This is a genomic window from Lacihabitans soyangensis (assembly GCF_024343775.1).
Taxonomy (GTDB): Bacteria; Bacteroidota; Bacteroidia; order Cytophagales; family Spirosomataceae; genus Leadbetterella; species Leadbetterella soyangensis.
The window spans coordinates 1-57,671 of sequence record NZ_RJUF01000186.1 but is presented as its reverse complement, the minus strand read 5'-3'; the positions used below and the strand labels follow the sequence as shown (position 1 = coordinate 57,671).

At 34.4% G+C, this 57,671-nt stretch carries 52 protein-coding genes (1 of these 52 running past the window's edge); 21 read left to right on the top strand and 31 right to left on the bottom strand.

Features of this window, described 5'->3' with window-relative positions; all coding sequences use genetic code 11:
• From EGI31_RS22290 to EGI31_RS22255, 8 genes are all read right to left on the bottom strand, one after another.
• Positions 1–895 carry the 5' portion of a PKD domain-containing protein gene (locus EGI31_RS22290; RefSeq protein WP_255039404.1) on the bottom strand. It extends 2,381 nt beyond the left edge of the window, so 895 of the gene's 3,276 nt are visible here — the first part of the coding sequence; the start codon lies at positions 893–895; its stop codon lies off the left edge, out of view.
• A 34-nt stretch (positions 896–929) separates the two neighbouring features.
• Positions 930–2,135: an AGE family epimerase/isomerase gene (locus tag EGI31_RS22285; protein ID WP_255039403.1), complete on the bottom strand. Its 1,206-nt coding sequence runs from the start codon at positions 2,133–2,135 to the stop codon at positions 930–932.
• Positions 2,136–2,304: 169 nt separating this feature from the next.
• Positions 2,305–3,495 carry a glycoside hydrolase family 130 protein gene (locus tag EGI31_RS22280; protein ID WP_255039402.1) on the bottom strand — a complete coding sequence of 397 codons (1,191 nt, stop codon included), beginning with the start codon at positions 3,493–3,495 and terminating at the stop codon, positions 2,305–2,307.
• Between the two features lie 47 nt (positions 3,496–3,542).
• Complete coding sequence (locus EGI31_RS22275; protein WP_255039401.1) at positions 3,543–5,369, bottom strand: sodium:solute symporter family protein; 1,827 nt, start codon at positions 5,367–5,369, stop codon at positions 3,543–3,545.
• 98 nt (positions 5,370–5,467) lie between these two features.
• Positions 5,468–6,583, bottom strand: coding sequence for a glycoside hydrolase family 26 protein (locus EGI31_RS22270; protein ID WP_255039400.1), 1,116 nt, complete (start codon positions 6,581–6,583; stop codon positions 5,468–5,470).
• Positions 6,584–6,699: 116 nt separating this feature from the next.
• A complete protein-coding gene (locus EGI31_RS22265; RefSeq protein WP_255039399.1) occupies positions 6,700–8,415 on the bottom strand; it encodes an IPT/TIG domain-containing protein in 1,716 nt (571 codons plus the stop codon).
• Between the two features lie 59 nt (positions 8,416–8,474).
• On the bottom strand, positions 8,475–10,085 hold the full coding sequence (locus tag EGI31_RS22260) for a RagB/SusD family nutrient uptake outer membrane protein (protein WP_255039398.1): 1,611 nt from the start codon (positions 10,083–10,085) through the stop codon (positions 8,475–8,477).
• Positions 10,086–10,137: 52 nt separating this feature from the next.
• On the bottom strand, positions 10,138–13,200 hold the full coding sequence (locus EGI31_RS22255) for a SusC/RagA family TonB-linked outer membrane protein (protein WP_255039397.1): 3,063 nt from the start codon (positions 13,198–13,200) through the stop codon (positions 10,138–10,140).
• A gap of 382 nt (positions 13,201–13,582) precedes the next feature.
• Here EGI31_RS22255 and EGI31_RS22250 point away from each other — a divergent pair, with 382 nt between their 5' ends.
• Positions 13,583–14,329, top strand: a complete 747-nt coding sequence (locus EGI31_RS22250; protein WP_255039396.1) for a helix-turn-helix domain-containing protein — start codon at positions 13,583–13,585, stop codon at positions 14,327–14,329.
• 567 nt (positions 14,330–14,896) lie between these two features.
• On the opposite strand, the gene EGI31_RS22245 is transcribed toward EGI31_RS22250, so the two are convergent.
• From EGI31_RS22245 to EGI31_RS22225, 5 genes are all read right to left on the bottom strand, one after another.
• Positions 14,897–15,859 (bottom strand): NAD-dependent epimerase/dehydratase family protein, encoded by a 963-nt coding sequence (locus EGI31_RS22245; RefSeq protein WP_255039395.1) that lies wholly within the window; start codon positions 15,857–15,859, stop codon positions 14,897–14,899.
• A gap of 31 nt (positions 15,860–15,890) precedes the next feature.
• Positions 15,891–16,829: an NAD-dependent epimerase/dehydratase family protein gene (locus tag EGI31_RS22240; protein WP_255039394.1), complete on the bottom strand. Its 939-nt coding sequence runs from the start codon at positions 16,827–16,829 to the stop codon at positions 15,891–15,893.
• 285 nt (positions 16,830–17,114) lie between these two features.
• The gene (locus EGI31_RS22235) at positions 17,115–17,540 is read right to left on the bottom strand and encodes a DUF2147 domain-containing protein (protein WP_255039393.1); all 426 of its coding nucleotides are present in this window, start codon (positions 17,538–17,540) and stop codon (positions 17,115–17,117) included.
• A gap of 60 nt (positions 17,541–17,600) precedes the next feature.
• The gene (locus tag EGI31_RS22230) at positions 17,601–18,161 is read right to left on the bottom strand and encodes a Crp/Fnr family transcriptional regulator (protein ID WP_255039392.1); all 561 of its coding nucleotides are present in this window, start codon (positions 18,159–18,161) and stop codon (positions 17,601–17,603) included.
• A 643-nt stretch (positions 18,162–18,804) separates the two neighbouring features.
• Entirely contained in the window at positions 18,805–19,188 is a 384-nt protein-coding gene (locus EGI31_RS22225; RefSeq protein ID WP_255039391.1) for a hypothetical protein, read from the bottom strand.
• Positions 19,189–20,214: 1,026 nt separating this feature from the next.
• Between EGI31_RS22225 and EGI31_RS22220 the strand changes: the two genes are divergently transcribed.
• Positions 20,215–20,850: an IS1 family transposase gene (locus EGI31_RS22220; protein ID WP_255039390.1), complete on the top strand. Its 636-nt coding sequence runs from the start codon at positions 20,215–20,217 to the stop codon at positions 20,848–20,850.
• 168 nt (positions 20,851–21,018) lie between these two features.
• Here the strand turns inward: EGI31_RS22220 and EGI31_RS25580 are convergent, their stop codons facing one another.
• Positions 21,019–21,480 carry a hypothetical protein gene (locus EGI31_RS25580; RefSeq protein ID WP_310586240.1) on the bottom strand — a complete coding sequence of 154 codons (462 nt, stop codon included), beginning with the start codon at positions 21,478–21,480 and terminating at the stop codon, positions 21,019–21,021.
• 83 nt (positions 21,481–21,563) lie between these two features.
• Here EGI31_RS25580 and EGI31_RS22210 point away from each other — a divergent pair, with 83 nt between their 5' ends.
• On the top strand, positions 21,564–22,391 hold the full coding sequence (locus EGI31_RS22210) for a DUF2971 domain-containing protein (RefSeq protein WP_255039389.1): 828 nt from the start codon (positions 21,564–21,566) through the stop codon (positions 22,389–22,391).
• A 107-nt stretch (positions 22,392–22,498) separates the two neighbouring features.
• Here EGI31_RS22210 and EGI31_RS22205 read toward each other — a convergent pair whose 3' ends face one another.
• From EGI31_RS22205 to EGI31_RS22175, 7 genes are all read right to left on the bottom strand, one after another.
• Complete coding sequence (locus EGI31_RS22205) at positions 22,499–23,545, bottom strand: hypothetical protein (protein WP_255039388.1); 1,047 nt, start codon at positions 23,543–23,545, stop codon at positions 22,499–22,501.
• Complete coding sequence (locus tag EGI31_RS22200) at positions 23,542–25,242, bottom strand: restriction system-associated AAA family ATPase (protein ID WP_255039387.1); 1,701 nt, start codon at positions 25,240–25,242, stop codon at positions 23,542–23,544. The genes EGI31_RS22205 and EGI31_RS22200 overlap by 4 nt, the downstream gene beginning before the upstream one ends.
• Positions 25,239–26,615 (bottom strand): restriction endonuclease subunit S, encoded by a 1,377-nt coding sequence (locus EGI31_RS22195; RefSeq protein ID WP_255039386.1) that lies wholly within the window; start codon positions 26,613–26,615, stop codon positions 25,239–25,241. The genes EGI31_RS22200 and EGI31_RS22195 overlap by 4 nt, the downstream gene beginning before the upstream one ends.
• Complete coding sequence (locus EGI31_RS22190; RefSeq protein WP_255039385.1) at positions 26,612–28,234, bottom strand: class I SAM-dependent DNA methyltransferase; 1,623 nt, start codon at positions 28,232–28,234, stop codon at positions 26,612–26,614. The genes EGI31_RS22195 and EGI31_RS22190 overlap by 4 nt, the downstream gene beginning before the upstream one ends.
• Before the next feature lie 7 nt (positions 28,235–28,241).
• Positions 28,242–29,021: a nucleotidyl transferase AbiEii/AbiGii toxin family protein gene (locus EGI31_RS22185; RefSeq protein WP_255039384.1), complete on the bottom strand. Its 780-nt coding sequence runs from the start codon at positions 29,019–29,021 to the stop codon at positions 28,242–28,244.
• A complete protein-coding gene (locus EGI31_RS22180) occupies positions 29,018–29,827 on the bottom strand; it encodes a type IV toxin-antitoxin system AbiEi family antitoxin domain-containing protein (protein ID WP_255039383.1) in 810 nt (269 codons plus the stop codon). The genes EGI31_RS22185 and EGI31_RS22180 overlap by 4 nt, the downstream gene beginning before the upstream one ends.
• 129 nt (positions 29,828–29,956) lie before the next feature.
• Positions 29,957–30,277 carry a hypothetical protein gene (locus EGI31_RS22175; RefSeq protein ID WP_255039382.1) on the bottom strand — a complete coding sequence of 107 codons (321 nt, stop codon included), beginning with the start codon at positions 30,275–30,277 and terminating at the stop codon, positions 29,957–29,959.
• A gap of 319 nt (positions 30,278–30,596) precedes the next feature.
• Here EGI31_RS22175 and EGI31_RS22170 point away from each other — a divergent pair, with 319 nt between their 5' ends.
• Genes EGI31_RS22170 through EGI31_RS22160 form a run of 3 tightly spaced genes read left to right on the top strand, consistent with a single transcriptional unit; the run spans position 30,597 to position 31,940 of the window.
• Positions 30,597–30,839 carry a hypothetical protein gene (locus tag EGI31_RS22170; RefSeq protein ID WP_255039381.1) on the top strand — a complete coding sequence of 81 codons (243 nt, stop codon included), beginning with the start codon at positions 30,597–30,599 and terminating at the stop codon, positions 30,837–30,839.
• Positions 30,840–30,873: 34 nt separating this feature from the next.
• Positions 30,874–31,743: a hypothetical protein gene (locus tag EGI31_RS22165; protein ID WP_255039380.1), complete on the top strand. Its 870-nt coding sequence runs from the start codon at positions 30,874–30,876 to the stop codon at positions 31,741–31,743.
• A gap of 11 nt (positions 31,744–31,754) precedes the next feature.
• Entirely contained in the window at positions 31,755–31,940 is a 186-nt protein-coding gene (locus EGI31_RS22160; RefSeq protein WP_255039379.1) for a hypothetical protein, read from the top strand.
• A 4-nt stretch (positions 31,941–31,944) separates the two neighbouring features.
• On the opposite strand, the gene EGI31_RS22155 is transcribed toward EGI31_RS22160, so the two are convergent.
• The 5 genes from EGI31_RS22155 to EGI31_RS22135 form a co-directional block, all read right to left on the bottom strand.
• Positions 31,945–33,453 (bottom strand): tyrosine-type recombinase/integrase, encoded by a 1,509-nt coding sequence (locus EGI31_RS22155; RefSeq protein WP_255039378.1) that lies wholly within the window; start codon positions 33,451–33,453, stop codon positions 31,945–31,947.
• 294 nt (positions 33,454–33,747) lie between these two features.
• Positions 33,748–34,218, bottom strand: a complete 471-nt coding sequence (locus tag EGI31_RS22150) for a thermonuclease family protein (RefSeq protein ID WP_255039377.1) — start codon at positions 34,216–34,218, stop codon at positions 33,748–33,750.
• A gap of 68 nt (positions 34,219–34,286) precedes the next feature.
• Entirely contained in the window at positions 34,287–34,682 is a 396-nt protein-coding gene (locus EGI31_RS22145; protein ID WP_255039376.1) for a hypothetical protein, read from the bottom strand.
• A gap of 300 nt (positions 34,683–34,982) precedes the next feature.
• Positions 34,983–36,041, bottom strand: a complete 1,059-nt coding sequence (locus EGI31_RS22140) for a replication initiation protein (RefSeq protein WP_255039375.1) — start codon at positions 36,039–36,041, stop codon at positions 34,983–34,985.
• A 737-nt stretch (positions 36,042–36,778) separates the two neighbouring features.
• Positions 36,779–37,375, bottom strand: a complete 597-nt coding sequence (locus EGI31_RS22135; protein ID WP_255039374.1) for a hypothetical protein — start codon at positions 37,373–37,375, stop codon at positions 36,779–36,781.
• 290 nt (positions 37,376–37,665) lie between these two features.
• Here EGI31_RS22135 and EGI31_RS22130 point away from each other — a divergent pair, with 290 nt between their 5' ends.
• The 4 genes from EGI31_RS22130 to EGI31_RS22115 all read left to right on the top strand — a co-directional run bounded on the left by EGI31_RS22130 (position 37,666) and on the right by EGI31_RS22115 (position 41,930).
• On the top strand, positions 37,666–37,911 hold the full coding sequence (locus EGI31_RS22130) for a hypothetical protein (protein ID WP_255039373.1): 246 nt from the start codon (positions 37,666–37,668) through the stop codon (positions 37,909–37,911).
• A gap of 60 nt (positions 37,912–37,971) precedes the next feature.
• Complete coding sequence (locus tag EGI31_RS22125) at positions 37,972–38,682, top strand: hypothetical protein (protein ID WP_255039372.1); 711 nt, start codon at positions 37,972–37,974, stop codon at positions 38,680–38,682.
• 98 nt (positions 38,683–38,780) lie between these two features.
• Positions 38,781–39,719 carry an endonuclease/exonuclease/phosphatase family protein gene (locus EGI31_RS22120; RefSeq protein ID WP_255039371.1) on the top strand — a complete coding sequence of 313 codons (939 nt, stop codon included), beginning with the start codon at positions 38,781–38,783 and terminating at the stop codon, positions 39,717–39,719.
• A gap of 177 nt (positions 39,720–39,896) precedes the next feature.
• Entirely contained in the window at positions 39,897–41,930 is a 2,034-nt protein-coding gene (locus tag EGI31_RS22115; protein ID WP_255039370.1) for a patatin-like phospholipase family protein, read from the top strand.
• On the opposite strand, the gene EGI31_RS22110 is transcribed toward EGI31_RS22115, so the two are convergent.
• Positions 41,931–43,376 (bottom strand): replication initiation protein, encoded by a 1,446-nt coding sequence (locus EGI31_RS22110; RefSeq protein WP_255039369.1) that lies wholly within the window; start codon positions 43,374–43,376, stop codon positions 41,931–41,933.
• 1,063 nt (positions 43,377–44,439) lie between these two features.
• Here EGI31_RS22110 and EGI31_RS22105 point away from each other — a divergent pair.
• The 10 genes from EGI31_RS22105 to EGI31_RS22060 all read left to right on the top strand — a co-directional run bounded on the left by EGI31_RS22105 (position 44,440) and on the right by EGI31_RS22060 (position 53,740).
• Entirely contained in the window at positions 44,440–44,661 is a 222-nt protein-coding gene (locus EGI31_RS22105; RefSeq protein ID WP_255039368.1) for a hypothetical protein, read from the top strand.
• Positions 44,662–44,682: 21 nt separating this feature from the next.
• Positions 44,683–44,922, top strand: coding sequence for a hypothetical protein (locus EGI31_RS22100; protein ID WP_255039367.1), 240 nt, complete (start codon positions 44,683–44,685; stop codon positions 44,920–44,922).
• A gap of 47 nt (positions 44,923–44,969) precedes the next feature.
• A complete protein-coding gene (locus EGI31_RS22095; RefSeq protein ID WP_255039366.1) occupies positions 44,970–45,104 on the top strand; it encodes a hypothetical protein in 135 nt (44 codons plus the stop codon).
• A gap of 192 nt (positions 45,105–45,296) precedes the next feature.
• A complete protein-coding gene (locus tag EGI31_RS22090; RefSeq protein WP_255039365.1) occupies positions 45,297–46,028 on the top strand; it encodes a DUF6577 family protein in 732 nt (243 codons plus the stop codon).
• A 23-nt stretch (positions 46,029–46,051) separates the two neighbouring features.
• Complete coding sequence (locus EGI31_RS22085; protein ID WP_255039364.1) at positions 46,052–46,552, top strand: nucleotidyl transferase AbiEii/AbiGii toxin family protein; 501 nt, start codon at positions 46,052–46,054, stop codon at positions 46,550–46,552.
• A gap of 216 nt (positions 46,553–46,768) precedes the next feature.
• On the top strand, positions 46,769–47,086 hold the full coding sequence (locus tag EGI31_RS22080) for a hypothetical protein (RefSeq protein ID WP_255039363.1): 318 nt from the start codon (positions 46,769–46,771) through the stop codon (positions 47,084–47,086).
• Between the two features lie 659 nt (positions 47,087–47,745).
• The gene (locus EGI31_RS22075) at positions 47,746–49,182 is read left to right on the top strand and encodes a capsule assembly Wzi family protein (protein ID WP_255039362.1); all 1,437 of its coding nucleotides are present in this window, start codon (positions 47,746–47,748) and stop codon (positions 49,180–49,182) included.
• 474 nt (positions 49,183–49,656) lie between these two features.
• Positions 49,657–49,968 (top strand): hypothetical protein, encoded by a 312-nt coding sequence (locus EGI31_RS22070; RefSeq protein ID WP_255039361.1) that lies wholly within the window; start codon positions 49,657–49,659, stop codon positions 49,966–49,968.
• Positions 49,969–50,641: 673 nt separating this feature from the next.
• Positions 50,642–51,232 (top strand): Crp/Fnr family transcriptional regulator, encoded by a 591-nt coding sequence (locus tag EGI31_RS22065; protein ID WP_255039360.1) that lies wholly within the window; start codon positions 50,642–50,644, stop codon positions 51,230–51,232.
• 144 nt (positions 51,233–51,376) lie between these two features.
• On the top strand, positions 51,377–53,740 hold the full coding sequence (locus tag EGI31_RS22060) for a TonB-dependent receptor (RefSeq protein WP_255039359.1): 2,364 nt from the start codon (positions 51,377–51,379) through the stop codon (positions 53,738–53,740).
• Positions 53,741–53,950: 210 nt separating this feature from the next.
• On the opposite strand, the gene EGI31_RS22055 is transcribed toward EGI31_RS22060, so the two are convergent.
• A complete protein-coding gene (locus EGI31_RS22055) occupies positions 53,951–54,253 on the bottom strand; it encodes a hypothetical protein (RefSeq protein ID WP_255039358.1) in 303 nt (100 codons plus the stop codon).
• A gap of 495 nt (positions 54,254–54,748) precedes the next feature.
• Between EGI31_RS22055 and EGI31_RS22050 the strand changes: the two genes are divergently transcribed.
• Positions 54,749–55,132, top strand: a complete 384-nt coding sequence (locus tag EGI31_RS22050) for a hypothetical protein (protein WP_255039357.1) — start codon at positions 54,749–54,751, stop codon at positions 55,130–55,132.
• A gap of 378 nt (positions 55,133–55,510) precedes the next feature.
• Here the strand turns inward: EGI31_RS22050 and EGI31_RS22045 are convergent, their stop codons facing one another.
• The 3 genes from EGI31_RS22045 to EGI31_RS22035 all read right to left on the bottom strand — a co-directional run bounded on the left by EGI31_RS22045 (position 55,511) and on the right by EGI31_RS22035 (position 56,696).
• Entirely contained in the window at positions 55,511–55,762 is a 252-nt protein-coding gene (locus tag EGI31_RS22045) for a DUF4113 domain-containing protein (RefSeq protein WP_255039356.1), read from the bottom strand.
• 39 nt (positions 55,763–55,801) lie between these two features.
• Positions 55,802–56,278 (bottom strand): hypothetical protein, encoded by a 477-nt coding sequence (locus EGI31_RS22040; RefSeq protein ID WP_255037995.1) that lies wholly within the window; start codon positions 56,276–56,278, stop codon positions 55,802–55,804.
• Positions 56,279–56,390: 112 nt separating this feature from the next.
• Positions 56,391–56,696, bottom strand: coding sequence for a helix-turn-helix domain-containing protein (locus tag EGI31_RS22035; protein ID WP_255037994.1), 306 nt, complete (start codon positions 56,694–56,696; stop codon positions 56,391–56,393).
• Positions 56,697–57,671 lie beyond the last annotated feature (975 nt).

Below are 57,671 nucleotides of genomic sequence, written 5' to 3'. Positions count from 1 at the left end.
CATCGGGGTCGTATGGGTTTTCGTAATCATTGAATAATACAAATTCTCCAACTATTTTTTCATTTGTATTTGCTTTTTTTGCCGACAATAAAAGCTTACTAATCAACTTATTATTAGCAAAAACGTATATTTTAATCCTTTTTTTTATACTTACCCCTTTCTGATTAATTACTGTCAATTCTACATCAAAAATCCCTTCTTCCAAGAAAACGTGACTTGTTTTTACGACATTACTTTTTGAAGTTCCGTCTTGAAAATCCCATATGAAAGTCAAAGCACCGCCATCAATATCGAAAGAGCCACTTGCATCAAAGTCAATAGTTTGATTTACTTGAACCTTTGTAGTTGAAGCAATAAACGAAATTATTGGCTCACCATTGGGAGATGCTGAGTTATATAGCCTTATATCATCTATATAAACATCGGCAGCCAAGGCATCGTTATCAACAGAGGCAGCAATTTCGATTTTATCAAAGTTTACATTAGGTACTTTAGAAATATCAAGTTTACACTCCGTCCAATTGTTCGGTTCCGGCTGAAAATTATATTCGAAAGCCCAGTTTTCGACCACAACCATTGACCCTAACCAAACCTTCGGATACACTCGTCCTTTGGTGCTACTTCTGATTTTAAAAGACAAAACATCATTTTTACCAATAAAATGTTTCGCAGGAAAAGTTAACCCAACGAATTTCCAAGAACCAACTTCCTTTTTGTAGTACAGTACTTTCTTACTTTTATTTCCCATTGTATCAGGATTATCAACCACTTTCGCCTCGGTACCAAAAGCGATAATTGGAGTTTGTGAGGCAGTTTCGAAATCTGCTATTACTTGAGCATTACCTCCAAGGAACGAAAAAAATAATAGTACCGAAAAAAGGTCTTTAATCTTCATTAGTTAATGTTTTTATAAATTACTAAAACACACTTTACGAGATCGCATATTCTAAAATTTCCAACCTCCGAATAATTTCCATACAAGCACGGGCATTGTGATAAGGGCATTTCCAAAAACCTATTTTATCCTCATCCTTCATGGGACTATAATCATCAAAAACTCCCCAAAACCATTCGCCTTGTTTTTGATCAATAAGGTTTACTTTTGTAAAACTCCACAAATCTTGAACAATACTTAAATAGGTTGCTTTAGGTTCAATCTTGTAAGCGTTTAAAAAACCCACCATTGCCTCAGCTGAAACCCACCACTCCCGATGGGTCTCAAAATGGTTGATAGAGCTGTCAAACTCATGTAATAGACTACCGTCTATTTGCAATCCTTCTTTAGTGGCTTCTGCCATTTTGATAGCTATACTCGAAAATTGTTTGAATAATTCATCATCATTTAAGGTCTCCGCTGCTTCCAAGAATAACCAAGTTGCTTCAATATCATGACCAAACGAAATTACAGCAGATTGTGGCTTCCACTTTTCATCAAAAAAGAGTTGAAGATGATTAGTTGATTTATCAATGATTTTCTCTGAAAAAACATTCAATAGTTTACGAATCTGACTTTCTAAGAAATCACTTTTCCAAACCGAATATAGCTTTGAATACGCTTCCAAAATATGCAGATGCGTGTTCATTGTTTTAGGATCATTTCGGTCTTTTTCACTTAATCGTAAGTCTTCTAAAGGTTCCCAATTTTCCGCAAATGCCTCCAAATAACCTCCATTTATTGGGTCAAAGCTATACTTTTCAATAAAGTAAAAAAGTTCTTTTGCAAATTGTAAGGCACTCAAATCTTTAGTAATCTTATAATACTCTGCCAAACCATAAATTGTAAATGCCTGACCATAAATTTGTTTACGAGTATCAAGGGGGTTTCCTTGGAAATCCACCGACCAAAACACACCATTGTATTGGTTGTCCCTAAAACACTTCTGGATATAGTGATAGGCTCGCCTTGCCAACTCCAAATATTCCAAATTATTTGTTTCATTAAAAGCTGCTGAGAAAGTCCATAGTATTCTGGCATTCAAAACAGCTCCTTTAGGAGATTTTTGAAAAATTTTACCTTTACTGTCCATTTTTCCAATAAATCCACCATATTCTTCATCTATCGAATGTAAAACCCAGAATTTTAAAATATTGTCTAATTCGCTTTGAATCTCGACTTTGAAACTTTCTGACAGCATTTTAAAGTTTTTATTTTATTTTTTAGAATATTTTCAACATCGAAAGAACTAGTATACAAAACACTCATTTGGAGCACAGTTAATAAACTAATTATTTGGTATGAAAGGAGTAGTACTAGACCCTTCAAAGTTTGGAATTTAAAAATGCCAAGGTTTAAAGTCGAACATTCTATGCTTCTTCCAAGTGAGCGAGTTCAAGGTTTTTATTGATTATTTCTTGAAGGGTTGCTATTGAAGCCGCAGAACTTAATCCGTCCGGAGCAGTATTAATTACATAATCAAGCAGTTGTTCGATGCTAGAAGTAGCAACGTGCATACGTGTATCTGACGAAGCATAATAAATATAAACTGTTCCATCGTCATCTCGGATCCAACCGTTGGCAAATATTACATTTGAAACATCTCCAATACGTTCTTTGCCTTCAGGAGCAATAAAATAACCGGATGGTTTATATATAACCTTGGTAGTGTCGACCAAATCAGTTAAAAACATATAAAGTACATACCGTAACCCAGCCGCCGTATTTCTGACACCGTGTGCCAAATGTAACCAGCCTTTTGACGTTTTAATCGGTGCTGGACCTTGCCCGTTTTTTACTTCGTATACAGTATGGTAGCGTTTCTCATCTAAAATAAACTCTCGGCTGACAACCGCTTTTTCCATGGAATCAGCAAAACCATAGCCAATCCCACCCCCTGATCCTGCATCAATAAAACCATCTTGTGGGCGAGTATAGAGCAGGTATCTCCCATTTACAAATTCGGGATGCAAAACGACATTCCTCTGTTGGGGAGATGGGGTCACCAAATCAGGTAACCTTTCCCACGTTTTCAAATCTCGAGTGCGAACAATCCCACACTGTGCAATGGCCGAAGATTCATCACCAACAGGAGCTTCTGGATCTTTTCGTTCCGTACAAAAAAAACCATAAATCCAGCCATCTTCATGTTCAACTAGACGCATATCGTATATATTTGCATCGGAAATGGGTGATTCGGAAAACGAAATGGGTGATTCCCAAAACTTAAAATTATCAATTCCATTCGGACTTTCAGCAACCGCAAAAAACGACTTTCTATCCACACCCTCTACTCTCACAACGAGTAAGTATTTCCCCTGAAATTTGATTGCCCCAGAATTAAAAGTAGCATTGATTCCAAAACGCTCCATCAGGAACGGATTTGTCACTGGATTAAGGTCATAACGCCAATGTATTGGTATATGCTCTGCGGTTATAATTGGCCGAAGGTATCGGTCAAAAATTCCATTTCCTATCGTTTCCTTTTCATTTTTTCGAGCGATTAATTCGCTATGATTGTCAGTCAATTTTGAGAGTCTTTCTTGGAACAAACTGTTCATAAATTTTAATTTACTAAATTTAAATGTAAGAGGATAATTTTCTTAGTTTAATCTTCTAATCTATTCCACCAAGTTCGTTTCAAAATTAAAATTAGAACTAACATTATGGCTATATCTATCACCAAAGGGAAATTCATTCCCAGTACCAAATACATTGGAAGCACAGTCAATGTAAGTTGTGCAATTATACCTAAAACAACATTAAACATATCTAGTTTAAACCCTTTATTGGGTTTAAAGGTTGGGTCTTCTTGCAAAACTAAATCATTAATGGGCTGCCAAAAACCCCATGGACGAACGGTCTTATAAAACTGCTTTAACACTGTAATGTCCGTTGGATCTGCAAAGTAGGTTCCAGTTATTGATGCTGATAAGGAAATAATAAATAATATTGGCCACCAATACAATGGTAAACCAGTGGTTATGTACGGCAACAATAAAGCGGCAACAATTCCTGCGGTCATTCCCCAGAAAAAACCTGTTGCATTGAAACGCCACCAGTACCACTTTAAGCAATTTGATGCGGCATAACCACCATATAAACCCCCAACAATCCATTGTAATATATCATTTACACTATCCGCCAAAAGGCCCAATAAAATACCAATAAATACAACAACAATTCCAACAAAGTAATTTGTCCTAATTGTTGTCTTTGTGCTAGCCTTCGGATTAATGTACTTTAGATAAATATCATTTACAATGTAAGCTTGTGCAGCATTTAATGTCCCGCTGAAAGTACCCATGAATGCTCCCATAAGTCCAGTAAGGACGATTCCTAAAATACCCACAGGCATAAAATTATTGATTGCTCCTGGTAACAATAATTCAAAGTCGTACTCCCCACTAGGTGTTTTAATAATTAATTGATTATAGTAAAGTATGGACAAGACAGTCAGTCCAATAATCATCGAGTAACGAATCGGTAATAAGACAATGCTCACGAAGCCTGTCATTTTACTGGCTTCCTTTGGGCTTCGAGTACTCAAAACTTTTTGCATGTCATAGTTAGGTGCTGGACCTGCCAATGAGGCAAAAACTCCTTTTAGAAGCATCATTGCAAAGAACAATCCAAATAAACCATAACCATCGGATTCAATTTTTTTGTTTACCTCGGGTAATATTTTTGACCAATCTAGGCCTAGTTCCCAACCAAAAAATGGGTCATACCAGCCAATTGGTAAATTCATTATCTGACCATCCAAATGACTCATTGCAATTATCGCAATTGAAATACAAGCAACCGACATAATGGCATATTTAATAACATCTCCTAAAACAATACTATGCATTCCACCCAAAACGGAGTAAAAAGTGGCTACCAAAGTAAAAACAACTCCATAAAAATGCGGGATATATTTGGTTGGAATTAAAAAAGGAATGTATGGATCGACAATTTCCCAAGGGATAAAAATCTCAACAAATTTACCGAGACCAACAAAACCGTAAGCCAAAAAGCCAAAACAACTCATTAAAGCAAAAGTAATGACAATTATCTGCGAGGCTTTCACGCCTTTACCCGAGATTCCAAAACGCGTGGTAAGCCACTCCGCTCCTGTATTAGCATCACTTCGTCGAAGCCATTTACTTAGATACATCATCATGAAAACTTGGTTAAATGAAGGCCACAACCAAGGTATCCATATACTTTTCAAACCATAAACAAAGCATAAACTTACCATCCACATTGTGCCACTGATATCAAACATATCTGAGGCATCACTCAAGCCAAGCATATACCAACGTAATGACTTACCCCCCATTAAGTAACTATCTTTATTAGCTTTTGCTTTTTTTCGCATGTAAAGCCCGATAAAAATCATCGAAGCCAAATATGTGACAAGAATTAATATATCAATTAATTGAAGTTTCATTTATATTATCATTATCATAAAATTGGGAAAACCCCAAATGGTTTAGTTTAAATGCCTAAGCAAAACCTTAGGCTGTTTCAATATCTGATTTAGTAATTTTACCTTTTTAACTTTTTTATATCATTCAAAAATAATATCTCGGGTTGCTGATAGAACTTTATAAAATCATGCTCACTTTTATGACCCTTAAATGGTGTGTAATAATGATCTGGACGACCATTACGCCACAATAATATATAACACAATCCTTGGTTTTTAATTAATGGAAAAACTATATTAGTCCACCAGTTTGACTCTGTAATTTTTTCTAAACCCATTTCCGTGATCGCAGACAATTTATTTTTTTCAATGGCCAAACGTTTTACCAAATCAATCATTTGATTCATGTTTTTTACAAAATCTTCATTACTTGCTGGAGCATTTCTTTGGTAATAATCAAAACCTAACAGGTCTACATATTTATCGCCAGGATAACGCTCCAAATAACTTTGTTCGGACTCAAAAACGTCTGTTGAATACGCAAAAATTAGACTGTTTAAGCCCTTATCATTTTTAAGATAATTGACAGTATATTGCCATAAAGCTATGTACTCGCTAGTGGTGCACTGATTTGCACCCCACCAAAACCAAGAACCTGTATGTTCATGAAAAGGTCGAAAAATGATAGGAATTATTTTTCCATTCTTATCTTTTAAAGACTTTAAAAAGCTGGAAAATTTATCAAGCCAAGAATTATACAACTCTACAGCCTCTTTATTTGAAAACAAATTTTTAATAGTCGAATCTTGTTTATCCCATGTTGATTTGGCAGGGTTTAGTGGATTATTTAAATGCCACGAAATTGTGACTATACCACCCCTTTTGTTTGTTTCTATGATTAATTGCTGAATGTCAATGAAAGGAACACCATCCAAGTTTTTGGTACTATCAAGTTCAAGATGACCCAAATCAAAACCTATTACAGCTGGGTAATCACCAGTAACTGATTTTACATCACAGCGATTTTTTTCACCAATCCATCGAGAGCCATCTGCATTTAAACCGTAGGCCAAAGCATCCTGCTGACCAAACATCGTTCCTTTTCGAGATATTTTTTGTAAGTTTTTATAAAATTTCTCTGTTTCTCTTACTTCCTTTCTTTTGGATGAGTCACTTTGACCAACCGACATTAAATATGAAAATATAATGCCGATTAGTAGTATAATTTTAATCATTCATTTTTTAGTTAAAAGTTTAGAACAAGGGAAGAAAAATCTCTGCAATACTCCCCCACTTATTCTAATACTTTTGAAGTATATTTAGACTAACGTAACCGATACATAAATCTTAATTAATACATTGCACCATCCGAGATTACAATATCGTCAATGTTAACCTCATAGTTTACTCCAGAGGCATTTCCTGTCGAGAATCCAATTTTTATATAATCCAGTACCCCCTTCATATCTAAAGCCTTACTTGTGCCACCCCAATTGCCCCAACCCAAAGCTTTTAAACTAAAATTCATTCTTTTCCAACCATTGGTTTTTATCAGATAATTAGCATCATCAATCCCCGCTCCCCATTTTGTTTCGTTTTGGGTTGTCTCGATTTGGAAGAAACCAGACTTTCCATTTGTATTTACCCAGAAACTGATATACGGGTTTTTGAGATTCACCAGATTAATAGGACCACCTGCATAAATATCACCTGTCCAGTTCCAAGATAATGCGTTGTCGACTTTTACAGTAAGGTATCTTTCCCCCGACACTGACGGTATATTGCTCAAATTGATACCGCTTTTGGCCGAACCGCTGTATGGGTTAACATTGTTTTCAAAGTTAAATGCCGTGAAAACAGGCTTTATAGGACCGTCCGTAATCTGCACTTGGTCTATATTTAGTTCAAAAAAACCTTTACCGTTACCTTGTTTATAGCCTAATGCTATTGATTCAATGATACCTTGTGGATTAAATTTTAATTTTCCACTGCCCCAGTTTTCCCAATTAAAATTTTTTAAACTAATACTTCGTAACTCCCATCCGTTTGTTTTTTCAAAATTATAATTATCCGTTTCTGAACTGGAAGACGCTGGTGTAAAATGCCCACCTGATTTAACACCACCCATCTGTAACTCTAATTGAAAATATCCCTGAGAGCCATTTGTATTTATCCAAAATGTTAAGTGTGGGTCATGAAATTTGCTAAGATTGATTGGATTAGTGGAAGTCAAAAAACCAATTGCTTTGTTCCAACCATCTGCTTTATCAGTTTTCACCGTTAAGTAGTTCTGGTCTCTCAATTTTGGTAATTTTGAAACATTTATTCCTGAAATTGGCAATATATCCGCATTTACAAATGGATTTTTACCATCCTCGAAATCCCAAATCACAATTGGCTGCTCAGCCACGTAAACAGCATTTGGATCATAATTCTGAACCGCAATTGCACCCGAAATACCGTTAATTACCTTTCCATAGGCCTTTGAAACTTTGATTACTGTTTGATCCCCACTTAAAATTACTCCCTGAGTGTTCACAATACCTTGTTTTTCAGTTTGACTGGTTGGATCTAATCGAACTTTTGTTTCACCAATCATTACTTCCTGTATCAAATCGACATTAGAGCCACCAATAAGAAATACCTGACCACGATCAATAACCGTTGGATAATTTGTGATTTCAACGTCAGGAAATATTGGGTCAATAGTTACAGACGAAGTGGTGGCTTGCTTGTAAACATTACTGACCGTAAAAGCCCCTTTTGAGAAAATACGCGGCAATTGGAGCTTTAACGAAGTGGATGTTTTTTCGACAATCTTTCCTTCTGCATTTTCAGCACCTACCTTAACACTCGTAACTTTATCTAAATTTGTTCCCGTCAAAATTATAGTAGACCCAATCAATGCACTTTTTGAAGATACAGCTGAAACCGCAGGAACCGGAAAGTCTATATCGTAATTTTCGCCGAAAATATCTTGTTTTTCACATCCAATCAGCATCGAAAATCCTAAAATAGTACAAATCAAAGTGAATAGTTTTGAATTATTAAAATGCATTTTTTTCATATGTTTTTTGTTTTCTTGATTCATTTACAAATCTTGAATGTCTATATAAGCTGTTTAGGTTAATAGCCTGGGTTCTGATCTAAACCCCAACTTTGTACTTCATTTAATGGAATTGGTAAAACAGGAACGGGGTTCACAACATTGGAATTAATAGCATGCCTTGTAGCTGCTGATTTACGAACCGCTGAAATAGAATTCAAATAACGCCCTGTTCTGATTAAATCCCAGAGTCGAAGAGCTTCCATTCCAAATTCTACACGTCTCTCATGCCAAATGGCTTCCATTAATGCTTTACCTGTAACTGAGGTTGTAATGGCTGGTAATGTAGTATTCGGAATATTGGCTGCTTCATAAGATGTTGGTGAACCTTCTTTCGAGCCTTTAGGAGTCGTCGAATTTTTAGCTCGTGCACGAATTTGATTTAATATTTGGCGTGCCTCATCTTCTTTTCCTATATTGGCGGCTGCTTCTGCATTCATTAAAAGCACATCAGCATATCGCATTTTGCGGATATTTTGCCCAGACTCTTTTCCTTCCGAAGGTTTTAAAATCGCAGCTTTTCTGTTCAAATAATTGGTCATATTGCCAGAAGGATATAGAATGTCTTCAACCTTTGTCCCCAACAAAACATTATCTTTTGAGTAAACGGTACAAGCCCTACGTGGGTCTCCAGTCTCAAACTCAGAAACGAGCGAAACGGACGGGTTGTTAAAGCCCCACCCCCAAGTACTACGATTGTTTTGAAAAATATTGCTGGTTGTTCCTGTTTTGATAGCCCCCCAAGAATTCGAAGATTCTACTTCTTGTATCTCAAAAATGGATTCTAGATTATTTTCGCCCTCTGCTTCATGAATCTCAGCATAGTTTGGTGTAAGTGAATACTGCCCTGATGCCATTATGATCCTTGTCAAGTCATAAACCTCCTGCCAGGTATTTTTAGTTACAGAATTGTCTGTGCCAATAGCATACATCGCTACACGAGCAAGGTAAGCATTAGCAGCTCCTTTGGTGGCCCGGCCTAAATCAACAATTGAATAATCTCCTCTTTCGGGCAATAATATGACCGCATTTTTTAAATCAGATTCAATAAACTTCAATGTTTCACCTAAAGTAGCACGTTTAGTAATAGTATATTCCGAGGCTTTTACAGGCTCTGTAAATAATGGAACTCCACCATATACACGGGCTAAATAAAAATAAAAATAAGCACGTAAAAAGGTGGCTTCTCCTGTCAATCTTGTCTTTAAGCTTGATGAAATATTGGCAGTTTCAATATTTTTTAAAACATTATTTGAACGATAAATTCCCGCAAAAGCATTCGACCATAAGCCTTTTGCAATATCATTTACTGAAGTTGCCGTCCAATCTTTTAACTCTTGAAGTGCCTGAAAATCGTTGATTGTACTACCTTTTTCGGCATCGTCAGACATTACATCACCATACATCCACTCAAGATTTGATGTTACACCACTATTATTAAAACCCGGACCTTCTTCCCAACCAAGTACATCATAAATTCCATTTACAGCCAAAACTGCATTAGCAGGATCATTGAAGTAATTTGCCTCCGTCTCTTTCCCTAATGGTTCTTTCAACAAAAAATCCGAACAACTTTGCCCACTTATTCCAAGGGCCAATAACAAGCAAATATTTAAATATTTTTTTTTCATTATTTTTTTATTTAATCCTATCAAAATTTAGATGAGTTGATTTACCACTTATTTAAAAACCAGCATTTAAGCCTAATCGCAAAGTTCTAGCAGTAGGATAGTTCGCCACATCTACTCCATAAGCAAGTGAATTATTATAGTAGGAGCCAACTTCTGGATCGTATCCTTTATATTTAGTTATTGTTAGAATGTTATCGCCAGAAGCGTAAAGTCTTAGGGTATGAATCTTGATTTTGGCCAAAATGGAAGCAGGTAAACTATATCCTAATGTAATGTTTTTAAAACGCAAATAGGATCCATCCTGAACATACCTGTCGCTAAAACGGTAATTATTATTAGGATCTGCCTCTGTTACACGAGGTTCGTTAGTGGAAGGGTTTGTGGCAGTCCATCTGTTCAAACGTTCAGTAATCAAATTTGCTCCCAAATTTCCTTTTTGGTTTGTAAAAGTTAAACCATTTACAATTTCAGCCCCTTTTACACCTTGGAAAAAAAATCGTAAATCGAAGTTCTTGTAGTTAAAGTTGGTAGTAAAACCATAAGAAAAATCAGGAGTGCCAGATCCTAAGTAAGTACGGTCTTTAGAATCAATAATACCATCCTGATTAAGGTCGACAAATCTAACATCACCAACTTGGGCAGCGTCCTGAAGGGCTTCTCCCTTACTGTTTATGTGTTGCTTCAATTCTTCTGTACTTTGAAAAATTCCATTAGTTTTATAACCATAAAATACCGCTATTTCACGACTAACTTCTGTAATCGTTGTGTTTCCAACTTTTGAAATATTCCCTGATTCAATTGCAGTTCCACCCCCCAACGAAGTTACAGTATTGTTAATTTTAGTGAGATTACCTGTAACCTCATATTTTAACTCACCCTCTTTATTGCTATAGCTCAAAGCCAATTCAATACCTTTGTTTTCAACACTACCAGCATTAACTTTAGCTGCACCGATACCCGAATAAGTTGGAATTGGAACCGCTACAATCATATCGTTAGTGGTTTTAATGAAATAATCAGCAGTAAATGAAAGTTTATTCTTTAATAAAGAAAAATCAATACCAAAATTCGAACTTGTTGTGGTTTCCCATTTCAATTCTTTATTGCTTGCTACCTCAGGTGCAAAGCCTGAAACGGTTTGACCATTGAAAGTATACAAATTATTGCCAACCATAGTAGTTACATAACCATAATTATCTGCACTATTCTGATTCCCAACTTGTCCCCAGCCAACCCGTATTTTTAGGTGGTCAATTGCCGAAACATCTTTTAAAAAAGACTCTTCTGTTAAATTCCAAGCCGCTGCAAATGAGGGAAAGGTACCCCATCGGTTTGCTCCTAAAAAGCGAGAAGAACCATCACGTCGGAGCGTACCCGTTAATAAATATTTACCTGCAAAGTTGTAATTTAGTCTTCCAAAATATGACAGAATTGATTCATCAGATTGATTACTTTTAACCGTATAATCACGAGCATTTTTGGCCGCTGATAGATAAAATTGAGTAGCATCATTCGGTACATCATAAGCCGTCACTTCCATATCCGAGTATTGGCTTTGTTGCGATTCTGTACCAGCCATTATGCCGAATGAATGTTGCTTAAGATCTTTATTGAATGTTACATAGTTCGATAGAACCCACTGAGAAAATTCTCCCCGTTTTTGCCATAATGAACTATTATCACGTGCTTCATCAGTTGAAACAAAAAACTTGGGTGAATAACTCTTATTGTGAGAATTATTATAATTAATACCCATTTGTGAACGAAAAGTAAAATTTTTCAGGAATTTAGCCTCAATAAAAACATTTCCGTTTATTAAGCTACCGTATCCTTTATTATTTATCAATTCATTTACAGAACGTGCTGGATTATTCGTTGAAGACATATCGGCCCTTCCCCAGTTATTAGTATTCCTATCCCATGATGCCGTAATTGGATCTGCGGCTAATGCGGTTGTTAGTACACCAGAATATAAATCGCTGTTATAAAAGGTTTTATCAAATCTTGAAAATGCAACCGAAAGGCCTGAATTTAACCATTGCCTAAGTTGAACATCATTATTGAAACGTAAAAAATACTTTTTCATACCTGAATTTTTAATCAAACCTTCTTGATCAAAAATTGTCCCAGTTATACTATAACGGTTTATTTCATTTCCTCCTAAAACATTTACGCTATAATTACTGATTTTTGCCCCTGAATTCATCACTTCATTTTGCCAATTCGTACCATTATAATTACCACTTTTAATGTAATTAAGACGATTGAATATGTTATTGTCAGTTGGAAGTACAATTTTGTCATTCTCAAAAGCCTCCAAACGAAGTGTGGCATAATCGGTAGCGTTAAGCATACTAATTATTTTTGCTGATTGCTGAAATCCTGAATATGCTTCAAATGAAAACTTCGGCTTATCGGTTTTTTTCCCTCTTTTTGTGGAGATTAATACCACTCCGTTTGCTCCACGAGAACCGTATATGGCAGTTGCAGAAGCATCCTTTAACACTTCAATTGACTCAATATCACCGGGTGCCAAAAATGAAATATCGCCTGTTTGAAAACCATCAACAACATATAATGGGTCTGAATTATTTATTGTACCAACTCCACGAATTCGGATTCGGGCACCTGAACCTGGCTCCCCTGATTCGGCCGATACATCTACGCCTGCCATTCGGCCTTGAAGTGCTTGTCCAACATTTGGTGTAGCAATTTGGTTGATTTGTTCAGACTTCATTGAAGAAACCGAGCCAGTTAGGTCGCTTTTTTTAGCTGTCCCATAACCAACAACTACCAATTCTAACAATTCTTGGTTGTTACTTTTAAGGATAATATCAATTGTTGAACGATTACCAACTGCAACCTCAGTAGTTATATAACCAATCGATGTCGCTACAAGCGTTTTTGTCAAATCGGTAATATTTAGAGAATACTCGCCCTGTGCATTTGTACTTGTGCCAAATTGTGTATCTTTAATTCTAATCGTTACACCTGGTAAACCTTCACCTGCTTTGTCTGTCACTTTCCCAGTAACAATCTTTTGTCTCTGGGCTATGGTATTAAGTGTGCTGTAAAATATTAGTAAACAAAAGTAAAGAGTCCTTTTAATGTTCATATATTGATTGTTTTTGAATAATTACTGATACAAAAGTATACACATAGTAATACTTAGATATAGTAATATTTTATCCAATCATAACACTTAATAATCTAATTTATCGATTTAAATATAATGTTATTTTTATGTAATATAATTATATCAATATATTTGCATAATTTTTAACATATATTGTTTTACTAGAAGTGAATATATTGTAGTAGTATTATATACAAACATAGTACTATTTTATCCTTAAAATAAACTAAAATTAATGGCAACAATAATTAGGGAAATTACTCCTCTTACCCAAGGTGACTGTTTCACTTATTTTTCAAGAGTGAAATCAGAATTTAATTTTCCGTTACATACGCACGAGGAATTTGAGATAAACTTCATCATGAATGCCAAAAATGCTAAAAGAATTGTGGGTGACCATTCTGACTTAATAAATGAATTAGAATTAGTTTTAGTAGGCAGTAATCTGCCACACGCTTGGTTTTCACATCAATGCCAAAGTGAGAAAATAACCGAAGTTACAATTCAGTTTCACCGAGATTTATTTGATGATAAATTTTTACGTAGAAATCAACTGAACTTTATAAAGACATTATTAGAACGTTCCGCAAAAGGAATTCTCTTTTCATTCGAAACAGCAACAGCACTTAAACCACGATTCTTGAATTTACACCAAAAGAGCGGGTTTGATTCGGTTTTAGAATTGATGTCGATTTTGCATGATTTGTCTATTTCCCGAAATATGCGAACGCTATCAAATATAACATTTTCTGGCGACGCTCTTTCATATAACAGCCGTAGGCTTGAAAAAGCCTTTGAATATATGCGAGCCAATTTTGATAAAAATATCAGCTTAGAGGAAATTGCAAAATTAGTTGATATGGCAGAAGTATCGTTTAGTAGATTTATTAAAAAACGTACTGGAAAGACATTTATAGATAGTTTAAATCAAATTAGAATTGGTCATGCTTCTCGCCTTTTGATTGATACAACTCACACCATAGCAGAGATTTCGTTTCAAACTGGATTTAATAATTTATCCTATTTTAATCGCATTTTTAAGGCACGAAACAATTGCACTCCAAAAGAATTTAGAGAAAACTTTTCTGGTACTCGAACTTTTGTATAAAAAAAATCTTTAAATTCTGATTTCTGTTTTGAAAAAAGCATAATCAAATTCTTATTGAATGGTAGATTACAACAAATACCTCACAATAATATTTATAATATACTCGATTAATGTAATTTGGATATTTTACTATTCCTTTTAGTTTGATATGCGAATATTAAACCTCAGATTGAGCAGAAAGTTTCGAGTAAGATATGGACAGAATTCAATTTAAATTTGCCTGAGATAGATCTATATCTTTAAAAAGGGACACTTTTTTTTAAAGTCACCTACTGAAAAAAAAGGCCAAATGAGAGTTGACCCCTGAAAAAGCCACTTAAAATACGGTTCCTCTTTTCAAATTCCTTTAAGAATATATAACTACATTATTTGATTTTTTAAAACTATATTTATCCTTCTGACTAAAGCATCTAGTTATGAACACAACAACAATTTGTAATTGAATCTAAAACTTTCTGGATAAATCCGATAAAGCACGAGAACTTAAAGAGGAATCTTAATTGCTTAAAATTAGCATTGTACTATGAAATTCAAGCTTTATATATTTATTATTTGCAAGTGTTCGTTTTAATCATGATTTAGCTCACGAAATGCCTCATCCAATGTTATAACTGGTTTATACCCCAAATCAATGATTGCTTTTTGATGATTTATTGTAAAATTGCTGGATAACATATACGCAGCCAATCTCGTGATGGGTGGTGTATTTTTAATTTTAAATATTTGCCAAAAAAACTCTACTACGTTTGCCAAAGTCCGCACAACAAATTTAGAAATATTTTTGTCTGAAGGGAATGCTTTTTTCGTTGCAATATACCTACTCAAAAAATCTTTGTAGGTACTTATCTCCTTGTCCGTGATAAAATAAATTTGATTGGACCGCCAGTTTTCTAAAGCACATTTAATTCCCTCTATTAAATTATATATATGCGTTGTACTAGTTTTATTAGAACCATCATTTATCCAAGTAAATTTATTAAGTTTAACCATATTAACCAAGATGGGTAAAATGGTTTGGTCTCCTGGGCCCCATACCAATCTAGGCCTAATTACCATTACTTCAAAAACCCCATCTAAATTTGAATTTAAAACCAATTTTTCAGACTCCAATTTCGATTCAGAATATAAAAACTTACTTTTTTTAGGCAAAGGATAGGATTCGTCAATATAATTTAAATCATTACCTACAAACAACACGGCTTCAGTACTAATATGTAGAAAACGTTTAATTTTACTTTTCTTTGCTATCTCAATGAGTTGTTTCGTACCATCCACTGTCGTTTGCCAAAATTCTTCTCTAGTTCCCCATTCTTTAGTAAATGCCGCTGCATGTATTATCATATCACAATTATTCAAGTGTTTAGCTTCAACATGTCCAAGTTCACAGTATACAGGAATGGCACCAATAAGCCTCACCTTTTCTGCCGCAAATTCGGTCCTGCACATTGCGTAAAAGGTATTGTGTGCTGAAAGTCGCTTGACAATATTACTACCAATAAATCCGGAAGCACCTGTTATAAATATATTCATAGTATAATCTTTTTTAAAATAGAATCTACCTCTAATTTGGTTTACTCATTTGTTCAATTGCTTGTTTTACAGCATCTGCATTTTTTATTGGAGTGAAATTAAAATAGCTGTTAAACTTACTACTATCGAAGAAATAATCTCGATCAAATTGGTAATTCATCTCCGCCAATTCTTTCATGACTGAATCAAAATGTCCTACCGTTTTTAATAACCAATTCGGTAAAGTATAATAATGCTTATTTGTATTCATTGCCGTTGCAAATAGATTTATCCATTCTTCTCCTGTTATTTTCTCACTATCAGTGGGTAAGTTCCATATTTGATTATATGCCTCAGGGGAGTTGCCTAAAATTGCGGTTCCTTTAGCCAGGTCAGGAACATAACCCATCGTGTGAATAACTTTAGAATTGCAAAACCATTGTGGTTTTTTACCTTTTACAAGATTATTATATACTAAATTCATTAAAATACTATTAGCTTTAATACTCCCTCCAAAAAAATCTGGTGCTCTTGCAACAATAGCTTGTAAATTATCTTTTTCAATACTCTTCAAAATAAGCCTGTCAACCTCTGCTCGTACTTCTCCTTTCAAACTAGTTGGACTTATTGGAGAATTTTCAGTCATATGCTTTATATTATCCCGTCCAATAGCATAAACATTATCAAAAAATACAAGTTTGGACTTGTACTCCAAACAAGCTGCAATAACATTTTTGATAAATGGAACCCAATTTTCTTTCCAAACTTTTGTTTTGTACGGAAAACCAATTGTTACATATGTAATTCCAGAACCTTTTACCGATCTGAATAAATCATCTTTATTGGTTAAGTCAGCAGGAAATAAAATATCCGTGGAGTTTACTCGTTTGGGATTTCTATTTACTAACCTTATGTCTGAGGTGTAGTCCAATAATACTTTTCCCAACTCATTACCAATCGATCCACCTGCTCCTAATATTGTTTGAACCATATTAATTAAAAGTCAAAAGGTTGTTATAAATTAAAATGCGAGAGACTTATATAATGTGTTTTCGTCTCTAAAGAATAAAAAAATGGATTACAAAATTTTAGAGCTATTTGATTTGATGTTTTCTACGATGATAAACAATTATTTAAATTGTGCCCTTAAATAATTCCTTCTTACACCTTAAAAGCTTACTTTACCACCAATTCGTAGATAAAATATACTTTTGGGCTCCGATTCAAAGTTTTAATTATTTTCAGAATTTCCATTCTTAAAAGGATTCTAAATAATTCACTTAACTTTTGTCCAGGTTTCGGTTTTGTAAAATAAACCCCAATAACCTCTCATTTTAAGAGTAAAATCATTGTTAAGCCATAACTTTCCAGAATATGTCTTTCCATCCCTGCTATCATACACTTTACCCTTGACGTATTCATCTCCCTCCTTTATAAAATCCCATAGAATTAAAGAGTTTAACAAAGGCATTCCTTTTTTTGAGGGATCTGGATTATTTTCATCCATCAAATATTTATTGTTTTTTGGATTGAATGGAAATTTCAACCACGCAATTTTTCCGTGATATTTTCCATTGATATAATTTATTTCAACGTGTGCCTTCTTGTCTTGGGTTAACCAAGTACCTATGATTGGATTAGAAGTCTGCGAAAAAATTGGATTCACAAATAAGATAAATAAAATAAATGGAAGTTTTTTCATCTTTCGTTTAATTATAATGCAAAAGTATTGTGTTTAAATCTACGTAAAGAAGACATTTGTCTATAAATCATACTTACGTATTCTGCTCAAATGACGAGGAGTAATTCCCAAATAAGTTGCTAAATATTTCAATGGGATTTGATTAATTAAACGTGAATAATTTTTCAATAAATTTTCGTACCGCTGTTTTGCAGATAATTTGAGAAAGGAAACAAATCGCTCTTCAAGTTGTACAAATTGCAATTCAGTTAATATGAGGCCAATTTTTTGCCATGCTAAACTATTTTCATAAAGTACTTCGATATCCTTTTTTTTTAAAACGAAAAGTTTCGTGTCAACTATTGCTTGTATATTTTCCTCAGTTGGGTTATTAGTGATAAAACTAGAAAAAGCAGACATTAGCTGATTTTCAAAACTAAAACAATATGTGATTTCGTCACCGGTATTGTTAATATAAAATGAACGCAAAATTCCACTCTCAATAAATACTATTTCATTACATATTTTACCTTCTTTTATCAAAAAGTCTCCCTTTTTAATGTTTTTTTCAATAACATGATTATCCAATAATATTAGCTCGCTCTCGGATAATATAGAAAATGAATTAAAATATGCTTTCATTAATATAATATAATCTTAAATTTTTATTGCGTAATTTTACCTAGTTAAATATGTTGCATCTAGAATTAATTTATTCCAAGTGTTTATTTTTTCAATAATCTTTCCATTTGAGATGATAAACTATTCTAAACATTTAACTTCAAGATCCTCGGTTCTAATTGGGGCTCAGATGAACAAATGAAAATATTTATACTCTGGTAAACATTACATAAATCCTAATAACCCTTATCCTTTCGATACTTATAGAGCAACCTATCTTTGGCTGTTTGAACTAAAAAAGTTGACTTAGAGATTTTCTATGTGCAACTAATATAACCATTAAAAATTGATACTTACTAATTAAAAATGCGTTTTGCAGTCATTTTCAGCGAACTCAAAAATTTCTAGGCAAATACATTTCCACTGTCAATTCGTAAGAAAAAATACGGTTAGAGTTTCTTTATTTTCAACTTAGCTAAAAAAAAGCAAAAGGAACTTTACAAATCCAAGGGGATTCAACAATGAAGCCATCTATAAGTATCAATTTAATTGAAGATCTAAATGAGTAGTTTATTCATGAATCCACTATTATTCTAGTCCTCTTTAATATATTATATTCAAACTGTATGTTCCAAAATTAATCGTACCAGAGGGTTTAGGTTTGCTATAACCATGGTGTTTTCGATACCACCCTTACCAACTTAAACTTGGGCTTATCCAAAAATAGCCCACCAATTTTTGCCTGTAAATAGTAAATCATATTAGGCTCGGTATGCAGGTTAAAGCTTGTAGACCTAGTTATTTGGCCAGAAATCGAATTTTCTCCAGCAGGTATCAAAATAGATTCGGTTGAGTGCTCCTTCAATTTAATAGAAGATTTTCCATTAATGCGTATATTTAACTTCTGCCAACTACCAATTCCCATTAACAACTCAGCTCGTTTAAATACTATTTCCGAATACTCATTTAATATCTGAGCATTTGTATCTAGATTCGTGACCAGTAATAGGGAGGTTATTAAAAACGTTAAGGGCTTATAAAATTTCATAAATATGTATTTTCAATCAAAAGGTTTCAGTTAATCATTTTTATAACTGTACATCAAAATTCTAGTTAATTACTTTATTGTCAAATATTTGCACTTATATATCTATCCTTTAGTCTTATTTTTATCGTAGATCATCGCAGAAGAAAGAATTAAGGTGCAAACCAAACTAATTACAGTAAACACCAATCCAAAGTTATTCTTCCAAATTATTTGTTCTACAAATAGTAAATAAACTATTGCTAGTAACGTTGTCAAAGAAATTACCAATACCACCCATCTGGCGTCCAAATTTAATATTGTTTTCATACATTTAATTGTATTTCAAGGTAACTAGAAGCGTCATTTGCGTTGATAATTCGTGTAACAAAATATTGTCGTGCTGAAACAAACTTATAGTTTTAGAAAATATTTTCTAGAGTATCTTCAGAAGAAATATTCAAATTTGGGTAATAAGAAATTCTTTTAAACCCATTTTAAATGTACCTTCCTCTGTTTAAAATAGGTTTTTTGTATTGGGTAGTAATAATTCGGTAGTCCCAAATCATTTATTAGAGTATCTCTCCCTTTGTACCAAGTGCTTGCAGTTACTCCGTGTTTTTTGGCAAATTCTGCGAGGTATCCTGCTAATTTTTGTTTGACGAGGTGGTTAATTTGTTTTAAACGTTCAGTGTATTTAAAAAACATCTTTAGCACGTAAAAATGAAATTCAATTAAAATAAATAGTTTCGCTTTCTAATTAAAATTCCAAGCAGCTTCAAAGGTGATAAAAATACAATAATTGGTGATGAGAGGAATACTTTACACGAAACTCCGAGAAAGTAGTATAACTGAATAGGTAATGTGTCAAAAGTGTTGGTGACCCCATTTCAATCATAAATAGCCAATTTATCAATCTAAAGGATGATTTTTCAGGATATATTGCGTCTTAACAAGATACTATTAATCTCCTTAAATCAACCAAAATGGCTTCTTTAGCATGTTCATGTTCCAAACATGTTGGTAAAAACATAAAGTGCTGAAAATGTGATGCTTACCTTAATAAAATATGGTAAAGATTCAAGACAAAAACAACGATATTTTTGTAAAAAATGTAATACTACAAAAGTTGAATTTTATACTTACATGGCTTATAAACAAGATATTAACCAAAATATTGTTTCGTTGACTAAAGAGGGTGTGGGAATTTTGAGCACTGCCAGATTATTAGCTATTTCATCCACTACTTTGCTCAAAAGAATTAAACAAATTGCTTCCAATATCACCCAACCGTCCATTTCTACAGGCAAAACTTACGAAATAGATGAAATGCGGTCGTTTACTGGTAATAAGAACAAGCTCATTTGGATTGTTTATGCCTTAGAAAAGGAAAGTAAGAAAATAGTAAGTTTCAATGTGGGAGCAAGAACCAACAAAACGCTTTCAATGGTTATTAAAACCGTCACTCTTTCAAATCCCAAAATGATATACACCGACAAACTAAACAATTACAAACACCTAATAGAAAATGAAATTCATAACAGCAAAAATCGTGCGACCAACTCCATAGAACGTATGAATTTGACACTGCGTACACATCTAAAGAGACTAAATCGAAAAACTATTGCTTTTTCAAGATCAATAGTCGTATTATCGGCTATTCTTAAAATTTACTTTTGGGGATGACCGGATGCTTATCAAAACCGAAACATATCTTGAAAATCGATATCTAATTTATTAATTCCTTAAGAAGCACCTACAGTTTAAGTAAAATGAAAACTAACGGTCAGACCATTAGTCGGACCTGAAAGTATATTAATCCCCATCAAATCCCGAAAAACCAAAGAAAATAAATTAATCCAGAATATCGCAATAGTACAAACAATAAAAGCCCTCAGGTAAATTAGTCCTCCATGTATTCGGAGCATTAGCCCAGTTCGAACGAAACTTAATAAGAGAAAGAACCAATGCCGGACTAGCAGCGGCTGGAGCCAGAGGCCGAGTAGGAGGGAGGCACAACAAACTGTCCGACCAAAAACAACAAATAACATGTACAACTCCAAAAAATACACCATCAAAGCCATCTGTGAAGAAATTGCCATCAGTAAACCCACCATCTACAAGTACCTTAGGTAAAGACGCCATGTTTGGCGTCTCAGTTTTCCGACGCCATGTGTCACCCTGTGTCATTACTGAGCCTGCCGAAGTAACCCTGCCGAAGGGTGTCATACTGGGCCTGGCGAAGTAGGCCTGACGAACTAAGCTCTTCGCAATGTATTGCCTCTCAAAGAGGCTACCGAAATACTTAAATCTCATGAAAAATATGTAAATAATAACAATAAAGCATTAAATAGCATAAGAAACCAATTCCAAAACTTAAACTCCCAATTTACCAAAAAATGAAACTCCGAAAACGAAGCTTTGAACAAATCGAGGTCGACACACATAAAATGACCGAAAAAGAGGCACTGAAATTAATCCCCCGAAAACTATATAAATACTATCCTATCAATGAATTCACCTTTAAGGTCTTAACCGAACAAGCCATTTACTTTTCAAAACCATCGGGTTTCAGTGACCCCTTCGACTGTAAACTCAACATCAATTTTGGAAAAAGTACTATCCAAATAAATGAAAACCTTAACCATTATTTCCCACAGTTAGTACCTCTGCTCGACAAAACCGACATATTCAATGGCTCATTCAAAACGACAAAAGAGATCAACCAATTTCTAAATACATTAGTACTTTCTATATTGGATATGCAAATGGGAGTGACTTGTTTTTCTGAAGTAAGGGATTCTCCACTCATGTGGGCACATTATGCTCATTCCCATTCTGGTATCTGTCTTGAATTCGACATGAAAACACCGAGTTTCTTCAGGGACAACCTAATTCCTGTGATGTACTTTGACAAATACCCTGTTTACAGTATGGAAGAATACAAATCCAATGGCTTAGGTAACTTACTGACAAGGATGATGGCCTCTAAATCTGAAGATTGGGATTACGAGTTCGAGTGGCGATGTACTACTGAAAAAGGAGGAGCCAAAACCTACTCTTTTGACAAAGCATTGGTTACAGGGATTATATTCGGCATCAACTGCCCAGAGGACCAAAAAACCAAAATCTTAGAAATCCTCCAAGACCTAAATTACTGTAATTGCATCCCATACCAAGCCGATATGAACTCCTCAAAATTCAAAATCGACATTGTTAGATATTAAATGTATAATCTTTTCCTGACCTAAAAAAAGAGTTTAGAAAATATTAGAATGGAAAATGAAAATAGGATAAAGAAACTTGATATTAGGGTAAATACTGATAGGTTAATTTAACTATTTGAACTATAATTATTTAATCCTTTCAAATATGCAATTCTTAAAAAATTCATATCAAATAAGCGATTAGACTCTAAGGTATCTAAATATTGTTGATGGGTTTTTCCAAAATTTAAGTCTGCAATATATTGCTCTTCATAAAACGAATACATTTCTTCAGAACAGCACTCAACGAGGTAATTTTCTTTTATACCGAAAAGCCGATCCCATGTATCTATTTGTTCTTCATATCCTTGACATTTTAATTTAATATTCATATCAGCTGGTTCCAAATCTTCGGAAAGAGCCCTATTTAGTGTGATTTCTACATCTATTCTTGGAAATGGAACAATTTTGCTAAATGGAAAAAACGCCCGCTTTCTCGTCTTTGAAACAATCCGACTATTCCGTTTTATTATTTCAAAAATGGTATTTTCCGCTAATTTGTATTTGCTATTACAATTGTCACAAATTGGTAATAAATTGTTTGTGTTTATGGAAGTAAATGGGAAATGATTTCTTGGTAAATAATGGTCTAATGCACTTCTTTTAGAGTGAAACTTTATTAAAACTTTATTTATCCCACAACATCTACAAGTCCTTGATTTGCCAACGATACTTTTATAATAGTCCTCAATTTTTCCGTATTTATTATAAAAAACTGCTTTATTTACAGCCTCGTCATAAAGTTTGTCAAAAAATGTTTTGATTTGTTTACTTAAATTTTCATCTATTAAGTCAATATCAGAATATTCTAATGGAGTCAAATTCCCATTACACAATATTCTAATTTTATTATTCTGATGGACTCCTCTTTTTAATATTTTTAAATGCTTCTTCGAAAGATTTTTACATGTTTTATAGCATTCCCTTAATGGGTGTAGTAAGTATTCGTCATTTACCGCTTCTAATAATGGCCTATATTTAGAAAGAACCAATGATGTGTCAAATGTTGGATTTGCTATATAAGGAGCTCGAAATATTACATCTAGAAATAAGTGGTTCACAAATGATTGAATCTTGTGAAACTTAGAATTAATATGTCTATATGGTCTAATCATCTTTCCTTAATTATTTCCGTCATTTCTTTTATTAATAGAACTTTCTCTATTGAGTCCCCCAACTCAGAATTTAACTCCTCAATTAACTCTTCAACATTTTTAGTCTGTATAAACCTTTCCCTATAGGCATTCAACTTTTTAAGTGAGTATTCTCCTATCGTATTCTTTCGCTTAAAAATTTTGTTCGTCAAAATATTAACTGATGTCCCGAAAGTGTCTATATCCAAATCTTGTGCATTTTGTGGTTGATTTCCTTTATCAAATACAATTACTTTATCAGGAAAACAATCCGAAATAATAAACGGTGAATGAGAAGTAATAAGGATTTCTCTCATTAAATTATTTGTACCACTCTTGCTTAAGCATTCCTTCAATACACTGATGAATTCTGAACGCCACTCAGGGTTAAAATGCGTTTCAGGCTCATCCAGTAACATCAGAGTACTTTTATCTCCTAGCAAAAGGCATATTCCCATAGTATGTAAAAACTGGTGTTCACCGTCAGAAAATGCTTTCAAAAGCATTTTGTCATCAGAATTTTTCTTTTTCAACTGGAATAAATGGAAAAGAAAAATATGCTCCTGCTCCTTGAAAGAAGGTATTTTATACATGGCATACAAACTTTCGGAATTATATAATTCTTTCTTGAGTTCTTTATCAACTACTCTCATATTGAGTAAAGTAAGAACCTGAAAAGCTTTAAACAGCTGTAATGGTGTTTCAAAATGTTTTTTGAATGCAGTTCTTAAAACACTTTCTTTAGTCTCCTTGTTCTCATCGAAATAAAAATCCAATATTTCGTATTCATATCCTCTTTCATTTTCAGCGAGTTGTGTGAATTTCGCTGTTGCACACTTACGCAATTTATCCAATGTTTCTTCTACTAATGGTAAAAGATATCCTAATTCAGGATCTTCGCTGTCATAATATAATTTAAGGTTGTTTATCACCAATCGAAAACTGTGTAGTTTGTCAATGTTCAACTGCTCTTTGATTGGTTCGATTGTATCATCATTTTGTAAAAGAAAGTTAGCTAAAAGAATTGATTGGCTCATATGATAATCCATATATACTAAACTACTCTCTGGTTTCTCTTCTAGCTTATAATCCAAGACAAGTTTTTTTCTATTCCTTAAATGATAGATATACTCATCTAACTGTAACATTCGAGATTTAATAAAGGGAAGACTCAATATTTCATTTTCTCCTGACGAATAGCCAATTACAAATTCTGGTAAATAACTTCGGATATAACGTGAAATATCTAGATATTCAGGTTCGATAGATTGGTCCAAGGCTTTTATTTTTATTTGGGGAACTTCGCCTTTGTTTTTCCTAATTATTACATTATGATAGTTTTCTACTTCTTTCTCTGCTTCACGGGGAATAATGAAATACTCTAATTCATACGCAACTGGATCGGATAATTCTTTTTTAAAATCACTTTGCAGATAATCCGAAGCCTCTATATCTAATGTACAACATTCCAAATGGTAGAAAATATTTGATAAGGCTTCCAAAACATTAGATTTTCCACTTCCATTTAGTCCAGCAAAACAGAATGGGTGAAAATTACTCCATTCCTCACATGGCTGATCTTCTCTAAAAATTATGGTAAAATTCTCCTTCCCTTGATCTGTTTTTATTTCATCAAGGCTTCGGAACTTTTCAAATAGGCTTAAACGGACTAATTTCATTTTACCTGTAATTCAATTTTAGCATTATCGATATTTAGATATTGCTTTAACCCTCGAGCTTGCATTTCAGATTGTTCTAACAAATCGAATAATAAATCTCGTTTTGAATCGTAATCTGTTTTGTTGACAAAATTGCATTCATTAAAGTCTTTAATTAAGCTTTTTAATGCATTAGTATTAAATAATATAAAATCAGAACCAATATTTTTACCAATAAAAAGATGCTCTAAATATGAATTAAATAACAATCCCAATAATTCTTTTATCTTGTGGCTTTTTTCTATTTGATTATCAATAATAGTATGAATTTTTTCAAATTTTTCAACAGTTAGAAAATCATTGGGAATAGGGATAGAAATATCTTTTATGTACGTTGAACTCAAATTTTTCTGTCTGGCTCCCCGTCGCTTTTGTAAATAATATTCCCTTGAAAGTTTAAGAGCATAGAAAACGTATAATGTATATCTATCGTCATTCAGTTTTGCGTATATTATAGCTTGATTGCAACTACACTCAATCTTATTTATACTCATCTTAAATGCAGCAGTATCATACATACCTATCATAATACTATATACTGGAATAAGTTTAGCACTAGAATTCGTTATTGCATCTTCTGTAATATATTTTTTACTTTCTTCTATATAAGTTTCGTTCAGCTCTCCTGAAGTAAACCAAGGAATTTCTCCGAGATAATATTCTCCTGACTTAGTAGGAGGTGTCCCTCCTGTATTCCAAACTCCTAATTCTGAAAGTTTCTTAATTGTTTTCCATTCATAAGTGTTATTAATCGGATCTCCAAAAAGGTCGTAGAATGCTGAATAAAGTAATTTTGTCAACGACTTCTCATTTCTATTTCTTTTGATTTCAATATCCTGAATTGAATTTAAAAGAGTCACAATTTTGATTTGTTCATCAATTTCAGGTACTGGAATTTTTATTTGCTCCAACCTTTCCTTCGTAATCGAATCTAATCCTGTTGTTTTATTTGCTATTAGACCTAAATCTATATTGAGTAGATAGTAATATAAATAAAAGTTATTAATTATTTTATCGTCAAGAATTTCCAATGCAAAAATATGACTTACGATATACACCTCTGTACCAATAATCGCTCTGTGATTTAAACCTACTGAGCCACTTCTAGGAAGTAGAATTGAACCTTTTTTTATTATTCTAAAGCCATTAAATTTTGCATATTCAAGGTCTAATTTCTTTTCTGTCTTAACAAGATTTGTGGTTAAATGATAAGATCCTAAGTCTTTCATTTTAACAAATGGTAATCCATTACTTTCTGAAAATGCCTTTTCTGTTTTCGGATTGGGTTTTCCCCCAAATACATTACACAAGTCACCTAGAGCTATTTCTTTCATTTAATAATTTTATTTAAATCGCTAAGGTTTTTAAAAACAATTTCTTCTAATTCAATTATTTTTCCTAAAATATCCTTTGGTGGATCATAGTTTTTTGGGACATATTTTATTTCAAGATATCTATTGTAAGTTAGGTCAAATTTATTTTCAATAATTACATCTAGATCCACATAAAAATGCTTTTGTGAACGATCTTTTTGAGGATTATTTTTATGATTTCGGGTTTCAAACTGGTTTATTACTTCTGGCAGTGGAAAATCATTTCTTACTTTTTTTCTACTATTGTCTAAAGTGTAACCATCTGAATCCATACCGTAGAACCATACTTTTTTTGTGTAATATATATCAGAATCAAATTGCATTTTAGTAAATAAAAGTATGGAAGTTTTAACTCCTGTATATGGATAAAATACACCACTCGGTAATGAAATTACCGCTTCTAAGTCGCAATCTTTTAATAATATTTCACGAGCAGTTTTATACGCTTTTCCAGAATTGAATAGGACTCCTTCGGGTATAATTACCGCAGCTCTTCCATTTTTCTTCAGCATATATATGATACGTTCTAAGAATAAAAGTTCTGTTTGTAATGATTGTGTTTTTCCTTCCTTTATGTCATAAATTCGATTCAAATTTTTACTTATCGATTTACTATTGACCTTAGCAGCAAAAGGAGGGTTTGCGAGAATGTGTGAAAACTCCTCTTTTCCCAAAGATGAAAATATTTTATCGTGGTATTTAATTTCTTCACCCTTTAATAATTGTTCCGGTGTAAAGGACTTCTTGTTAAATTCATAATAATACTCTTCATATTCATCAGAGATGGAATTCAAATTAATAATATGTGGCTTTTCGATACCATGCATCATCATATTCATCATTCCTATACGCACCATGGTTGCATCAATATCAAAACCAAAAAATGCATTCTCTTTTAACTGTTTTTTCTTTTTTACGGTTAGTTTTTTACCATCAAGCCCTTTCTCCAACTGATTCTCCTCGTCAAGAATAATCTTATCACTGTTTTCTTTAAGAATGTATTGAAATGCACCAACTAAAAACCCAGAGCTCCCACTAGTTACATCACAAATTTTCGCATCTTCAGTATCAATATTTGGAGCTACTAGTTCATTCATCATTTGAATGATATGTCTGGGCGTTCTGAATTGCCCATTTTTACCTGCTTCATTTGTCGCTCTTAATAGATATTCATATACATCACCTAATAAATCTTGAAAATGTTGATTCTGCCTTTCCTCTTCTTCAACCAAGTAAAAAATATCGTCAATTATCCTTATAGCTTCTTCTAGTAAAGAAGGAGTAATTATGGCAAATCGAGCATTGCTCATTTCTATCGCAAATGGTTCATCCTTGGCTGATAAATCATTTTGAATAAAATTGAAAACTTCTTCTACTCTTAATTTGAGTTCAATTCCTTGTAAGTTATTATAATCACTCCATTTAACTTTGTTTGGGACTTCTGGATGAAACTTTTCTAACCGTTTCATAAATATCAAATAGGATATGTTATCAATCGCCGTTATGGGATTTGATAAACCACCCGCCCAAAGTCTGTCCCAAAGTAATTGTACTTTATTTTTTATTTCTGTTGAAATCATAATCTTTTTATATCTTTTCCAAAATTTCCTTTTTTACAAATTCATAAGCTTCATTGATATCATATGATATGCCACTCCTAAGCAATCCATTCATATCTCCCACAAAATCAGCATCTTCAATCTTCTTTTCCATATTTTCCATAAAATCTTTTTGCGTAACAGCATTACCTTCCTCATGCATATAATGCTTAAATGCCGCAACTAGCCGCTCAGTATCTACATTCGCATTCTTAAGAGCATACCACAAATCAAACAAATCACGTCCTTTTTTTCGTTGGTACAAGGCCCTAAGTTTGGTGGCCAATAGTTCATCCAAGCCGTATGTAGGTACAAGTGCCTCTCCATTATCCCAATCAGACTCTAGTTTAACAGGTACATTTTGTAAACCATAAACACTAAAATGTTCCCGAGTATTAACTTCTATTTTTAGTTTAATAGGTATATCGTCTTCAGACAACACACGGTAAACTATTGTGTTATTGTGTAATTTCTGATTAACTCTTGGTGTACCTAAAAACGCTAACTGCACTCTCACTCTATCAATAATTTCTCCAAACGGTTCAGCTTTGATCTGCACCAAATCTATATCTTCAGAATATCTGGCCGCCGGTGCCAAATAGAGTTTGTGCAAAGCCGTCCCACCTCGAAAAGCCAGCCGGTCTTTTATCAAATCATCATTAAACAAAGCTATCAATGCCCTCTGAATAATCAAATCTTGCTCCACTTGGTAGTTTTCCTGCCAAGGAGCCTGCTTTCGCCATGCAGTTATGTACGACTGTGGTATCATATATCAGTCTCTATTTCAACATTCGCTACCACCTTCCACCTGTTCCCTGTAATCATACTATCTGGTTTATTCTTTTGAGGTCTCAACAAAATCGGGTAAAAATCTTTAGTCTCTAAACAAGCATAAAGGGCATCGCTCAGTTCTATATCACCCAAAACATGTTCCAACAAATATCCCAACCGCTGTACAACAGCTACTTGCTCATACTTTTGTGAAATTTGTATCAGTTTATTTACTTCAATACTTTCTTTCAGCTCCTCCAACACGGTAGTCACCCTATTAAAACCACCAACAACCTCATAGTAATTTACCAAATCCAAAGCCGTGAGTTCCTCTGAGGAAACATTGATATAGCCAGTATCCACTTTTCTTTTTACGATACTTTCTTTATCCCAGCTTTTTTTAATGTTAAAATTTATTTTAAGACCATCCTTGTCAATATTCCTTAGGCTCGGTTTGGTGGTTATTATTGAGAATACCTGAGGTTGCTGATGAGCAGCACCGTAATAGGAAGCAGCATTGAGCAGCCCTACATAATAATCCTTATTTAAAAACTTCATAAGATCCGCCACAAACATCGACGGCGGTAACATACCCTTACTCCTATATTCAGGTGTAATAATTACATAAAACTCATTTCTTATTAAGGCTACTTCTTTTTTCTTCTTTAATCGTTGAAGGGCTTTTTTTATGGCCTCGTCAGATTGTTCAAAACGATTTCTGACTTCTTGCAACGAAAAAGCATACCTTCCATTAGAACGCATTTCATTGACAAAGTCCTCCAAATAACCGTATGGGTTAGCCATTTAAGTTCCTGTTTGTAAAAAGGGACACATTTCATCCCTTTACGCAGATGTAAACTTAGACAATGTATACCAAATTCGCAATACTTTATTAAAAAAGATAAATCCCCCTTGCAAAGGGGAACAGGGGGGCTACAACCCCACCCGCTTACTTATCCTAAAAAAGCTCCTCGCAAACAACATCACGATGACCATCAGCCCTCCAATCATCCGCAAATCTGGGTCATTGCTCTCATTTCCTATGTACTTAAGTGCCATTACACCCCCAAGGAGTACAAACAAGATAATACTCATATCAAACTCCTGGGTTTCGCGACCAATATAGTTATCACAAATCTCAGAGACCACATCGGTATCCAAGAATTCCTCCTTCGATAGGCGGGTACAGAGTTCCACAATCATTTTCGGGTTACCTTGGGCAACATCCCAAGCCTTATTCCGGGCGTGCTCCATACTTTCAAACTGGAGCTGGTTGCAAAGTCGGTGAAAAAGCCGCATGCCTTCAACACGTGCTAAAGGCTCAAGGGTAATCCGCTCAAAATCATAAATAAAAAAAGTGTTCATTTTAATCTCCCTATGGGTGGTAATAATCACAAAATGATTCTTTAGTCATTCAACGTCCGAAATCTCAATAGAACAAGATCTAAGAAAATACGCCTGCTAAGAGCCAAATGATGGAACTATAGCCACTCAAAAATAAACATTCGAAACAATTGTGTAAATCGAAAAAACATCTTAATATTGAGTTATAAACTAAAACAACACTAACAAAATGAAAAGAAAAAAATTCAGAAACTCATTCCTATTCTTAACAATCCTATTCTCATTATTTCTCGTCACCCCAACTTATGCAAAATGGTTTGGATGGGAATCAAACAATGATTGTGTCCCAGTTGCAACACCAGATGATTCCCATAATGTGTCTGCGTGTATCGGTGGTACCGAAACGTTTTATTTATTTGGAATTGCCATAACTACTAGAAGCGAAAAAGAAAAATATGGGTACGTAGGATGACATTTATCCTTAATTTTAATTAATAATTAGTCAAATGATTGTCCTTTTCTTGCTTTCTTATCTATTCTCCTTACAATTTAATCCAATAAATTTAAAAATAGTAAACGCCGAAACAGGCCAGGTAATACCTTACGTTACCTATACTAGACTTTTTGATTTTAAAGGTAGTTTTTCCGACGAAAATGGTAACATACAAATTCTAGAACATCTGGATAAACAATACGTCATTTCATGTATTGGATACAAAAATGACACAATAGTACCCTCCAAATCAACTGCAACCATATTTCTCAACCCTTCTACAATCGAATTACCCGAACTTGAAGTTAGTGGAAGAAAAAATAAGGAAAAAATTCATGAAATAGGTTATTTGAAAGGATTTTCAGTAGTACCGTACTATTCATCCTTACCACGAAAAATGGCAATATGTACCTTTATACCATCAAGTGATAAAAGCAAGAAATGGACAATCCAAACTATTAAAATTAATATCGGTGCAAATAAAAGTAAAAACTATGATGCCTTCTTAATAAGGCTATTTATAAAAGAAAATAATAATAAAACTCCTGGAAAAGATCTTTTAACAAGAGACTTGATAGCAAGAATATCCACAAATTCCCAAAAATATTCTTTTCAGATTGAAGGTTCAATTCTTATGCCAACGAAGGGGTGTTTTGTTGGCCTAGAAACGGTTGGTAAAATTGATAAAAAGGGTAACTTCACCGCTTTTAGCGATTTTTACGAAAAACCAGATAAACCATTTCAATTATCTGTTAAAATGGTAAAATCAGACAGTTACTCATTGGTCAAGTATGGAGGTTTTAATAGTTGGTTTCTTAATAACAGAACCGATAATAATCCTGACACTTATGCAATTGGATTAGAAGTTACTGAAATAAAATAATTGGTATAAAATTGATTCTTCCCCTGAGTCAACTCAAAACTTTAAGCAAACTAATAGCCCTAAAACACGAAATCTACAACTCCAAAATTCATCATAAAGCCACCAAGAAAGAACAAGGTAATGGAAATAGAAAGACACTTCTACCATTGGGGCAATCCGACGTTTCGGCCAAGAGCAATTCCCCCACAAGGGGCTAGGGGGCTACAACCCCACCCGCTTACTTATCTTAAAAAAGCTCCTTGCAAACAACATCACGATCACCATAAGTCCACCAATCATCCTTAAATCAGGGTCATTACTCTCATTTCCTATGTACTTAAGTGCCATTACACCGCCAAGGAGTACAAACAAGATAATACTCATATCAAATTCTCGGGTTTCCCGACCAATATAATTATCACAAATCTCAGAGACCACATCCGTATCCAAGAATTCCTCTTTGGAAAGACGGGTGCATAGCTCCACAATCATTTTCGGGTTACCTTGAGCAATATCCCAAACCTTATTCCGGGCATGCTCCATACTCTCAAACTGCAGCTGGTTGCAAAGTCGGTGAAAAAGCCGAATGCCTTCAACACGAGGTAAGGGCTCAAGCGTAATCCGCTCAAAATCATAAATAAAAAAAGTGTTCATTTTAATCTCCCTAACGGTAGTAATAATCACAAAATGATTCTTTAGCTTTTCCACGGCCCTAACCACACTGGGTGTAATCGTATCGATATCAGCAATCCGAAGAACGTATTCTTTGGGTACAGTAATTTGCATCAACAAGTCACATAAACTATTCAAACTATCCTTATTAATGGTTTTATGGAGGTCGTCACGTTCATTTTTATCAAAAAGCCTTTTGGCCGCAGCCTCTTTGTCTCCATTAAAAAGAAAAAGCAAAATATTGAGCAATGACTTCCGAAAATCTTTCAGATCGTCTATCTCCAAAACAGTCTTCTTAAACTTAATTGCATTTAGAAGGTGCGTTTTTCCAATACCCACAGAACCGCATATAACTACATTGATATGCCTTTCAATAGCACTTTCGATTCGTTTGACTTCGGCCTCACGTCCTACGGTATAATTAGCATCATATTCCAGCACCGACACCTTAGGGCTTTTTTTCTTGGGCAAAAACCAAGACTTTATTCTGGCCCCAATACTGGGTTTTATATCTTGATGTCGGTTAATCAGAGACCGAAGTTTATCCTGGTCTTGATGAGCATAAATAAGTGAGGTTTCAAGGCGGGAGTGGCCAAGAGCATCCCGAATATCTTCTAATTCCGCACCAGCGGCACGGAGATTAGTAGCAAAACTGTGTCTTAGCTTATGTGGATGCACATCCTCAACTTCAGGGTTCATCCCTTCAAGCTGTTTGAGCATTTTGTTCACCGCTTGGCGACTAATAGGGGAGAGGCCACCATCTTTACTAAAAATAAAACCTGTACCACGGCCATTAATTTCTTCGATGTACTGAGCCAAACAATCATAAAGACGGTTCGACATCGGAATGCTCCGCTTCACTCCTTTTTCTTTTTTCTTAAGTGTGGCCACCACTACTGTGCGATTTCGAAAATCCAAACTTTCCCATTTCAAATTCAGCATCTCACTAACCCGAAGGCCACCATCTGCCAAAAACAAAATCTGCAGACGATGCCGAGTAAGCTTCACCGACCCCAACAAACTATCAATCTGCCCCAAACTCAAAAACTCATTCTCCATAAATTTCTAAAATTGGTTTCTGAATACATGCTAAGTCTTGTTACAGGTTTATGGTAAACGAAATTCATAAATACTGATGGTTCCCTATTTTCTCAAATAGTCCGTTTGAAAATTTTGGTTCTTAAATGATAAATTACCAGACAGGCACCTCAAAATTTTCAAGAGGATCATTATTTGAGAAGTGTTTTTTTGCCTACTTTTTTTTCAAAAAAAAGTAGGGCCTGCCCGGCGAGGGCAACACTAAGCATATAAAAACAAAGATTTATCTCAGCACCTCATCAAACCATATTTTACTTAAATTCTCTTCCTCTTACCCCATTCCCATGGAGCCACTGCCCCCTCAAATCTCCAAATATTAACTTTCCTAGTCCTTGCCAAAATCTCAGCATCAGCATAAACCGCATCACTTGAGTACCGCTTATAATGCCAGGCCAATCCATTCTTCACCAATTCCAAATTAACATTAACACCATCCTTAGTTAAAACTACCGCAATCAACCGCCCATATCGATCCTTTGTCCCATTAGAGACCAACTTCACCTCCTTACCAAAACAAAGGTCAGACACAAACTCCTTGGCCACACGACTATAAGGCTGACCACCCCCGATTTCAGGACAATCCACATGCTCAAACCTCACAACAATAGCCTTTCCATCAACAAGAACCTCAATGGTATCTCCATCCTTAACACCCACAACCCGACCACCTTGACCAAAACAAACGTGAGCAACCAAAAAAACCAAAACCAAAATTCTATATTCCATAACCAAATTTATACAATCTAAATAACTCCCCCTTTGGGGGCTTGGGGGGCCAATTCCCCCTTTGGGGGTTAGGGGGCCTCAACCGTCACATCAGGCAAAACCGTCTTCCTAAAACCCACACAATCCGATTTACACTTCACATAAATTCCATCGTTTATAATGACATTAAACCTGCCAGGCTGTTTAACATGCAGCCCAAAGTAACCCAAATCCCCATTTTTCCGCTGAAATACAATTTGAACAGACTTCTTCCAAACCACCATTTCCTGATGTTGATCAATTGCGTGCTGCATCATTTGCATGGGGTACTCCTTTTCAGTGTCATTGGTGTCAATCCAATAATACCGCAAATCAATAGGTTGCCGTTCCGAATCATAAAAACAAATCTGAACCCTCCGAGCCTCCTGAAACTGGATTAGCAGCAACAAATAAACCTTTAATGCAACAATATTAAGTATCGACATATTTTCTCTATTAGACTTTTCATTATAATCTTATTACGCATTTAAAATGTAAAACTTATGGTTCCTAATAATTTCTGAACAGTCCGTTGAGAAATTTTGGACCGCAAAGTCAATCATTATTTAGAGGGCTTATTTGTCCAAAATTTCTCAGAGGATCATTGTTCAGAAAATGTTTTTTTTGTTACTTTTTTTTCAAAAAAAAAGTAAGCCCGCCCGGCAAGGGCACGAAAGAGAATCAACAAGCCTACATTTCCAGAACATCCTTATTCAAAACCAGAATTTACCTTAACCCCTCATAATTTAAATTCTATTCCTCAAAAACCCTCTATTCTCCCCAAAACCCAGACTTTGAGCCATATACGCTGTGGCACTGATTTTTATTTTTATTTCGCCCTCCATAATCCTGGTATGAATCAAAAGAAACTTCCTTATCATCTTCATATCATTCATTATTTTCTTCCTTTGCATTTTTCCGAACTCATATATACTCAAAACCTCATGACAGTAGGCCACGATACCCTTTTCGTCATGAACGGAGTACGCATAAATCTCATCCTTAATTTTATCGACATTCATTCTTCCCTTCCTAAATATCATAAATTGAATCTCTGAAACCTTCCTTCCAAGTTTTCCAGTCTCATAATATTCAATTTCATATCCTGTCTTTTCTTTAATTTCTTGTTTTGCAGGATCCAGTACTCTTCTTTTAAAATCGGCATAATTATCATAGTTGCATCCTAGAGTCTGTTGCAGCTCATGAATTTGGTATTCAAAAGCATTCTTTCTCTGACCGTTGGTATGCATCATTACAATCTCAAAAATTCTTTGGGAATACACCGTTTTCAAACTCAGAACTACATCCAAATTAAACTTGGTATACTTATTCTTTAAATCAATAAAGTAGGGAATAACCGTTGAGAGCATGGTCAAACTGATGTACGCAACCCCTTTTCTTTTATAGTACCTTGCTTCAGGAAAAGGAACAATAATTCCAAACCCTTCCTTGTCCGGACTATTTATCTTCTTACTCGTAATGGTGTCACACAGTCCTTGTAGGCGAGAATAATTACAGTTCAATTCTTTCACCGGAATTTCAAAAACCTGATTCAGGTTATTAACAATAGGATCCCGCTCAATCTGATTAATGCAGTAAAGCCATACCTTTCTCTCCAACAAACTAAATTCCTGATAGCTGAGGGTAATGATATTAGCTTGAAAGCAGTTCTCCTTTTTAATAAAATAGTTGGGCTTCGAGCGGAAATTATGGGCTGGCCTTCCAAGCGATTTAATTAAATTAAAGTTATGTTCTCTAGTCGTAATTTTTACATTTGATTCATCATTAGGTAAGATTCGAGTCATAAGGTTTATTGGTATAGTTTCTATTTTTAAAAGTCTGTTAGATCAATTGATTTAAATCAATATCCCGCAAATTGTCTGGGATAAATAAGTAGTAAATACAATTTTATCAAAATTTTTTACCAAAAAACTTAGTTCATTCTTACCTTCTGTCGTAATAACTCTACTTTCTTGAACAAATCAATCATTTTGTCACCCAAAAAAGTAACTTCCTCACCATTTTTAGTTAGAAAAAATACCTGAAAACATTGATACAATTTGTCGCAAAATATTAGGCATTCTGTTTCAGCAATACAAAAGCACTGTTTCAAAAGAAATGACAAAAAAAACAAGTCAAAAACTAGCATTTCTTAATATAATATTTGGTTCAAAAAATCCGCTTTAATTTTGACTTTATGTCACAATAAAAAACCACATCTGTCGCAATAGAGCAACTTATTCCATACATTATGTCGTAGATTCTCTTACAAGGTGTCGTATTAAAGAAACTTTAAGTGAAATAATAGCCTAAAAACCAGATTACTATGAAGGTAAACAGGCTGCACAAATCACTCAAATTCTTAAATAATTAAAAATTATTGATGTTTAGGTGTATATGTGGAAAACCACCACTTCGGAATATTTTCGGAATGAATATCTTAATAAAACGCGAAGCGTTTTGAGCACGTAGGAATAAAAGAGATTTTGCGGCCCCCAAAATTTCATACAATTTGTCGCAATATCGCATTGATAGTAATCTTTTAGTTCTTTAAAAGTACATTTTTCATCCCAAAATGAGCCATTTTTTCAAGTTCTAAAACCATAATGTCATAATTAATCCGCATCACCCGAATTCGCTCTGAAGCCTCAAATCGTTCTAAATCCTTCTTTCTACACTGTTCGGGTGTACATTCTCTTTTTTCACAGCACTCTACCCCAATCGCATAAATCGCAGCTTCAATAGTATATTTTTCTTGGGCAACCTTTATTCTTTCTTGTTCCAATAAAAGCTTTTCATATTCTATACCTATTGCCTGCAGCTGCTGGTTCATTTCAAGCTCCATCTTCATGTCAAGGCTCTTTAGCCGCCTATCCATCAAAAACCGATCTCTCCTATATTGAAAAATATTCGATAACCTCCAATTAATGATGGGTAAACCCCATCCAAAACCGACATCAGGCACATAATCCCAGAACGGTTTCCGATTCAAATCCTTAAATTCTTCCCTTCCAGCCTTCCAAGCCGATTGATAATAACTCTGCAGTGAAGCCTCGTAAGTAGCCAATGGTTTCAATTCCCGACCAAAGCACCAAATCGAACTAAAAACGATAACGAAAATCAATAAAATTCCCTTCATAAAGCTGTCTTAAGATTATTTTAAAACACAAAACTTATAACTCCATTAAGCCGTGATTACTATTTCTTTAAGTTAAAAAAGTACAATATTCAAGCCACATTTCTACGTCAACTTTGGCCATTTTTCCGACAACACAAAACACGTATTTTGTCAACTTTGCCGCTCCCCGATGAAAAAAATCATTCTTTTGCGGTACCAACCACATTTTCTAAGAATATTATTCTTTAAACTCTTTTAAAAAACAAATTAAATATTTAGTTTTGATATACAACCTATTTTGAATTTACTACTTGCAAACACTATATTCTGAAACCAACATGAATGACTTAAATCCTGAAATTTTTAATTTCATTCGCATCAAACCGCTAACACAAATAATGGGAATGTCTCAGTCAAGATTCACCCAGAAGCTTAGAAACCACAAAATCAAAGGCCAGGTACAATCTTTCACTACTGATGAACAAATAAGGTTAAAAAAAGGACTTGGAACACTTATGGACATTTTGAATGCTGAGGTTCAAAAAGTGAAGGTATAGTCCCAGACAATCTTAATAATTTATCAAAACCCTTAACCCCAGTTTACCTTCAAGGTATTTATGAAAACCAAACCTACACTTTTATCCATTCTTTCTGAATTACCCAAACTTACACTCGATCCTAAAATTCATCAGGTTAATCTTATTCCGAACGGGATCAATATTCATTTTATCGATAGCAAATACCAAGAAAAATTCGAAGAATACGCAAAAGGAAAGAACAAACAAATCAAATTGATCAACTATGGTCAAGCAGCCATCAATCTAACTTTTTACGAAAAACACAAATACAAAATAGAAAAGGACCCAATACCAGAAGAGGTTTTTGAGGCTCTCCTGAAAAGATGTGATGACTTAAACGAATTTATAAACCAAGGCTATCTTTTTGAGGATAATCAAAGAAACGAAAGACAGACGCAGGCTAAAGAGCAGCTGCTTAAAATCCAACACACGATTGATAATTTCCATAATTACGAGTTTGCAATCTCCAACTATTACAGAAACTTCATATACTGGTATGTATCTTTCAGATACCGCTTAGAAGACGGTAGTCTCGACTTTGCCTCCCAACATTTACTCAATTCTGAGAAAGACCGTTTTGGAAAAACCACTCTTCCAAAAATCAATATCATATTCATTGACACCGACTACATAAGTGTCCACACCCCATATCAAAACAAAAAAATAGAAGAGTACTTGAAACAATTCGAAACTCAGTTAGACTTGGGATTGAGAGATATTTTTGTAAAAGAGAAAATAACATCACAGTAAAGCAAAATCTACCTACCGAATAATAAAAATGACCCTAAAACATTGATTATTTGTACGTTAATTTTGAATTTTAGATAACTAATTATTTAAAAAGCAAAATGGTAGCCTTCGAAAAACCCAACTATACTTTTAATTTTGACCTTCAAACCGAAATTGATGCTATACGGACGCACAAAGGAACGAGAAGAATTCCTGATAAGCATCCCGATAAACTTCTTATTGCCACATGGAATATAGCAAATCTTGGTTTACAGCAACGAACCAACGACCATTACAAAATTATTGCTGAAATAATCAGTTGGTTTGACATAATCGCCATACAAGAAGTGCATGAAAATCTTGAAGGTTTACACCAGCTCGAATCTTTAATAGGGCCAACTTATGATTTGATGTTTAATGATGTGGGAGGGAATGAAGAAAGAGCCGCTTACTTCTTTGATGAAAATAAAGTCGAAAGGCTTCAAATGGTAGGTGAACTTTCCATACCCCCTAGTCAATTAAGGCATATTAAAATTGCAGGAATCCAAGAAAAATTCACTGGTTTTGACCGTAATCCTTATGTGGCCAGCTTTAAGTTTAAAGAAAAGAAACTTGTCTTCATAAACGCACATTTATTTTTTGGTGGTGAAAGTGCCGATGAAATGAATAGGAGAGGACTAGAAGCTTATGCGGTAGGTAGATATGCCGACCTAGAAAAGAAAAGCCAACACAGTTTTGCAGATTATTACTTTGCCTTAGGGGACTTCAATATTCCAATGGCTCAAGCAGGTGATCCAATTTTTGACGCTTTAACAAATCGAGGTCTTGTTATTCCTGACCATTCAACCAGAATTGCTTCAAGTATAATGTCCGATGCCCAATACGACCAAGTCCTTTTTTTCCCTGATACAAAGCGAACCATAAAAGCCGATGGTGTATTTGATTTTGACCATGTATTGTTCGCCCAATTGTACCAACAACGGCCAAGAAGCTTTAAAGGCTATTGCAGATATTATGTTTCTGATCACAGACCAATGTGGGTGGAAATAGAATTTTAAATTATTTTATTGATGGATAAATTAATACAGTTCCTAAATTCTTTAAATGAAAGAATTAAAATTTGGAGTCAAATAGTACTTCCATATTTCAGAAAAGCAAGTTCAATTCTGAATTTAATAATAGACTTCACATGGTATATTATCTCCGAATTCTATCTAATAGTTATAGTCAACTGTATGCTATACTTTATTCTTCATACTGAACAAGTTGTAGAAAATACACAGATATTAATTTCGGATACAGATGTTCTGAAGAAAACCATCTTTGCTCTGTCTATAGTATTTTACATTTATACCAATAATTTAGCTATCATCGCGGTCAAGAAGACTGCATCATTTAATTCGAGTATTACAGTTGCTAATAGGTTTAAAATTTGGGATCAAGCTAGTCTTCGTTATTTGAAACTTACAATGGAAAACTTGATTGTTCTAATTATTAGCGTTCTTATTCTGCTGGAATTTTCTGAACATTTTTTTTTGGTTTTCTTTAATGCTGAGACCAATTCAAATTTACTTTTGTTTGGTACTGTTTGTCTGTTAACACAAGTTGTTATTAATAGGTTAATCCAATATACAAAACCTTATTTAGACAATCACATACTTAATTATGCCGGCCAAATAACATTAAATCAATTTAATAAAAAAACACCTAAGCACATAATCGATTATCGCGGCCTATTATTCAAAACAACATTTTTTTCAATTGGTATAGTAATTTACACATTTCTAGGCTTTTCTTCTCCAAATCAATTTTTCGTAAATTTATTCGCCACACAGAGCATAATTTTTATTGGTTTTTCTTTCGCATTACTATTCATTGTAGAATTCATGATACTGCCAAGAGCCAATAAAGCGAAATTCATTTTTATAATTTCTGCAATAGAACTCATATTTTCACTTTGGAATGACCCTTCCGAGGCAGAATACATGCAAAAGCAACACGCTCAAATAGATCATCAATTACATTTTTCAAAATGGATTAATCACAAGAAACCCGTTGAAGGTGATACTATTCCGCTTATCTTTATTGCTGCTGAGGGTGGTGGTATAAGAGCAATGGGTTGGTCATTGATGGCAATGAATTTTATTGACAAAAAATTCTCAAAAAAGACAAATTATATTTACTTAATTTCCGGGGTCTCTGGTGGTTCAGTCGGTGCAACAATGTATGTGTCATTACTTAAAGACAAATTGCATTATAGAAACCAACGCATTTCTGACTCAACGATTTATGATTTAATATCCCAAGACTATTTATCCAATATTGTTCGTGGAAACATGTTCAAATCCCCACTAAGAATTTTTTCACCACAGGAATTTAGTACTTTAGATAGAAACAAAATGTTAGAAGATTCTTGGAGCAATTCATATTTTGACAAAACCCAATCCAGAACTATGGACAACCAGCTGCTGAATATTTGGTCTAACGATACATTATTTCAAATCCCTTCATTAGTTTTAAATTGCACATTGGCCGAAACTGGAGAAAAGGCAATAATTTCTAATTTAAATTTTAATAACAAATTGACAGGAATCAGGGAAATATACAATGAAATTGATCCAAATTATGATTTGAAAGCTAAATCAGCGGCATCTTTATCAGCCCGTTTTCCGATAGTTACAAGTGGGGGTCTAATAAAATCAACTAAAAATGAAAAATATCATTTAACTGATGGTGGCTATAATGATAACACAGGAATAGAAACGTGCCTACAAGTAATATCTCAACTACACTTTAAAATCGACAGCCTTGCCAAAAAACGTATATATATTAAACCGTACATATTCTATTTAAAAAACAGTAGAAACGAAAATAAATCGCTGGTCAATAATTCTCAATTAGCTTACGAAACGAAAAGCATTATTCAGAGTTTTTATAATAGCTGGGATAAGGAATCTGTTATAAAAAGTGACTTATATACAAACTTATCCATCCAAAGTAAACTTGGTGTTACCTTCACAACTATAGAACTAAACAGGGAAAACCATGTCTACCCATTAGGTTGGCAATTGAGTAAGAAGTCTTTGAATGGTATGCATAACAATATTAATACTTTGTTCAACTTGGATTATTCAAACCTTTCTAGTGAACAAAGGGCAGCTAAAATTATTAATATTGACAGCAGTGTTACTTTTTCTCGAGCAAAAAACTTATACTACATGCACAAGGTTTTTGCAGGTTTAGAGAAATTAACCTCAGATAGCCATTAATCACCCCAAAACAATCTCTCCCTTTTCATCAAAATCTATATGTAGCTTAAAATTCTGAAGAGCGAAATGCTTCAGATGCTTTTTCTCGTCATAGCCATTAGGGAAAGCGTACTTCTCAGCTATTCTTTTAACGGCATTGGAGTTCGGTTGACTTTTCTCTTCCCCTCGAAAATAAATCACCTTTACCCCCGATGAATTCCACAGTTCTTCAATCTCTTTTTCTTTTTGAACCGGATCCATTTCTTCAAAATATTTTGTCAGAAAAGTGCTCCTTTCTTGCTGATAAACTCTCCTTAACTCGTCAATTGTCCTTTGTTTTTTTATTTCTTCAAGTAATTGGTCATTGGTGACTGTCTTTTCCTTTTTGACTTCCTTTTGAGCTTGCTCAAAACCGGGATATTTAAGTAAATTATCAGCTGTGAAAAATGCCAATGTTTTCGGTTTGGCCTTACTTTCAATCATGCCAAGAAGACCATCTTTTACGGCTTGAAATCCTATATTAGTCAATAATGTATCAAAATGTGTTTTAATGGCCAACTCCGAAGGCTTTTCTTGAATACTAAATTTTTGCACCAATCCTAAGATTTCTTTCAGCTGAATATCCTTATCAAAAAGCCCTGGCTGTTCTACCTGCTCATGAAGTGCCTGTTCTTGAGTGGCCGCTTGCTCTATCAAAAGTTTAGTCTCGTCCTTCTTCGTAATCGTAAACAAAAGCCCTTTAATCCGTGGCCGTTTTCCATCCAAATTATCACCAGTAGGTTCATAATTAACCTGAATATCGGTTTTATCATTGATTTCCTCCATGGCGGGCACCAGTACCTTACCTTCAAAATTACTCCAATGTTTATATCCAGAGGTGTTATAATTAAACTGTACTTTAAATCGCTCCAAATCCGTTGAATACTTTCCATGGTTCAACCAGGATTTAAAAAATGGATATAACTTTATAGCTTGTGCATTTTGAAGCCGAAAAACGTTATTCTTCAAGAAACTAAAATTACCATCTTCCTTGACCTCTATAATTCTTTTCGCAATATCGCTGTCTACAAATATCTCCATCCGACCCGTTTTAGGGTTATGAATCGATTTGGTCACAATAGATGTAGTAATTATATCATCTCCTTCCTTCCAGCGAAGTAGGTTAGATTGCATAGTTTCAATACTGTCAATCAGATGCTTATAATTCTTTTTATTAGCACCGATACTCTCCAAAAAATCTCCTAAGTGAATCTCAAGAACCACCGACTGGTTTCTTTGTATATCCACCATATGCTCAGGCGTAAGTTTTGAAGCAATATCGTAGAATATCTTTGGGGTATAAATATCATTAATTGCAATCTCTTTCCCTTTACCAATCATCCTAACAAACTTAGGACTGGCCAAGGGATTATTTAAAATCACATAATCTGGGTTCTGTTGAAGTTCTTTTACGGTATCCTTCGCCATTAGAAACGTGTAAATCAGAGTTTAAGTTAAAAGGAATAGCAAGTTAATACACAAATTCAACTTTTAAAACAAAGTTGGCTAAAATATTTTTATCCGTTTTCAGGTCGCACTTTATTACATATAATTTCCTTTAAAATATTTTAACGTCTCATAAAGATAGTGTTCTCAAAAAAGTTTTCTTTTTAATGTACATCTCGTCTAACTTTACCTTATATCTTACCAAACTAAATTGTTCAGTTCAGCCAGAATCACAGATAATTCCCAGTCACTTTCGGGTTTTATAAGTCAATTACTATCCCCCAATAAACTTATTTTAAAATAAATTTTAAAAACACAAACTGAATTTTTTTGCAAATTAGAACCCAATATCTGCACATTAACACCCATGTGCCGTATTACAGTTGGCTATTAAATAATTATTTAATAAAAAATGCCGTATTTGAGTTGGCTATCTATGACATTTGGTATAAAAAACAAAGTATTTAACCGTAATTGAGTTGGATAATTACCAATCCCAACCGCTGAAGTGGCCATATTTAGCTCAAATCGAGGGATTCCTACTAAATATCTGTACAATTTGTCATAATAATGTAGCTTTTGAGAAGCCGTAAATGAGTTGGATACCAACCGTAATCTGGTTGGCTACACCGTAAATGAGTTGGATAAGTGCCGTATATGAGTTGCCTAATTGCCGTAATCTAGTTGCTTAATCACCGTAATCTGGTTGGCTAATGACCGTAATCTGGTTGAGAGAATAGCTTATAAGTAACTGATTTTAAGTTATTTATGTAGGTTCTAAAAAAGTATTTAAAAAACATTAAAAAAATAAAAAAACACACTACAAATAAAAAATTAACCCGAGTGTGTGTATTATTTTTCCCTACGGGGTAAGAATCCTTTCCAATCCATATCCTTTAATCCCCCCAACCCCCCTTTTTTCCTTTTCCTTTCCAATGGTTTTATTTTGGGAAAATGGCTAAGAACCGCATAAAATTTTATGGCACCGTCCTACAAACTATGGTTGTTGAAATATACCTTTACAAAAAGCATTCATCTTTGATAAATGGAGTTTCAAAATTGTTTAGCCTTGGAAAGGCAGGAATTAATAAGGGCATTTGACAGTGACCTTTTACCACCGGTTATTGCCGTTAGAGAAATAAATCTCTTATTGACAAATCCTGTTCTGAAAGGGGAAAACCTTATACCTATTGCAGGTATAAAGAAGAACAATGCTTATGCCTGGTTTCAGAATGGCATACCTTCTTGTTGGGTAAGAGCTAGCTAGCGTAACTACAGAACAGCCTATTTGAAGTATGCCAAAGAATTTTTAGGGTTTTCAGAAAGTAAACTATCTCAGGAGTTCGATATAGACCATTTATTTAATCAAAGTCGTGGTCTCAAACATAAAGAAGGTTTTTTGAGAGTTTTCCCTGTAGCAAAAAATGTAAACCGTTCTCATGGAGTCGTTATTGAAGGGAGACTAACTGAAACTGAAAAGGCAAGAGATATTAAATTAATGCATTTTATGACCTTTTTTCCATTCTAAAAATTCTCGGGGTAAAGGTTCCTAAGAATAAGGAAGATGCTGCGAAAATGGAAATAGTAATTAGTGCAATCACAGCAACGGGCAGTTGGTCTCGAGAAGATGTTTATCAAGCTTTGGTTAATTTATTGGGTCGCCTGAAAAGTCCACAAAATCTCATTACCATTAAGGTGCCAGCTTGTTAAATTTGCGTTTGATGAAAATAAATCATCCAGTCCCTGTTTGTGTCCCCACAAACAGTAACCTAATTAAGTTTAGAACATCACAAATCCTCAAGGTGTGGTCGCTGAACGTTGTCGAAATGTATCTTTCGGCAATAATTTAAAATTTTGCCAAAACATAATTTTTTATTACCTTTGTGGCATAAAATAATTCTTATGCCAGCCAAGCTAGAAAATTTTGTATCCAATACCCTAAGTTCAGGGGCGGAAATATCTTTGTCAGATTTGACAGAAAAGATTAAATCTAAGTTTCCAAAATTGAAAGAGAACACTCTTCAGGTTTATATATCTCGTTTGAAAAAGTCCGGACTGATAAAGAATCCTTCCCGAGGAATCTACAGCACGGAAAACAAACTCGATTTCTGGTTTCCGATAAACAATAATCTCAAAAAAATCTTCAACGAAATCCAAAATCAATATCATTACATTAATTTTTGCATTTGGGACACCTCAGTACTCAACGATTTCATGATTCATCAAGCCTTCCGAACCTATCAAATCATTGAGGTGGAAAAGGACGCAGTTAACCAGGTTTTTCAGTTTCTGAGTCAAACCAAGCAAAATATTTACTTAAACCCCAAAACAGAAGTATTTCAAAACTATATTAATCCTAATACCAATCCCGTAACAATAGTCAAGACATTAAAATCAGAGGCACCAGTTAATACTTTAGACTCTGTACAGATACCTACTTTGGAAAAAGTTTTGGTTGACATAATATCCGATCCTGAAATATTTTCCGCACAGCAAGACGAACTAGAGCATATGTTTAAAACGGCATTGGAGCGTTATAGCATCAACAAACAAAATCTCTTGCGTTATGCTACAAGAAGAAACCGAAGAGAAGAAATAAAAAACATTGTAAATAAAGCTTTGGCAATAAATTAAAAATTTGCTGAAACATAATAATTATGATAGACCCTCAATCAAACCAAATAGCCTGGATAACAGAACTCCGTAATAAACTCGGAAACAGAACCGATCCTAAACTAATTGAAAAGGTCATTTGGGCTCTAACTTTGTTGGAACAATTAACGCTAAGTGGACTATCCTTCACTTTCAAAGGAGGTACCGCCTTGCTTCGGGCAACAAAAGAACCAAAAAGGTTCTCCATAGACATTGATATCATTACGCAACAAACCGAGTCTGAGATTCTAGGGATCCTAGCGAAATTGGTTAACAATCAAATCTTTATAGCCACAGAAAATTATTCCAAAAGAAAGCACGCCCAAGACGCTCCATTGGGTCATTACAAAGTTTTTTACAAAAGCCAAGTTGATGGAAAAACAGAGCCAATACTTTTAGACACACTATACACAGCATGTCCATACCCCGTGGTGAGGCAAATTCCAATAGATCATTCTTGGATACAAAATAGGGGAGAGGTCACCATGGTTCATGTACCAACCTAAGAATCCATCTTAGGCGACAAGCTAACGGCATTTGCACCAACCACTACTGGAATATTATATACCAAGAATCGTCCCGTAGAAATAATCAAACAGCTATTTGACATAGCGTTTTTATTCGATAACATCCAGAAATTTACTGACGTTAAGACAAGCTATCAGAAAGTGGCTCTGGAGGAAATAGGTTTCAGGAAATTATAAGTAACACCAAGTGATGTATTGAGAGATACCTTGCAAGCTTGTTACAAATTAGCGGAAAGAAATACCAAAGACCCAGAATTCGAACAACTGCGGAGAGGAATAAACAACTTCACCAATTTTACAATACAGCGTTTCAGAATAGAAGAAGCCATCAGAGCAGCAGCAAAAACAGCATATCACACAAGACTATTGACCGCAGAAACCAGAATCCAAAGGTATGCCACCCAAGAAGTGATAAAAGACTGGACAATCACATCTCCCGTATATCCAAAACTCCAAAAACTAAAGAAAAACAACCCCGAAGCATACTACTACTGGTATCTGGCCCTAGAATAAATAAGCAACTTATCCTCATATGTTCGTAATAGAGAATTGTATCTCTATTCCAAATATGACCATCCCCCACAAAAGGACCATTTATAAACTATAATAGCGAAAACACAATTTCTCGTTTCTTAATTAAGCAATATTTGTTGCTCATCTTACTTATTCTATGTTACTAAACACTTAAAACTAGCTCGACTATCCACAATTAATAGCTATATATTTTTATATTGAATTAAATTTTTCAAAAAAATCAAGTAGATTATTTGATTAAAATCCACTAGTATCAGAGTAAATATAATAAAGTGAATATAAAATTCATAAACATATTGATAGCCCAGAGGGGTGGTATTATTATAGCAAAAATGACTCCCTTTGAGTAAAAACCCCTGAAGGATTTTAATTTTCAAGCAGTTATAGTGAGTTTTTTGATTTAGGCGGACACCATTAATTAAAATTTAATTGTAAATCAGATAACTACAAAATCAATCGATTTTCGACCCATAATGCAAATTGTCACCTTATATTAGTATTACAGCACCAAAACATATTATCTGTATACCCATTGGCTAATATGTTGTCATTCCTTCGGATATAAACAGTATAACTTCCTGATAAAGCAAAAAAAATTTAAAATAATAGGTATCGCAGTTTTTTGGAAAGTACTGCTTTTGATAATTCTATTAAACGCTGAGCTTTCGGCACAAAAAATTGGTTTAAATGTTGAATTTGAATCAGGATATAGCCTGAGTTCACACTCAGAAGTACCGTTTTGGCAGAGAGCAAATCATTATGGAGCCCGACAAAAAACTGGAAATAAAGGATTTATATCGCAAACTTCCACTTTACGAGGTTATCACAAAAATAAAGATTTTAAATATGAAGTTAAAACAAGTACATTGTTTACCATCGAGCGTAACAGTAAATTTTTGTTGACAGAATTAAACTTAAAATTAAATTACAAAGACTTATGTTTAAGTCTAGGTCGGAGTAGAGAACATTATGGGCTGACTGATAGTACCACAAGCTCCGGATCAATGACTAACTCCCATAATGCATTACCAATTCCGCAGATAAAAATAGGTCTAAGTCAATATAAGAAGTTATTGTTAAAAATTTTATTTATTAAAGGACATTTTTCTCATGGATGGTTTGGAAATCAGAAATGGGCAAGCCACTATTATTTACATCAAAAAAACATAAGTTTGCGGCTAGGAAAAGATAACGCCAGATTTAATATGTATGGTGAAATAATGCACAACACCCAATGGGGAGGAAAACCTAAATACTCGATGGCAGAAGGAGAAACGAGATATATAAATGGCAGATTTCCATCCGGATGGTACACATACAAAAATGTAGTTTTTCCGTTATTGAACCCCAAGAAGGATTCAACAATCAATATTTCGGCATTTGATTATGAAAACAGATTTGGGAATCATATTGGTCAAATAAGTTTTGGTGGTTCTTTAGATATGGCCTTTTCTAGATTTGTAGTATACAAAGAATTACTTTTCGAGACTGGACAAACATTTAGTAGCTTAACAAATATAGATGATGGTCTCTACGGTCTATCATATGTTTCCAAATTAACTAAACCTTATACAAAAAGACTTAGCGTTGAATATTTCCAAACCACTAATCAAGGAATGTACAGACCTGGGTTATTAAAATTATTTAGAATAAAAGGAAAACATTATGGTCGCAACAGAAATAACTATTATAACCACAACCAATATTTAGACGGATGGTCTTACAACGGGAGTAACATTGGTAGTCCATTTATTATACCACGGACGGAGTTAAATTTACTTAACGATACCGCCTATTCTTCATATATGTTCCTTTACAATCGCGTAAAGGCATTATATCTTGGGGCTGAAAATAATTTTTGGAACATGACATTCCTTACTAAAATTTCAGTAAGTAGTAATTTTGGACAAAGAGATGGTTCATTTCCAGATAGGAAACAGTTTGCTGGAAATATTAGCTGCACAAAAGAATTCGTTAAAAGCAAAAGTAGCGTAATACTTAATGTTGGATTAGATCGTGGTGATTTATTACCGCAAAATCTTGGTGTTCAATTGGCATGGAAAAAACTATGGTAATTAACAGCTTGTCTCAACGAGTGTTATTAGTTATGGTTTGACTCATAAAAGGTGTTTTTATCTAGTGGTACGTCAAACTACATCAAATAATAATGTGTCTGTAAATGCTTATCTAAAACGAGTATTTTTTAAATAATTAACGGTGAATTTATAATGAATAAATTTAGAAGATCTTGCTACTTCCAATGGATAGAATTTAGAAGTAGTAATTTTTCTTGAGTATTTATTAATAAGCTAGTTGAAACCCCTATAAACAATTACGCAATATTATTGTTGGCTTTATACAACTTCAACCCCCTAAACGCTTGGATAAGTTTGAAAATCAGAGGTTAGTGGTTTTAGCGAAAAAGTGAGTTCAAAAGGCAATTCAAAATTCAATAAACTAAAGCGAGAGAATGATTGTTTGACGCTATTATTGGCTGAAAAGTAAGTGATTATCAGTATCAAAACGACTTGTTAAAAAAAGAGATGTGCATGGCTAAACGAAAACATTTGGCTTTGAAGTTTAGCGATTCCATTTTAACAATGGTGGAAATTTTAGAAGTATTAGATCTAGCCCAAAGTACTTTTTTATATAAACCAACTCAGAATAGAGGAAAGCATAAAGGTCGGCAATTAAGCAACGTTATAAAAACAACGGAAGCTCAACTCATAGCAAACCAAAGGGTTGTCAACGAAATAACAGTACTATTAGCTCAGGAGTTTGTGGATTATAGCTATTTGAAGGTAAGGCATTGTTTAAGGCAAGAAATAAATTATGTCAAAAATTCAAAATTTTTTACATAACACAAAGAAAATGAACAAAGTGCTAATATAATACCTCTTAATAGCCGCCAATTAAATAGAGAATGGGTATAGGATCTTACTCCAAACCCAGACTCGATTTTTCGTATTTAGAATTTGACATAAAATATTTTTATGTGTATAAAAAGCGAAGAATTCTCTAGTATTGACAGTATTTGATGTAAAAATTAGGTTGGTTTTAGGACCGTTTACGGTATGGAAAATAATAGAAAAGCACGTTAAGGAATTATTTGAAGAAATTTTTAGCCAATATGAATGACCAGAAACAATTTATGTTCACAATAATAACAGAAGTCTACTCGTGGCTCATACAATTCAATAGTCGTTTGCAGGCAAAAAGTACCCCAACTGTAGTAAGGGAGTTAAAGAAAACCGCAACCCTTGAACAAAATGCTCATATTGAATCATGTTACAGGCTGACAGAAAGGGTAATATGTCAACAAGATCAATATATTGACCTATGGGTTAAGCAAATACTTTTTTATTATCGGTATATTAAAATAATAATTCACATTCAGTAACATGTGGACTTAACACGTTTATCTAATTTTAAAGCTATATTTGTTCAAAAGCTACCTAAAAGTCTAAAATTAACCTTCAAAATTAACACCAAACTTGTGTGCTCCCACTATGGTTGTTAACTACTCCCAAAATTATGTTTGATAAACTCATAGCCCATACTATCCAAATTTGCAAACTAGAGGATTCTGAATTGAAGGCCTACTACCTTAGTTTTCAACTCAAAGTGTTTAAAAAGAAAGAGTTCCTACTAAAACCAGGAGAGATTTGCAATTTTATAGGTTTCGTGAATAAAGGTTTAACTCGCCAATTTTACACCAATAACAACGTCGAAATTACCGTTTATTTTGCTGAAGAAAACAAATACACAACCGAGTACACCAGTTTCCTGAGTCGCAAACCATCCTATTTTTATATTGAAGCATTAGAAGAAACGGAAGTACTGATGGTTAATTATGACCGAATGCAAGAACTCTATTCCAAATCTCTAAATGGGGAACGCTTGGGTCGACTTATTTGTGAACAGGTCTATCTTTTTCTTGCCGAACGTAACCTCTCCCTTTTGATTGAAAGTCCAGAGGAACGATACCTCAAATTAGGAAGAGATTTTCCTCACATTTTACAGCGTGTACCGCAACATCAAATAGCCTCCTATTTGGGTATTAAACCTGAGTCATTAAGTAGAATTCGCAAAAGAATGTCAAAAAAAACTAATTTCTTTACCTAAGTCAACAGGCTATCCTTCGCTTCTTAACCCAAGTCATTGTTTCGTATTCAGGATATTATCAATTTTGCAATGTAATCATCGGCCTCACATATTACTTTGGTTGCAACATTGGAATCGATTATTCTGAATAATTAATATTTTTTTATGAGAAACTTACTCTCGTCATTATTCTTCTTGGTTATTAACTTAAGTGCTGTTTGTGGACAACAGGTTATTAAAGGCCGCGTGGTTGATGATGTTACTCAATCGCCATTACCTGGTGCATCCATCAGTATTCTAAACACTCAACTTGGTACACAAACTGACGTGGAAGGAAACTTCAGAATCCAAAACGCTCCATTTGGCAGGCAAACCCTGAAGGTAAGCTATGTTGGCTATCAGACCAGCCTCATACCGAATATTCTAATTGCTGTCGGAAAAGAAGTGGTTCTAAACATAACATTGAAAGAATCATTGATTATCGGTGAAGAAGTGGTGGTAAGTGGAAACAGAAAACTAGATAAGACACTGAGCAATAATGAAATGACAGCAGTATCGGCACGTTCATTTAATATTGAAGATACGCGTCGATATGCAGGCTCATTGGGCGACCCATCCAGAATGGCTGCTAATTTTGCTGGTGTAGCACCTGCAAATGATTCAAGAAATGATATTGTGGTCAGAGGAAATTCACCTTCTGGCTTACTTTGGCAAATGGAGGGTTTGAATATCAATAGTCCAAACCATTTTGGTGCTTTTGGTACCACAGGCGGACCCGTAAGTATGCTCAATAACAATGTGTTAGATAAATCTGACTTTATGACGGGGGCCTTTCCCTCTTCTTATGGCAACGCACTCAGTGGAGTATTTGATCTAAAAATGCGAAGCGGCAACAAGGATAAATATGAGTTCTTGGGTCAAATAGGTTTTAATGGCATTGAACTTGGAACCGAGGGGCCGATTTCAAAGACCTCCAAAGCCACCTATCTCCTGAATTATCGCTACACCACTTTAGGTTTGTTTAATAAAGTTGGTATTAATTTCGGTACCGGTGATGCCATTCCTATTTTTCAGGATTTGAATTTCAAAATAGATTCGCCAACTGGCAAAAAGGGAAAAGTTTCTTTGTTTGGCATTTTGGGTAAAAGCAACGTAGACTTCTTGGGAAACAGTCTTGATTCCCTAAACATCAAGACTAATTTTTATGCGAATGAAAATCAAAATACTCGAACCAAATATAAGGCAATCACCGTAGGCCTCATTTATGAATATCGCTTCTCTCCATCATGGTTTTCTAAATTGAGCATTGGCCTTTCGGGCAACGAGGAAAGTGTCACCTTAGATTCCATCGGTATCGTTAATCGAAATGCTTTTTTGAGCAATGAGCTTTATTTTAGCCAGAATAAATGGATGCTTGCCTATCTTTTGACAAAAAAAATCAATCCCAAAACAAGCTTAACTTCGGGAGTGACAATAGATTTTTTATCTTTTGAACTGTCTCAGATCGACTATTTTAATGAGGCTAAATCCGCTCGAATAGTTCTAGGAACAAAAGACAATACCACCATTATTCAGGCCTATTCCTCATTAAGACATTATTTCACACAAAAGCTATCTACCCGTATAGGGCTACACTTTCTGCAGCTTATGCTCAATAATATGTCTGTTTTAGAACCTAGAGCGAGCCTGACCTATGAATTGTCACCAACCCAATCTTTAAGCTTTGGCTATGGTTTGCATAGTCAAATGCAACCGCTTACCTCCTATTTTGCCAAAACGTATTCCATGGGAAGTGTTTTTGAAACGAATAGAAATTTGGATTTTACCAAGAGCCATCAGTTTGTGATGACTTTTGACAATAACCTTGGTGAAAATCTCCGGTTAAAGGTAGAGGCCTATTATCAAAGGTTGAGCAAAGTGCCAGTTGAACAAAGAAGCTCTCCTTTTTCTATGCTCAACCAAGGCTCTAGTTTTGCTCAAGTCACTACCGATAGTCTTGTTAATGAGGGTTCAGGTTCAAATACAGGCCTAGAGCTGACATTAGAGAGATTTTTTTCTAAAGGGATGTACTTTTTGATTACTACCTCTTTGTTTGATTCAAAATATAAAGGAAGTGACGGAATAGAACGTAACACCGCCTTCAATGGCAATTATGTTTTGACTTTTTTAGGAGGTAAAGAATGGAATGTGGGTAAAAAATCGACTGTAGGTATATCAATAAAATATGGAAATCAGGGAGGTCGTTATTTTACACCAATAGACTTTGAGGCCTCCAGAATCAAAAAAGAAGCTGTTTACGTTAACAGTTTGGCTCATTCTGTCAAACAAAAAAACTACAGCCGTTTTGACCTTCGATTAACTTGTACTTATGACATGAGGAAAATTAGGCATGAATGGTCCATCGATTTGCAAAACGTTTTTAATACCCAAAACGTTTTTAGTGAAGATTATAACGTCAGAACCAATCAGATTGTCACTCAGTACCAACAGGGATTTTTTCCGGTTCCAACTTATAGAATTTTGTTTTAAAAGACTTTTAAAAACCAAAATTGAGCATTTAGAGAATAACAATCACTTTAAATAAAGTCAATATGCCCAATATGAATATATCGAAATAAAAGACTTTCTTGGAATCAAATAGATTGGATGACTTTCTCAGTTTCTAAGCGTGACATCGCCTTTAAGAATGGTTGATTGTTGTCTTCAGCGGGTCTGTAACGAACCGGTATGGTTACTTAACTAGTATAAAAACCAAACCCTTAAATTATTTAGTGTCCTTCGGGATTGATTCTCTCTATACGGGTACTGTTCATATCCAAGTCGTACATGATGCCTGAATAAACCGATAGAAAGATGGACCTTTTGACGCATCCAAGCCTTTATTTCGGACTTCGGCATGCTTATATCAAAATTGTTGTCATAAGCCACCGCTCCTTCAGACAGATTTTGTTCAATTTGCTCTTCAAATTTATTAGTAATAAAAACTGAAAGGAGGCAGGCAACATTTTTCTTGTGTTCGTTGGAGTGCGATATACCACCCAATGGGCTTTTGATGTCTTTGTCGGGAACTATGAAATACTTCCAAGGCTGGTATTAATGGAAGACGGGCTTAAACGAGGTATCTCCTCTAACTGTTATATCTTTTCTGCCGGATTTATTCCGTCAGGATTGGTATTTTTGGTGGAGTGTTAAGTATTTACTTCTTAAAGGAATTGAAATGAGTTCCGTTCCTCCTGAAAGGAACTAATATTGTATTCAAAAAGCAAGTAAATAAATTTTTCTAAACCTGTCTAAGGTATAAGTGGTTAGGCCAATATAATTGAAATTTTATCTAGATGTTTGGCGTTTTACTCTGTGAAAAACAGTCACTTTTAACCAAGAGAGCAAGGTTGGAAAAGTGAAAGTATATTTCTAGTTGTATTTCGTCGCCAAATATCAACTGGTTATCACTATTTATTTCTATTTTTCTTTCATAAGGTTAAAAATTTATCATTTTTACTGAGAGTTATATATGTTAATCCAAAATTTGAATCATACATGCGTTCAATCAACTATGCCAAGTTAATTTTAATATTTTCTTTTTGTTTGTGCTTTAAAACAAGTGCGTTTACATCGGTAAATGAAAAGACAACACTTGATGATTATCAATTATTGATTACTAATGTAAATATTGATAAATTACTTGTTTCTTGGGTTATGAATAAAAATAATAAAATTGATTTTGTTTATTTACAAAAATCTGTTAATAGAGAATCATATAGGAATATTGCCAAAGTATATTATCGGGGAATTAAAGCTTATGCAATTGAGGACATTATATCACCTAATCAAACTGTTTTCTATCGTATCGTATTAGTCAGAAAAAATGGCAATTTTACTTTTTCTTCTACGGTAGAATACTCATCCAACCATAATTTTTAAATTTTAGAATAGATAAAGTATACGGAATGCATGATTATTGTTTTTCGGTTTAGGTTTAAATATGATTTTTGTATTTAACATAACTTAAATTATACAACAATCAAATGGAGTTTAAAAGCATGATATCTTATCATATAACAGCTCAACAAATTCACTTTTAAACTTACATTCTTACAAGTATCATCTGTTATTCATATTACATAAGTCCTTTGTAAATGAGATAAGCTTCTTTGGTCGAAATTGGGAAAACAGGGAGCGTAAGTGCCCTCTTAGATATCCTAAAAACTCCCCCACCGGGAGACAAAGGGTCTAACACACCAATCCCTCTAAGATATTCCAAAATAGTCCCCCACCGGGGGATTTAGGGGGCTTTAGGATTTAAAGGGCTTTAATCACAATACTCTCCTCAATCCGATGATATCGTGGTGAAAGACGCTCTTGTTTCTTTGTCCACTTTCTGTCCAGGTCTTGGGCAGCCAGTTTAATAACATTACCTTTTACGGTTCGGTTAATGATGTTCATGGCCAGCATAACCTTATTATGCTTTTCATTTATCGCCTCAAAAATCGTCATTATACTGCAGCTTAGTTTGTATAGGTTTCCGGTTGAATATCTTAAACCGAGAAACATTTTTTTTAGGTTAGGTGGGTGTCGCTTTTGACTAGTTTCTTAGGTCAACCTAAACATTTTGTTTAATCGGTATCTTACTTTTTGAAAGATAGTCTCTTGATTGAACTTAGGGGTAGCTATTTTTAGAAAGTAGTAAATATCCCCTCTATTATTAGTAAAGGGATCATTTACGTCTAATTGTTCATCCGCATCAGAGAATGATTTTAACAGGAAGAAAATTCGTTTTTTAATCTCTAAATAGTTTTCGGGTTCCTGCAGAATAAATTTATTCAAATAATCAAACTTGATTTGAATACCAATTTTCCCTAAAAATTGAATTAAATACCAGACGGAATTATCTGTTTTTGGAAACTGATGTGATTCATAAAACTTTTTATAACCCTTTTGAAATACGCTATGGCTTTCATTCTTATCTCCATAAAGCAGTGCCTTAGCCCTTAACGGTTGAAACCTCCCTCCTATCACAAGTTCCGATTTAGCAAAGTTTCTCCTCCATTGTGCTTCTATATTTTGCATGTGCTTTAATATTTTAAATCCGATAAACGACTATTTGAATCTTACATAAATACATATTTACATAAAAACACAATCATGTAAAACCATAAATATGTAAAGTTTATTTATCTTTTCATTTTCCCCCCACCGGGGGGCTAGGGGGGCCTAAATACCCTTCCAAAATCCCAATGGCTTCTCTAATACCAGCCTTATCATGTTTCAAGCTTCTAAGCATATTATCTTCGGTACCAAAGAGATAATTTGCATTAATATCTGGATAAGCTTTGATGAATAGTTCTAAAGTTGAGTAGGTCGGCTTATTCTTCCCGTGGATAATATTCAGTACCTTTTCTGGCCTGCTTTCTCCTACCGCTCTAGCCATCTCAGCAGCCGATAGCCCATAATGATCCATTATGGCTTTGAACCTCTCAGCAATCATATTCTTTAGTATTTATAATACACAAATGTATGTAAATTCTATCAATATGCCGAACTCCCCATTTCGACAACTAAAAAGTTAGGTATGAAAACTCCCAGTAACTACTAACCGGTATACCAATAACCTGTCAACCAGTACCCAATTCACCAATAACTCAATAAGGAGCTTCCCCCATTAAAAGTGCTAATGAAGAAATTGCAGCGGCAATACCCTAAACACTTTTAATGGGGTCGGGCTATCCGCTCATAGTCCTCGCGGCTTCTCCAGCTGTGGGCTAACCGCTACTATCCCTAAGCCAAATCGGTTTTAAGAACACCACCATGCACTTGTCAAACATACTTTATCTTAAATAAAACTCTAGAAAGACAAGAGCATGGCGTTCACTATCGGTCACAGCATCTGTGGTTTTTCCCTTGTCAGTTCGAGCGGTAGTCGAGAACAGTTCGAGAGGAGCGGGCGGCGTACCGTACGAGAACCAAAACCACAGAAGCTGAGTACAAGCCCACCCAGCCCTCGCTTCTGGCTTTGGCCTCTGATTTGAGACATCGCTCAACCAACGCAACAAATCAGTACCAAATCCACCCACGCTCCCACCCCATTATTAAATTGGAATACAAAAGTCCACCACTACACAGCATTTTTTACAATCGATTATTTTCAACGGTCACAAATGCCGTGTAGCGTTCACTGTCGGTGGCAGTACATGGGCTTTCATACTCCCTCAAGATAAAGTTTTTCCATAAGCCCATCATCTGCATCAATTGTATCCATTTCCATTAGGACCACGGTTAAGTAATGCCAGCTTCCCTCCTACTCCACCGTTGAATCGGATAACAAAAGTCCACCACTACACAGCATTTTTTACAATCGATTATTTTCAACGGTCACAAATGCCGTGTAGCGTTCACTGTTGGTGGCAGTACATGGGCTTTCATACTCCCTCAAGATAAAGTTTTTCCATAAGCCCATCATCTG

What these genes read in the sequence shown, in the direction of transcription:
- EGI31_RS22285 (WP_255039403.1), bottom strand. Translation starts at nt 2,135, where the DNA reads ATGCTGTCAGAAAGTTTCAAAGTCGAGATTCAAAGCGAATTAGACAAT.
- EGI31_RS22280 (WP_255039402.1), bottom strand. Translation starts at nt 3,495, where the DNA reads ATGAACAGTTTGTTCCAAGAAAGACTCTCAAAATTGACTGACAATCAT.
- EGI31_RS22275 (WP_255039401.1), bottom strand. Translation starts at nt 5,369, where the DNA reads ATGAAACTTCAATTAATTGATATATTAATTCTTGTCACATATTTGGCT.
- EGI31_RS22270 (WP_255039400.1), bottom strand. Translation starts at nt 6,583, where the DNA reads ATGATTAAAATTATACTACTAATCGGCATTATATTTTCATATTTAATG.
- EGI31_RS22265 (WP_255039399.1), bottom strand. Translation starts at nt 8,415, where the DNA reads ATGAAAAAAATGCATTTTAATAATTCAAAACTATTCACTTTGATTTGT.
- EGI31_RS22260 (WP_255039398.1), bottom strand. Translation starts at nt 10,085, where the DNA reads ATGAAAAAAAAATATTTAAATATTTGCTTGTTATTGGCCCTTGGAATA.
- EGI31_RS22255 (WP_255039397.1), bottom strand. Translation starts at nt 13,200, where the DNA reads ATGAACATTAAAAGGACTCTTTACTTTTGTTTACTAATATTTTACAGC.
- EGI31_RS22250 (WP_255039396.1), top strand. Translation starts at nt 13,583, where the DNA reads ATGAATGCCAAAAATGCTAAAAGAATTGTGGGTGACCATTCTGACTTA.
- EGI31_RS22245 (WP_255039395.1), bottom strand. Translation starts at nt 15,859, where the DNA reads ATGAATATATTTATAACAGGTGCTTCCGGATTTATTGGTAGTAATATT.
- EGI31_RS22240 (WP_255039394.1), bottom strand. Translation starts at nt 16,829, where the DNA reads ATGGTTCAAACAATATTAGGAGCAGGTGGATCGATTGGTAATGAGTTG.
- EGI31_RS22235 (WP_255039393.1), bottom strand. Translation starts at nt 17,540, where the DNA reads ATGAAAAAACTTCCATTTATTTTATTTATCTTATTTGTGAATCCAATT.
- EGI31_RS22230 (WP_255039392.1), bottom strand. Translation starts at nt 18,161, where the DNA reads ATGAAAGCATATTTTAATTCATTTTCTATATTATCCGAGAGCGAGCTA.
- EGI31_RS22225 (WP_255039391.1), bottom strand. Translation starts at nt 19,188, where the DNA reads ATGAAATTTTATAAGCCCTTAACGTTTTTAATAACCTCCCTATTACTG.
- EGI31_RS22220 (WP_255039390.1), top strand. Translation starts at nt 20,215, where the DNA reads ATGCTTACCTTAATAAAATATGGTAAAGATTCAAGACAAAAACAACGA.
- EGI31_RS25580 (WP_310586240.1), bottom strand. Translation starts at nt 21,480, where the DNA reads ATGAGATTTAAGTATTTCGGTAGCCTCTTTGAGAGGCAATACATTGCG.
- EGI31_RS22210 (WP_255039389.1), top strand. Translation starts at nt 21,564, where the DNA reads ATGAAACTCCGAAAACGAAGCTTTGAACAAATCGAGGTCGACACACAT.
- EGI31_RS22205 (WP_255039388.1), bottom strand. Translation starts at nt 23,545, where the DNA reads ATGATTAGACCATATAGACATATTAATTCTAAGTTTCACAAGATTCAA.
- EGI31_RS22200 (WP_255039387.1), bottom strand. Translation starts at nt 25,242, where the DNA reads ATGAAATTAGTCCGTTTAAGCCTATTTGAAAAGTTCCGAAGCCTTGAT.
- EGI31_RS22195 (WP_255039386.1), bottom strand. Translation starts at nt 26,615, where the DNA reads ATGAAAGAAATAGCTCTAGGTGACTTGTGTAATGTATTTGGGGGAAAA.
- EGI31_RS22190 (WP_255039385.1), bottom strand. Translation starts at nt 28,234, where the DNA reads ATGATTTCAACAGAAATAAAAAATAAAGTACAATTACTTTGGGACAGA.
- EGI31_RS22185 (WP_255039384.1), bottom strand. Translation starts at nt 29,021, where the DNA reads ATGATACCACAGTCGTACATAACTGCATGGCGAAAGCAGGCTCCTTGG.
- EGI31_RS22180 (WP_255039383.1), bottom strand. Translation starts at nt 29,827, where the DNA reads ATGGCTAACCCATACGGTTATTTGGAGGACTTTGTCAATGAAATGCGT.
- EGI31_RS22175 (WP_255039382.1), bottom strand. Translation starts at nt 30,277, where the DNA reads ATGGAGCACGCCCGGAATAAGGCTTGGGATGTTGCCCAAGGTAACCCG.
- EGI31_RS22170 (WP_255039381.1), top strand. Translation starts at nt 30,597, where the DNA reads ATGAAAAGAAAAAAATTCAGAAACTCATTCCTATTCTTAACAATCCTA.
- EGI31_RS22165 (WP_255039380.1), top strand. Translation starts at nt 30,874, where the DNA reads ATGATTGTCCTTTTCTTGCTTTCTTATCTATTCTCCTTACAATTTAAT.
- EGI31_RS22155 (WP_255039378.1), bottom strand. Translation starts at nt 33,453, where the DNA reads ATGGAGAATGAGTTTTTGAGTTTGGGGCAGATTGATAGTTTGTTGGGG.
- EGI31_RS22150 (WP_255039377.1), bottom strand. Translation starts at nt 34,218, where the DNA reads ATGGAATATAGAATTTTGGTTTTGGTTTTTTTGGTTGCTCACGTTTGT.
- EGI31_RS22145 (WP_255039376.1), bottom strand. Translation starts at nt 34,682, where the DNA reads ATGTCGATACTTAATATTGTTGCATTAAAGGTTTATTTGTTGCTGCTA.
- EGI31_RS22140 (WP_255039375.1), bottom strand. Translation starts at nt 36,041, where the DNA reads ATGACTCGAATCTTACCTAATGATGAATCAAATGTAAAAATTACGACT.
- EGI31_RS22135 (WP_255039374.1), bottom strand. Translation starts at nt 37,375, where the DNA reads ATGAAGGGAATTTTATTGATTTTCGTTATCGTTTTTAGTTCGATTTGG.
- EGI31_RS22125 (WP_255039372.1), top strand. Translation starts at nt 37,972, where the DNA reads ATGAAAACCAAACCTACACTTTTATCCATTCTTTCTGAATTACCCAAA.
- EGI31_RS22120 (WP_255039371.1), top strand. Translation starts at nt 38,781, where the DNA reads ATGGTAGCCTTCGAAAAACCCAACTATACTTTTAATTTTGACCTTCAA.
- EGI31_RS22115 (WP_255039370.1), top strand. Translation starts at nt 39,897, where the DNA reads ATGCTATACTTTATTCTTCATACTGAACAAGTTGTAGAAAATACACAG.
- EGI31_RS22110 (WP_255039369.1), bottom strand. Translation starts at nt 43,376, where the DNA reads ATGGCGAAGGATACCGTAAAAGAACTTCAACAGAACCCAGATTATGTG.
- EGI31_RS22105 (WP_255039368.1), top strand. Translation starts at nt 44,440, where the DNA reads ATGGAGTTTCAAAATTGTTTAGCCTTGGAAAGGCAGGAATTAATAAGG.
- EGI31_RS22095 (WP_255039366.1), top strand. Translation starts at nt 44,970, where the DNA reads ATGGAAATAGTAATTAGTGCAATCACAGCAACGGGCAGTTGGTCTCGA.
- EGI31_RS22090 (WP_255039365.1), top strand. Translation starts at nt 45,297, where the DNA reads ATGCCAGCCAAGCTAGAAAATTTTGTATCCAATACCCTAAGTTCAGGG.
- EGI31_RS22085 (WP_255039364.1), top strand. Translation starts at nt 46,052, where the DNA reads ATGATAGACCCTCAATCAAACCAAATAGCCTGGATAACAGAACTCCGT.
- EGI31_RS22070 (WP_255039361.1), top strand. Translation starts at nt 49,657, where the DNA reads ATGGCTAAACGAAAACATTTGGCTTTGAAGTTTAGCGATTCCATTTTA.
- EGI31_RS22065 (WP_255039360.1), top strand. Translation starts at nt 50,642, where the DNA reads ATGTTTGATAAACTCATAGCCCATACTATCCAAATTTGCAAACTAGAG.
- EGI31_RS22060 (WP_255039359.1), top strand. Translation starts at nt 51,377, where the DNA reads ATGAGAAACTTACTCTCGTCATTATTCTTCTTGGTTATTAACTTAAGT.
- EGI31_RS22050 (WP_255039357.1), top strand. Translation starts at nt 54,749, where the DNA reads ATGCGTTCAATCAACTATGCCAAGTTAATTTTAATATTTTCTTTTTGT.
- EGI31_RS22045 (WP_255039356.1), bottom strand. Translation starts at nt 55,762, where the DNA reads ATGTTTCTCGGTTTAAGATATTCAACCGGAAACCTATACAAACTAAGC.
- EGI31_RS22040 (WP_255037995.1), bottom strand. Translation starts at nt 56,278, where the DNA reads ATGCAAAATATAGAAGCACAATGGAGGAGAAACTTTGCTAAATCGGAA.
- EGI31_RS22035 (WP_255037994.1), bottom strand. Translation starts at nt 56,696, where the DNA reads ATGATTGCTGAGAGGTTCAAAGCCATAATGGATCATTATGGGCTATCG.